The 54,868-nt window shown below is 72.1% G+C and carries 48 protein-coding genes and 1 tRNA gene (1 of these 49 only partly in view); 15 read left to right on the top strand and 34 right to left on the bottom strand.

The window, feature by feature from the left end:
* The coding region (locus ACFOW4_RS27860) for a hypothetical protein (protein WP_377533157.1) at positions 1 to 410 on the bottom strand (410 nt) is incomplete at its 3' end.
* A gap of 702 nt (positions 411 to 1,112) precedes the next feature.
* On the opposite strand from ACFOW4_RS27860, the gene ACFOW4_RS27855 reads away from it, so the two are divergent.
* Positions 1,113 to 1,412 carry a DUF1540 domain-containing protein gene (locus tag ACFOW4_RS27855; protein WP_377533155.1) on the top strand — a complete coding sequence of 100 codons (300 nt, stop codon included), beginning with the start codon at positions 1,113 to 1,115 and terminating at the stop codon, positions 1,410 to 1,412.
* 23 nt (positions 1,413 to 1,435) lie between these two features.
* Here the strand turns inward: ACFOW4_RS27855 and ACFOW4_RS27850 are convergent, their stop codons facing one another.
* The gene (locus ACFOW4_RS27850) at positions 1,436 to 3,442 is read right to left on the bottom strand and encodes a protein meaA (RefSeq protein ID WP_377533153.1); all 2,007 of its coding nucleotides are present in this window, start codon (positions 3,440 to 3,442) and stop codon (positions 1,436 to 1,438) included.
* A gap of 151 nt (positions 3,443 to 3,593) precedes the next feature.
* Between ACFOW4_RS27850 and ACFOW4_RS27845 the strand changes: the two genes are divergently transcribed.
* Both ACFOW4_RS27845 and ACFOW4_RS27840 read left to right on the top strand, forming a co-directional pair.
* A complete protein-coding gene (locus ACFOW4_RS27845; protein ID WP_377533151.1) occupies positions 3,594 to 4,442 on the top strand; it encodes an ABC transporter ATP-binding protein in 849 nt (282 codons plus the stop codon).
* Entirely contained in the window at positions 4,439 to 5,284 is an 846-nt protein-coding gene (locus ACFOW4_RS27840) for an ABC transporter permease (RefSeq protein ID WP_377533149.1), read from the top strand. The genes ACFOW4_RS27845 and ACFOW4_RS27840 overlap by 4 nt, the downstream gene beginning before the upstream one ends.
* Positions 5,285 to 5,340: 56 nt before the next feature.
* On the opposite strand, the gene ACFOW4_RS27835 is transcribed toward ACFOW4_RS27840, so the two are convergent.
* Both ACFOW4_RS27835 and murA read right to left on the bottom strand, forming a co-directional pair.
* Positions 5,341 to 6,189 carry a 3-hydroxyacyl-CoA dehydrogenase family protein gene (locus tag ACFOW4_RS27835; protein ID WP_377533147.1) on the bottom strand — a complete coding sequence of 283 codons (849 nt, stop codon included), beginning with the start codon at positions 6,187 to 6,189 and terminating at the stop codon, positions 5,341 to 5,343.
* A 78-nt stretch (positions 6,190 to 6,267) separates the two neighbouring features.
* Complete coding sequence (gene murA, locus ACFOW4_RS27830; protein ID WP_377533145.1) at positions 6,268 to 7,710, bottom strand: UDP-N-acetylglucosamine 1-carboxyvinyltransferase; 1,443 nt, start codon at positions 7,708 to 7,710, stop codon at positions 6,268 to 6,270.
* Between murA and ACFOW4_RS27825 the strand changes: the two genes are divergently transcribed.
* Positions 7,709 to 8,281 (top strand): cob(I)yrinic acid a,c-diamide adenosyltransferase, encoded by a 573-nt coding sequence (locus tag ACFOW4_RS27825; protein ID WP_377533143.1) that lies wholly within the window; start codon positions 7,709 to 7,711, stop codon positions 8,279 to 8,281. The two genes, murA and ACFOW4_RS27825, sit on opposite strands and share 2 nt — an antisense overlap.
* Positions 8,257 to 8,679 (top strand): VOC family protein, encoded by a 423-nt coding sequence (locus ACFOW4_RS27820; protein WP_377533141.1) that lies wholly within the window; start codon positions 8,257 to 8,259, stop codon positions 8,677 to 8,679. Before ACFOW4_RS27825 ends, ACFOW4_RS27820 begins: the two co-directional genes overlap by 25 nt.
* Before the next feature lie 173 nt (positions 8,680 to 8,852).
* On the opposite strand, the gene ACFOW4_RS27815 is transcribed toward ACFOW4_RS27820, so the two are convergent.
* From ACFOW4_RS27815 to glyA, 13 genes are all read right to left on the bottom strand, one after another.
* Positions 8,853 to 9,308, bottom strand: a complete 456-nt coding sequence (locus ACFOW4_RS27815; RefSeq protein ID WP_377533139.1) for a DUF2550 domain-containing protein — start codon at positions 9,306 to 9,308, stop codon at positions 8,853 to 8,855.
* 13 nt (positions 9,309 to 9,321) lie between these two features.
* On the bottom strand, positions 9,322 to 9,606 hold the full coding sequence (locus ACFOW4_RS27810) for a F0F1 ATP synthase subunit epsilon (protein WP_377533137.1): 285 nt from the start codon (positions 9,604 to 9,606) through the stop codon (positions 9,322 to 9,324).
* A gap of 89 nt (positions 9,607 to 9,695) precedes the next feature.
* The gene (locus tag ACFOW4_RS27805; RefSeq protein ID WP_377533135.1) at positions 9,696 to 10,841 is read right to left on the bottom strand and encodes an LCP family protein; all 1,146 of its coding nucleotides are present in this window, start codon (positions 10,839 to 10,841) and stop codon (positions 9,696 to 9,698) included.
* A 221-nt stretch (positions 10,842 to 11,062) separates the two neighbouring features.
* Complete coding sequence (gene atpD, locus ACFOW4_RS27800; protein WP_377533133.1) at positions 11,063 to 12,499, bottom strand: F0F1 ATP synthase subunit beta; 1,437 nt, start codon at positions 12,497 to 12,499, stop codon at positions 11,063 to 11,065.
* Positions 12,499 to 13,428, bottom strand: coding sequence for a F0F1 ATP synthase subunit gamma (locus ACFOW4_RS27795; protein ID WP_377533131.1), 930 nt, complete (start codon positions 13,426 to 13,428; stop codon positions 12,499 to 12,501). The genes atpD and ACFOW4_RS27795 overlap by 1 nt, the downstream gene beginning before the upstream one ends.
* Positions 13,429 to 13,432: 4 nt before the next feature.
* Complete coding sequence (gene atpA / locus ACFOW4_RS27790) at positions 13,433 to 15,085, bottom strand: F0F1 ATP synthase subunit alpha (RefSeq protein ID WP_377533129.1); 1,653 nt, start codon at positions 15,083 to 15,085, stop codon at positions 13,433 to 13,435.
* A 118-nt stretch (positions 15,086 to 15,203) separates the two neighbouring features.
* A complete protein-coding gene (locus tag ACFOW4_RS27785; protein ID WP_377533127.1) occupies positions 15,204 to 16,025 on the bottom strand; it encodes a F0F1 ATP synthase subunit delta in 822 nt (273 codons plus the stop codon).
* Entirely contained in the window at positions 16,025 to 16,564 is a 540-nt protein-coding gene (locus ACFOW4_RS27780; RefSeq protein WP_377533125.1) for a F0F1 ATP synthase subunit B, read from the bottom strand. The genes ACFOW4_RS27785 and ACFOW4_RS27780 overlap by 1 nt, the downstream gene beginning before the upstream one ends.
* 28 nt (positions 16,565 to 16,592) lie before the next feature.
* A complete protein-coding gene (locus ACFOW4_RS27775; RefSeq protein ID WP_272613278.1) occupies positions 16,593 to 16,835 on the bottom strand; it encodes a F0F1 ATP synthase subunit C in 243 nt (80 codons plus the stop codon).
* Between the two features lie 66 nt (positions 16,836 to 16,901).
* Positions 16,902 to 17,699: a F0F1 ATP synthase subunit A gene (atpB, locus tag ACFOW4_RS27770; protein WP_377533123.1), complete on the bottom strand. Its 798-nt coding sequence runs from the start codon at positions 17,697 to 17,699 to the stop codon at positions 16,902 to 16,904.
* Positions 17,700 to 17,710: 11 nt separating this feature from the next.
* Positions 17,711 to 17,947: a hypothetical protein gene (locus ACFOW4_RS27765; protein WP_377533121.1), complete on the bottom strand. Its 237-nt coding sequence runs from the start codon at positions 17,945 to 17,947 to the stop codon at positions 17,711 to 17,713.
* Positions 17,948 to 18,137: 190 nt separating this feature from the next.
* Positions 18,138 to 18,563 (bottom strand): hypothetical protein, encoded by a 426-nt coding sequence (locus ACFOW4_RS27760; protein WP_377533119.1) that lies wholly within the window; start codon positions 18,561 to 18,563, stop codon positions 18,138 to 18,140.
* Complete coding sequence (gene glyA / locus ACFOW4_RS27755) at positions 18,556 to 19,845, bottom strand: serine hydroxymethyltransferase (protein ID WP_377533117.1); 1,290 nt, start codon at positions 19,843 to 19,845, stop codon at positions 18,556 to 18,558. Before glyA ends, ACFOW4_RS27760 begins: the two co-directional genes overlap by 8 nt.
* 35 nt (positions 19,846 to 19,880) lie before the next feature.
* Here glyA and ACFOW4_RS27750 point away from each other — a divergent pair, with 35 nt between their 5' ends.
* Positions 19,881 to 21,353 carry an SDR family oxidoreductase gene (locus ACFOW4_RS27750; protein ID WP_377533115.1) on the top strand — a complete coding sequence of 491 codons (1,473 nt, stop codon included), beginning with the start codon at positions 19,881 to 19,883 and terminating at the stop codon, positions 21,351 to 21,353.
* Between the two features lie 21 nt (positions 21,354 to 21,374).
* Here ACFOW4_RS27750 and ACFOW4_RS27745 read toward each other — a convergent pair whose 3' ends face one another.
* From ACFOW4_RS27745 to prmC, 4 genes are all read right to left on the bottom strand, one after another.
* The gene (locus tag ACFOW4_RS27745; RefSeq protein ID WP_377533113.1) at positions 21,375 to 23,489 is read right to left on the bottom strand and encodes a transglycosylase domain-containing protein; all 2,115 of its coding nucleotides are present in this window, start codon (positions 23,487 to 23,489) and stop codon (positions 21,375 to 21,377) included.
* A gap of 106 nt (positions 23,490 to 23,595) precedes the next feature.
* Complete coding sequence (locus ACFOW4_RS27740) at positions 23,596 to 24,207, bottom strand: phosphotyrosine protein phosphatase (protein WP_377533111.1); 612 nt, start codon at positions 24,205 to 24,207, stop codon at positions 23,596 to 23,598.
* Positions 24,208 to 24,855, bottom strand: coding sequence for an L-threonylcarbamoyladenylate synthase (locus ACFOW4_RS27735; RefSeq protein WP_377533179.1), 648 nt, complete (start codon positions 24,853 to 24,855; stop codon positions 24,208 to 24,210).
* The gene (prmC, locus tag ACFOW4_RS27730; protein WP_377533109.1) at positions 24,855 to 25,799 is read right to left on the bottom strand and encodes a peptide chain release factor N(5)-glutamine methyltransferase; all 945 of its coding nucleotides are present in this window, start codon (positions 25,797 to 25,799) and stop codon (positions 24,855 to 24,857) included. The genes ACFOW4_RS27735 and prmC overlap by 1 nt, the downstream gene beginning before the upstream one ends.
* Before the next feature lie 72 nt (positions 25,800 to 25,871).
* Here prmC and ACFOW4_RS27725 point away from each other — a divergent pair, with 72 nt between their 5' ends.
* Positions 25,872 to 27,419, top strand: coding sequence for a diguanylate cyclase domain-containing protein (locus tag ACFOW4_RS27725; RefSeq protein ID WP_377533107.1), 1,548 nt, complete (start codon positions 25,872 to 25,874; stop codon positions 27,417 to 27,419).
* Between the two features lie 42 nt (positions 27,420 to 27,461).
* Here ACFOW4_RS27725 and prfA read toward each other — a convergent pair whose 3' ends face one another.
* Together prfA and rpmE are read right to left on the bottom strand one after the other, a co-directional pair.
* Entirely contained in the window at positions 27,462 to 28,550 is a 1,089-nt protein-coding gene (gene prfA, locus ACFOW4_RS27720) for a peptide chain release factor 1 (protein ID WP_377533105.1), read from the bottom strand.
* Positions 28,551 to 28,683: 133 nt separating this feature from the next.
* Complete coding sequence (rpmE, locus tag ACFOW4_RS27715; RefSeq protein WP_377533103.1) at positions 28,684 to 28,908, bottom strand: 50S ribosomal protein L31; 225 nt, start codon at positions 28,906 to 28,908, stop codon at positions 28,684 to 28,686.
* Positions 28,909 to 29,186: 278 nt separating this feature from the next.
* Here rpmE and ACFOW4_RS27710 point away from each other — a divergent pair, with 278 nt between their 5' ends.
* Entirely contained in the window at positions 29,187 to 30,083 is an 897-nt protein-coding gene (locus ACFOW4_RS27710; protein ID WP_377533101.1) for an AAA family ATPase, read from the top strand.
* A 59-nt stretch (positions 30,084 to 30,142) separates the two neighbouring features.
* Here the strand turns inward: ACFOW4_RS27710 and ACFOW4_RS27705 are convergent, their stop codons facing one another.
* The 9 genes from ACFOW4_RS27705 to argS all read right to left on the bottom strand — a co-directional run bounded on the left by ACFOW4_RS27705 (position 30,143) and on the right by argS (position 47,539).
* Complete coding sequence (locus tag ACFOW4_RS27705; protein WP_377533099.1) at positions 30,143 to 33,541, bottom strand: phosphodiester glycosidase family protein; 3,399 nt, start codon at positions 33,539 to 33,541, stop codon at positions 30,143 to 30,145.
* 271 nt (positions 33,542 to 33,812) lie between these two features.
* Positions 33,813 to 35,888, bottom strand: coding sequence for a transcription termination factor Rho (gene rho / locus ACFOW4_RS27700; RefSeq protein WP_377533097.1), 2,076 nt, complete (start codon positions 35,886 to 35,888; stop codon positions 33,813 to 33,815).
* 294 nt (positions 35,889 to 36,182) lie between these two features.
* A complete protein-coding gene (gene thrB, locus ACFOW4_RS27695; protein WP_377533095.1) occupies positions 36,183 to 37,127 on the bottom strand; it encodes a homoserine kinase in 945 nt (314 codons plus the stop codon).
* A 66-nt stretch (positions 37,128 to 37,193) separates the two neighbouring features.
* Positions 37,194 to 38,438, bottom strand: a complete 1,245-nt coding sequence (locus tag ACFOW4_RS27690) for an MFS transporter (RefSeq protein WP_377533093.1) — start codon at positions 38,436 to 38,438, stop codon at positions 37,194 to 37,196.
* Between the two features lie 114 nt (positions 38,439 to 38,552).
* The gene (locus ACFOW4_RS27685) at positions 38,553 to 41,837 is read right to left on the bottom strand and encodes an efflux RND transporter permease subunit (protein WP_377533091.1); all 3,285 of its coding nucleotides are present in this window, start codon (positions 41,835 to 41,837) and stop codon (positions 38,553 to 38,555) included.
* A gap of 124 nt (positions 41,838 to 41,961) precedes the next feature.
* Complete coding sequence (thrC, locus tag ACFOW4_RS27680) at positions 41,962 to 43,011, bottom strand: threonine synthase (protein WP_377533089.1); 1,050 nt, start codon at positions 43,009 to 43,011, stop codon at positions 41,962 to 41,964.
* Positions 43,012 to 43,158: 147 nt separating this feature from the next.
* Positions 43,159 to 44,478 (bottom strand): homoserine dehydrogenase, encoded by a 1,320-nt coding sequence (locus tag ACFOW4_RS27675; protein ID WP_377533177.1) that lies wholly within the window; start codon positions 44,476 to 44,478, stop codon positions 43,159 to 43,161.
* 8 nt (positions 44,479 to 44,486) lie between these two features.
* Positions 44,487 to 45,869: a diaminopimelate decarboxylase gene (lysA, locus tag ACFOW4_RS27670; RefSeq protein ID WP_377533087.1), complete on the bottom strand. Its 1,383-nt coding sequence runs from the start codon at positions 45,867 to 45,869 to the stop codon at positions 44,487 to 44,489.
* Positions 45,870 to 45,874: 5 nt separating this feature from the next.
* Positions 45,875 to 47,539, bottom strand: coding sequence for an arginine--tRNA ligase (gene argS / locus ACFOW4_RS27665; RefSeq protein WP_377533085.1), 1,665 nt, complete (start codon positions 47,537 to 47,539; stop codon positions 45,875 to 45,877).
* A 98-nt stretch (positions 47,540 to 47,637) separates the two neighbouring features.
* Between argS and ACFOW4_RS27660 the strand changes: the two genes are divergently transcribed.
* The 4 genes from ACFOW4_RS27660 (at position 47,638) to ACFOW4_RS27645 (ending at position 50,163) form a co-directional block, all read left to right on the top strand.
* Positions 47,638 to 48,438: a DUF3105 domain-containing protein gene (locus ACFOW4_RS27660; RefSeq protein ID WP_377533084.1), complete on the top strand. Its 801-nt coding sequence runs from the start codon at positions 47,638 to 47,640 to the stop codon at positions 48,436 to 48,438.
* An 8-nt stretch (positions 48,439 to 48,446) separates the two neighbouring features.
* Positions 48,447 to 49,118 (top strand): DUF305 domain-containing protein, encoded by a 672-nt coding sequence (locus tag ACFOW4_RS27655; protein WP_377533082.1) that lies wholly within the window; start codon positions 48,447 to 48,449, stop codon positions 49,116 to 49,118.
* Between the two features lie 187 nt (positions 49,119 to 49,305).
* The gene (locus ACFOW4_RS27650; RefSeq protein ID WP_377533175.1) at positions 49,306 to 49,998 is read left to right on the top strand and encodes a winged helix-turn-helix domain-containing protein; all 693 of its coding nucleotides are present in this window, start codon (positions 49,306 to 49,308) and stop codon (positions 49,996 to 49,998) included.
* Positions 49,999 to 50,088: 90 nt separating this feature from the next.
* Positions 50,089 to 50,163: transfer RNA gene (locus ACFOW4_RS27645), tRNA-Arg, on the top strand.
* Between the two features lie 59 nt (positions 50,164 to 50,222).
* On the opposite strand, the gene ACFOW4_RS27640 is transcribed toward ACFOW4_RS27645, so the two are convergent.
* Positions 50,223 to 51,182 carry a DNA polymerase domain-containing protein gene (locus ACFOW4_RS27640; RefSeq protein WP_377533080.1) on the bottom strand — a complete coding sequence of 320 codons (960 nt, stop codon included), beginning with the start codon at positions 51,180 to 51,182 and terminating at the stop codon, positions 50,223 to 50,225.
* Between the two features lie 112 nt (positions 51,183 to 51,294).
* On the opposite strand from ACFOW4_RS27640, the gene ACFOW4_RS27635 reads away from it, so the two are divergent.
* From ACFOW4_RS27635 to ACFOW4_RS27625, 3 genes are all read left to right on the top strand, one after another.
* Positions 51,295 to 51,729, top strand: a complete 435-nt coding sequence (locus ACFOW4_RS27635; protein ID WP_377533078.1) for a winged helix-turn-helix transcriptional regulator — start codon at positions 51,295 to 51,297, stop codon at positions 51,727 to 51,729.
* 128 nt (positions 51,730 to 51,857) lie between these two features.
* The gene (locus ACFOW4_RS27630) at positions 51,858 to 52,439 is read left to right on the top strand and encodes a TetR/AcrR family transcriptional regulator (protein WP_377533076.1); all 582 of its coding nucleotides are present in this window, start codon (positions 51,858 to 51,860) and stop codon (positions 52,437 to 52,439) included.
* Positions 52,439 to 54,640, top strand: a complete 2,202-nt coding sequence (locus tag ACFOW4_RS27625) for an MMPL family transporter (RefSeq protein WP_377533074.1) — start codon at positions 52,439 to 52,441, stop codon at positions 54,638 to 54,640. Before ACFOW4_RS27630 ends, ACFOW4_RS27625 begins: the two co-directional genes overlap by 1 nt.
* 10 nt (positions 54,641 to 54,650) lie before the next feature.
* On the opposite strand, the gene ACFOW4_RS27620 is transcribed toward ACFOW4_RS27625, so the two are convergent.
* Positions 54,651 to 54,868: the end of an erythromycin esterase family protein gene (locus tag ACFOW4_RS27620; protein ID WP_377533072.1), read on the bottom strand. The gene runs 1,039 nt beyond the window's last position; 218 of the gene's 1,257 nt are visible here — the last part of the coding sequence; the start codon falls outside the window, past its right edge — the gene reads right to left on this strand; the stop codon is at positions 54,651 to 54,653.

Below are 54,868 nucleotides of genomic sequence, written 5' to 3'. Positions count from 1 at the left end.
GGCGTGCCCCAACCCGAGCTCGGGCGCTGCTGGAACAGGCCCAGCGAGTCGTGGTCATTGGCATCGCCGAGGTGACCGAGGTTCTCCAGCTTCGACTCCTGCAAACTGGTGGCGATCGAGATGACCGCGGCGCGCTCGGGCAGGCCGGCCTTCTTCGTCGCCGCGATGATCGCCTTGACATTGGCCGTCTGCTCATCGTTCAGGTCGATGCGCGACTGCTTACCCTGCACACCGTGCGGGATCAGCTTGCCGGCATCGGGCTTGTCGGACTTGTCGGCCTGCACCATCGCGACGGGCTTGGCGTCCGCCACCGGGGTGGCGGCGTGGGCGGCGACGGGCCCGGCGAAGATGCCACCGGCGAAGGCGAGACCAGCAACGGACAGCATGCTCTTACGGATGATCGTGTTCATGGGGGTAGCTCCTTCGGGGGTAGGAAACACCATGGCCGGGGGAACGGCCGCGGTGTCAGCACCTCGTCGGGCGCCTCACACAAGGGGAAAGTCTTGGGGTTCGGCGACTTCACGGGCGCAGGCTCGTGGCGCCGGGTGTGTAACGACCGTCGGACCAGGGTCATTCCGAGACCGGACCCATCCGCGAACACCCCTGGGAAGCGGGTGCTGGTGCGGTCGTTCGGGGTGGTGTAACGACGCTCGGGCCGGGGTCATTCCGGGGGGCGGGCCGATCCGCGAACACCCGGTGAGGCGGGCGCTGGTGCGGTCGTTCGGGGATGTGAAACGACCGAGCGGTGGCCGGCATTCCGGCCGGGCCGGTGAGCGGCGGGCCGGCTTGGGGACCGGCGGTGCTGCGATCGTCAGGGTATGTAACGACGGCCGGCCGGTCCCGATTCCGTCGCACGGATGCCGCCGGTCACACCGCGGACCGGTCCAGACGGCACATGTCCGGCCCCGGGGGCATTGACCTCGCCGACTCGTGTGGGACGAATCGCCCAAACCTCGCGGGCGGCGCAGTCTTCGCTGGAGATCCACTCGGTATCGGGGATATCGGGGCATCCTGGCGAACGGGATAGCCCGACATCGGCGATACGGAGTGGATCACCCTCACCGAACCCGGCAAAAGCCTAGGATCGGGGCAAGAGCCTATGGGAGGTTGGCATGACCGCAGCGATGGAGATGCCCCGGGTCCAGGAGTGTGTGGTCGCCGCCTGCGCGTACAACCACACCGGTGACTGCCATGCCTTCGCCATCACGATCGGCAGCATGGATCATGCGCACTGCCACACCTTCATTGAGTCACCGGGGGTGCACGCCGGCGTGCAGAACCTGACGGCGCAGGTGGGCGCCTGCCAGCGGGCCGACTGCCGGCACAACGAGCAGTTGGAGTGCCACGCGCCCGCCATCAAGGTCGGCCCGGACAACGACATGGCCGACTGCATCACCTACGACCACCGCTGACACACGCCGGGAGGTGGCGCGGGTCAGGGTAGGTCGTTGGCCTCGCGAATGACGGTCACCAGGTCGTCGATGATGCCGGTGAGGGCGAAGTCCTTCGGGGTGAAGACCCGGGCCACGCCGGCTGCCCGCAGCGTCTCCGCGTCACCGGCCGGGATGATGCCGCCGACCACCACCGGCAGGTCCGCCCGGCCGGCGGCGCGCAGGCCGTCGAGCACCGCCGGCACCGCGGCCAGGTGCGAGCCGGAGAGCACGGAGAGCCCGACCAGGTCGACGTCCTCCTCGACCGCGGCGGCGACGATCTGCCCGGCGGTCAGCCGGATGCCCTGGTAGACGACCTCGAAGCCGGCGTCGCGGGCGCGTACCGCGATCTGCTCGGCGCCGTTGGAGTGCCCGTCCAGGCCGGGCTTGCCGACCAGCAGCCGTAGCCGGCCGCTGCCCAGCTCGCGGGCGGTGGCGGTGACCCGCTCGCGGACGGCGGCCAGCCCCGGGTCGCCGCCCGTGCCGGCCCCGCCGGTGAGCCCGGTCGGCGCGCGGTACTCGCCGAAGACCTGGCGCAGCGCGCCAGCCCACTCCCCGGTGGTCACCCCTGCCCGGACGCACTCCAGCGTCGCCGTCATAAGGTTGGCGCTGGTGGCGGCGTCGGCGCGGAGCCGGGCCAGGGCCGCGTCGACCGAAGCGCTGTCCCGGCCGGCCCGCCACTCGCGTACGGAGGTGACAGCCGCCGCCTCGACGGCCGGGTCGACCTGTTCCACCGCCTCCGCGCCGGCCGCGGTCAGCGGGGAGGGCTCGGTTTCGGTGAACCGGTTGACGCCGACCACCACGTCGGCGCCGGACTCCATCCGGCGGCGGCGCTCGGCGAGCGAGGCCACCAGAGCGCTCTTGAGGTAGCCGGTCTCCACGGCGGCGACCACGCCGCCCATCTCCAGCACCTTGTCCAACTCGATGCGGGCGCCGGTGACGATCTCGTCGACCAGTGCGGTCATCACGTGCGAGCCGGCGAAGAGGTCCGGGTATTCGAGCAGGTCCGACTCGTACGCCAGGACCTGCTGCATGCGCAGCGACCACTGCTGGTCCCAAGGGCGGGGCAGGCCCAGCGCCTCGTTCCAGGCGGGCAGTTGCACCGCGCGGGCGCGGGCGTCGCGGGACAGGGTCACGCCGAGCATCTCCAGCACGATGCGCTGGATGTTGTTCTCCGGCTGCGCCTCGGTCAGGCCGAGCGAGTTGACCTGCACGCCGTACCGGAACCGGCGCTGCCGGGCCTCGGAGACGCCGTACCGGTCGCGGGTGATCTCGTCCCAGAGCGCGCCGAACGCGCGCATCTTGGCGATCTCCTCGACGAAGCGCACCCCGGCGTTGACGAAGAACGAGATCCGCTGGACCACGTCGCCCATCCGCTCGGCGGGCACCTGGCCGGAGTCGCATACCGCGTCGAGCACGGCGACCGCGGTGGCCAGCGCGAAGCCGACCTCCTGCACGGGCGTCGCGCCGGCCTCCTGGAGGTGGTACGAGCAGATGTTGACCGGGTTCCAGCGGGGCATCTCGCGCAGCGTGTACGCGATGACGTCCGCGGTCAGCCGCAGCGACGCCGCCGGAGGGAAGATGTACGTCCCCCGGGACAGGTACTCCTTGATGATGTCGTTCTGCGTCGTCCCGGCGCAGCGGGCCAGTTCGGCGCCCTGCTCGACGCCGACGGTGCCGTAGAGGGCGAGCAGCCACATCGCGGGGGCGTTGATGGTCATCGAGGTGTTCATGTCGGCCAGCGGGATGCCGTCGAAGAGCGCCCGCATGTCACCCAGGTGCGCGACGGGCACGCCGACCCGGCCCACCTCGCCGCTGGCCAGTTCGTGGTCCGGGTCGTACCCGGTCTGGGTGGGCAGGTCGAAGGCGACCGAGAGGCCGGTCTGCCCCTTCGCCAGGTTGCGGCGGAAGAGCGCGTTGGTCGCGGCGGCCGAGCTGTGCCCGGCGTAGGTGCGCATCACCCATGGCCGGTCGCGCTCCGGCAACCGTCCCGGGGAAGCCTTCTCGTCCATGGCCGGAGTCTAAGTTACCGTTCAGTAAAAGGAGCTGTGGAAAACCACACAGGTCCATGTCGCGGACGTCCGGGTGCGAAGCGTGCGCAGTGGCGCGGACCGCCACACCCCGGGCGGCGTGCCGCCGCCGCCAGGACGCACACTTGACGGCATGGATGACGAGCTGGCCATCTCCGTACGGGGGCTGCGCAAGGCGTACGGCGACAACGTCGCGGTGGGCGGCGTGGACCTCGACGTCCGCCGGGGCGAGGTGTTCGCGTTGCTCGGCCCGAACGGGGCGGGCAAGACCACGACGGTGGAGATCCTGGAGGGCTACCGGCGCCGCGACGCCGGCGAGGTCACCGTGCTCGGCGCGGACCCGGCTCATCCAGACCCCGGTTGGCGATCCCGGGTGGGCATCGTGCTCCAGGGCACCGGCGAGTTCGACGAGCTGACCGTGGCCGAGGTGATCCGGCACTTCTCCGGTTTCTACCCGGACGCCGACGACCCGGACAAGGTGATCGAGCGGGTCGGGCTGGCTGGCAAGGCGAAGGCGCGCACGCACACCCTCTCCGGGGGGCAGAAGCGCCGCCTCGACGTGGCGCTGGGCATCATCGGCCGCCCGGAGCTGCTCTTCCTCGACGAGCCGACCACCGGCTTCGACCCGGAGGCGCGCCGCGAGTTCTGGGAGCTGATCCGCGACCTCGCCGCCGCGGGCACCACGATCGTGCTCACCACGCACTACCTGGACGAGGCCGAGGCCCTCGCGGACCGGGTCGGTGTGATCGCCGGCGGCCGGCTGGTCGAGGTCGCGGCGCCGAACCGGCTGGGCAACCGGCAGGAGGCCCTGGCCACGGTTTCCTGGCGTACCCCCGACGGGTCGTTGGAGACCGCGCAGAGCGCCACGCCGACGGCCCTGGTGGCGGACTTGGCCGCGCGGTTCTCCGGTGAGGTCCCCGGCCTCACCGTGACCCGGCCGACCCTGGAGGACGTCTACCTCTCGATGATCGGACACTCATGACCGCGACGACGAAGGCGGCGACCCCGGTCGCCGCGCGCCCGGCCCGACGGCTGGGCCCAGGTGCCCTCGCCCTGCGTCAGGGCCGACTGGAGATCACCCAGTTCCTGCGCAGCCGGGAGTCCGTGGTCTTCACCATGGGCTTCCCGATCATCATGATCCTGATCTTCGCGTCGATCTTCAGCGGGGAGATCGGCGGCGGGGTCAAGTTCACCCAGTACTTCATCACCGGCATGATCGCGACCGGGCTGATGACGGTCAGCTTCCAGAACCTCGGCATCTGGATCCCGATCGAGCGGGACCGGGGCGTGCTCAAACGCTACCGGGGTACGCCGATGCCCAAGTGGGTGTGGTTCGCCGGCAAGGTGCTCATGGTGGTGGCGATCGGCATCGCCGAGACCGCGCTGCTGCTGGCCGTCGCGGTGGCCCTGTTCGACCTGAAGCTGCCCGGCACCGCCGGGAAGTGGTTCACCTTCGGCTGGGTCTCGGTGCTCGGCGTGACCGCTTGCACCCTGTGCGGCATCGCCATCTCGTCGCTGGCCCGCACCGCACGCAGTGGCTCCGCCGTGGTCACCCCGGTGGCCCTGGTGCTCCAGTTCATCTCCGGGGTGTTCTTCGTCTTCACCGAGCTGCCCAACTGGATGCAGCAGGTGGCCGCGCTCTTCCCGCTCAAGTGGATGTGCCAGGGGCTGCGGGCGGTCTTCCTGCCGGAGAGCTTCGGCGCCCAGGAGCCGGGCGGCTCGTTCGAGCTGGGCCGGGTCGCCCTGGTGCTGGCCCTGTGGTGCGTGATCGGTCTGGCGCTCTGCCTGACCACCTTCCGCTGGACCACCAAGCGCGACGGCTGAACAGCCGAAGAAAGGGGGCGGGCGCTGTGCGCCCGCCCCCTTTCGCATGCCGGGACTCAGTACGAGTAGAAGCCCTTGCCGGTCTTGCGACCCAGGTCACCGGCGGTGACCATGCGCTGGAGCAGCTCCGGCGGGAAGAACTTCTCGTCCGCCGTGTCGGTGTAGATGTTCTTCGAGGCGTGCAGCAGCACGTCCACACCGGTGAGGTCGGTGGTGGCCAGCGGGCCCATGGCGTGGCCGAAGCCCAGCCGGCACGCGGTGTCCAGGTCCTCCGCCGACACCACGCCGGACTCGACCAGCTTGACCGCCTCGACCACCAGAGCGGAGATCAGCCGCGTGGTGACGAAGCCGGCGATGTCCCGGTTGACCACCACCACGGTCTTGCCGATCTCCTCGGCGAAGGTACGCGCGGTGGCCAGCGTGGCGTCGCTGGTCTTGTAGCCGCGGACCAGCTCGCAGAGCTGCATCATCGGCACCGGCGAGAAGAAGTGGGTGCCGACGACCGATTCGGGGCGCTCGGTCACCGCGGCGATCTGGGTGACCGGGATGGCCGAGGTGTTGGTGGCGAGCACCGCGTCGGACTTGCAGATCTTGTCGAGCGCGCGGAAGACCTCGTGCTTGATCTCCAGCCGCTCGAAGACCGCCTCGACCACGATGTCCGCGTCGGCCGCCGCCTCCAGGTCGGTGGTCGGGGTGATCCGGCCGAGCGTCGCCTCGACGTCGGACGCCTCGATCCTGCCCTTCTCGGCGAACTTAGTGAGCGATTTCCGGATGCCGTCGATGCCGCGCGTGGTGGCGGCGTCGTCCAGGTCCCGCAGCGTCACCTGCCAGCCCGCCTGCGCCGCCACCTGGGCGATGCCGGAACCCATCAGCCCGGCCCCGACGACCGCGAGTCGACCCGCCATCTGCTTCTCCCTCGCCTGTTTGAGTGCCTGCCTGCACCCTAGTCGGCGGGCCTGAACGACCGCTAAGGGAGTGTGCCGTCAGATCTCCAGGGCCGGCTCCTCCGGGGTGGTGTCCCGCTCGACGGTCACCCCGAGCGCCCGTAGGTCGGCCACGAAGTCGGGGTAGCCGCGGTCGACGTGGTGCACGTGCGAGACCTCGGTTATCCCGTCCGCGCAGAGCCCGGCGATGATCAGCCCGGCACCGGCGCGGATGTCGGTGGCCCGCACCGGCGCTCCGGAGAGCCGGTCCCGGCCCCGGACCACCGCGTGGTGCCCGTCGGTCTTGATGTCCGCGCCGAGGCGGACCATCTCGTTGGCGAACATGAACCGGCCGTCGAAGATGTTCTCGGTGATCAGTGAGGCCCCGTCGCTGACCGCGGCCAGCCCGATCGCCATCGGCAGCAGGTCGGTGGCGAAGCCCGGATACGGCAGCGTGACCACGTCCACCGCCCGGGGACGGTCGTCCATCCGGACCCGGAAGGCTTCCGCCCGGGTCTCCACGAGACCGCCGGCCGCGACCACCTTGTCCAGCGCGACCTCCAGGAAGGCCGGGTCCAGGCCGGTCACCGTAACGTCCCCACGGGTCATCGCCGCGCCGAAGGCCCAGGTGCCCGCGACGATCCGGTCCCCCACCGTGGCGTGCCGCACCGGGTGCAGCGAGGGCACCCCGACGATGCGCAGGGTGGAGGTGCCGGCGCCGGAGATCCGGGCGCCCATCCGGGTGAGCATCGTGCAGATGTCGACGATCTCCGGCTCCCGGGCCGCGTTGTCGATCACCGTGGTGCCCTGGGCCAGCACCGCCGCCATCACCAGGTTCTCGGTCGCACCCACGCTGGGGAAGTCCAGCACGATCTCCGCGCCGCGCAGTCCGTGCGGCGCGGACGCGATCACGAATCCGTGCTCACCGGAGATGTCCGCGCCCATCCGGGTCAGCCCGGAGATGTGCATGTCCAGCCCGCGCGAGCCGATCGCGTCGCCGCCCGGGTGGGCGACCCGCACGTACCCCCGGCGGGCCAGCAGCGGACCGAGCACGCAGATCGACGCGCGCAGCCGACGGACCAGGTCGTAGTCGGCGTCCGCGCCCGGCTGCTCCGGCACGTCGATCGTGACCGACCGGGAGCGGGCCACCCCGCCACGGGCGACCATCAGGTCGACCGGGTCGTCCGCGTCGAAGCGGACGTCGCAACCCAACCGGCGCAGCACCTCGCCCATGATGGCGATGTCGGTGATCCGGGGAACGTTGGTGATCACGCTGCGGCCGGGGGCGAGCAGCGCGGCGGCCATCAACTTCAACGCCGAGTTCTTCGCGCCGACCACGTGCACCGCGCCGGCCAACCGGGCGTCACCGCGTACCCGGATGACGTCGACGTCGTTGACCGCCGGGTCGCAGGATTCGCCGCGACCCGCCACGGGTGGCCAGCCGGCGGCGGTGTCCGGCCGCGCCGGGATCGTCAGTTCCGGTATCCGTAGGCTGTGCGTCATGGCCGTCCACCTCACGCGCATCTACACCAAGGCCGGCGATGCCGGCATGACCAGGCTGAGCAACAACGAGCAGGTGCCGAAGACCGATCCACGGATCGCCGCGTACGCCGACGTCGACGAGTGCAACGCGGCGATCGGCGTCGCACTCGCCCTGGGACAGCTCGACGAGGAGCTGCGGGCGGTGCTGGGGTCGGTGCAGAACGACCTGTTCGACGTGGGCGCCGACCTGTCCACGCCGGTCGAGCCGGAGCCGAAGTACCCGCCGCTGCGGGTGACGGAGGCGTACGTCGAGCGCCTCGAGGGCTGGTGCGACGAGTACAACGCACGCCTGAGCAAGCTCGACTCCTTCATCCTCCCCGGCGGCACCGCGGGTGCGGCGCTGCTGCACGTGGCCCGGACCATCGCCCGACGCGCCGAACGAGCGGCGTGGGCGCTGGTCAGCCACGACCCGGAGCGGACGAGCCCGCTCCCGGCAAAGTATCTCAACAGGCTTTCCGATCTGCTCTTTATCCTGTCAAGAACGGCAAATCCGGCCGGAGATGTGCTATGGGTGCCGGGCGGGGACCGCTGACCGTCGGCGCACTGCACCACGTCGAGGTCTGGGTGCCCGATTTGGGCGCGGCCATCCGCAGCTGGGGTTGGCTCCTCGGCGAGCTGGGTTGGACCACCTTCCAGGACTGGCCGGCCGGGCGCTCCTGGCGCCTCGGCCCGACCTACCTGGTCCTGGAGCAGTCACCAGCGCTGTCCGGGCGGGCGCACGACCGGCTCGCCCCCGGCCTCAACCACCTGGCGTTCCACGCCGGCCCCCCGGCCGCCGTGGACCGGCTGGTCACGGAGGCGCCGGCACACGGCTGGTCGCTGCTCTTCGGCGACCGGCACCCACACGCCGGCGGCCCCCAGACCTACGCCGCCTACCTCACCGACAATCAGGGGTACGAGGTCGAACTGGTCGCCACCCCGGACCGGTGACGACAGGGGCAGAGCTGATCGCTAACCGGTAACGGCAGTCGACAAGAACCGCACCGGAACGACGCCCAGTGCCCACGAGGGTTTCCGGGGAGCCCGCCCGGCGGAGGGATCAAGCCTGACCGCCCGGAGCCGGGCGGGCTCCCCGGAAACCCCGACAGTGACCAAAGGCGGCCTCAGGCAGCCGGCCAGTCCTGAGAGGCCAGACGCGGCGAGACCGCCCCCGGAGGGGCGGCCTCGAGCCAGGAGAGAAAACCGGTGACGGTCGATCGCGCCATGGCGATCTCCACCGGTGCGTGGTGACTGGTACAGCGGAGGATCACCCAGTCGGCGGGCATGGAGAGCCGCTCCTGCCCTTCGGGCAACCGCCGTCGCTCGACCGCGAGCCCCTTGCGGGAGAGCACCCGCTTGGGTCGCAGGGCGAAGCTGAACATCCGGTACCAGCGGAGTTCGTCGCCGGCGAACCGGCCGAAGCCGGGCGACCAGCCCCGGCCGTCGAGCATCGTGGAGACCCGGACGCTGAGCCGGATGATGCCACCGCTGCGGGTGACGAGGGCCCGCCGGACGAAGAGGATCAGCAGTGCGCAGAGAATGAGCGCGACCGCGATCCCGATCCCCTCGACGATCTCCATCCGCGGTACGGGCTCAGCGGCTCTGCGCGGCGGAGGCCGGGGTGGCGCTCTCGGCCAGGACGGTGACGCCCTCGGCGCTCACCGACAGGAACCCGCCGTCCACGTCGTACGTGACCTGCTCGCCACCGGGGAGCTTGATGCGTACCTGGCCGGGCTCGGCGAGCTGGCCGAGCAGCGGAGCGTGCCCCGGCAGCACGCCGAGCTCACCCTCGGTCGTTCGGGCGACGACCATCTCGGCCTCACCGGACCAGACCTTCTCCTCGACGGCGACGAGCTCGACGTGAAGCTGCTGTGCCACGCTGTCTCCTTGCTGCGGCTGCGGATTGCCGAAAGTCTAGTCCCGGCGCCCACCCGACCCCAACGCGGGTGGGGAGAGCTGCGCCACGACTACTTGGACTTGTTGACGAATTCCGGATGCTCCAGCAGGAACGGGTCCAGTTGCTCGTTGTGCAGGGCGGTGAAGAAGTCCGTCACCCCCGGCTGGAACTGTTCACCCTTGTACCTCGACCCGTTGTAGATCGGGCCACCCGCCAGCTTCACCATCTGAATGGTGTCGGGCCGGATGTTCTTCAGCGCGATACCGAAGTCCACCACACTGTGGCCCCGGCCGCTGAAGATCAGCGACTGGCCGGCCGCGCGGAGCACCTTGTCCAGCTTGAGCGGGTTGGCCACCACGTCGGCGCTGAACGCCTGGCCGACCATGGCCTTGACGAACTGCTGCTGGTGGCGCTGCCGGCCGTAGTCGGCGTCCGGGACACCGTTCTTCGGGTAGCGCTGCCGGACGTAGTCCAACGCCTGCCACCCGCTGAGGTGATGGTTGCCCTTCGGGTAGACAGCCTGGGGGCCGATGTAGCCCTCGCCGCCCGGGTTGCCCGGCCGTGCGGTGCCATCCGGCTTCTTGTGTTCGGACTTCACGTCCCGCTCGACGTACATGTCGACGCCGCCCATCGCGTCGACGATCTTCTGGAAGCCGGTGAAGTTGATGATCGCGCCGGCGTCGAACCGCTTGATCCCGGTCACGTTCTGCACGGTGGTGGCGAGCAACTCGAAGCCGCGGGCGGCGTTCGGGTTCTCGCCGGGTATCCGGCTGCCGTGCGACATGGCCGCGTTGAGCTTGTCGGTGCGGCCGTCGAAGTTGGCGGGAGTGAACTCGGGAATGTCGACCACCAGGTCGCGCGGCAGCGAGAAGAGGTACGCGCGGTCCATGTCGGCCGGCACGTGCAGCACCATGATCGAGTCCGCCAGCGGCACCGCGGTCGGGGTCCGCGGGTCGATGCCGACCAGCAGGATGTTGAGCGGACCCTTGATGTCGCTCTTGCGCGGTTGCGCCGCCCCGGCGGACTGGTCGCCGAAGAGGTCGGCCTTGCCGACGGCGCCCTCGTAGCGGGCCATCAGCACCTCGGTGCCGACCAGCACCGCCCCGCTGAGCATGGTCAGCACCGTGCCGAACACCGTGCAGATCCGGGCCCATCGCGGCACGCCCCGCCAGATGGACGACCTGCGGCCACGTTTGCCGGCCTTACCCACGAGCATCTCCGTTCGTCACGCCCACGAATAGGAGACGGGCGCACGCAGCCGAAAGGTTGCAAAGATCAACGCTCATCGGGGTGAGCGCGCGAAACGACCGTATCTCGGGTTGCTCGCAAACGACGACCGGACAGAAGCGAACGGCGGAGATGTTGGGGGCTGAATGAACGAAAGACTGCCCCGGCGATGCCGGGGCAGTCTTTGTCGTTCGGGTCCGATCAGGGCTGTCAGCCCTTCATCAGCTCCTTGGCCTTGGCCTCGAGGTCCTCGAGACCGCCGCACATGAAGAACGCCTGCTCGGGGAAGTGGTCGTACTCGCCCTCGCTGATCTTGCGGAACGCCTCGATGGTCTCCTTGATCGGGACCGTCGAGCCCGGCACGCCGGTGAACTGCTCCGCCGCGTAGGTGTTCTGCGACAGGAAGCGCTCGATCCGCCGGGCCCGGGCCACGGTGATCTTGTCTTCCTCGGAGAGCTCCTCGATGCCGAGGATGGCGATGATGTCCTGCAGGTCGCGGTAGCGCTGCAGGATCCGCTTCACCTCGGTGGCCACCTGGAAGTGCTCCTGGCCGACGAACTCCGGGGCGAGGATCCGGGACGAGGACGCCAGCGGGTCCACGGCCGGGTAGATGCCCTTGTCGGAGATCGACCGCTCCAGGTTGGTGGTCGCGTCGAGGTGGGCGAACGTGGTGGCCGGGGCGGGGTCGGTGTAGTCGTCCGCCGGCACGTAGATCGCCTGCATCGAGGTGATGGCCTGGCCCCGGACGGAGGTGATCCGCTCCTGGAGCTCGCCCATCTCGTCGGCCAGGGTCGGCTGGTAACCCACCGCGCTCGGCATCCGGCCGAGCAGGGTGGAGACCTCGGAGCCGGCCTGGGTGAAGCGGAAGATGTTGTCGATGAAGAGCAGCACCTCCTGCTTCTTCACGTCGCGGAAGTACTCCGCCATGGTCAGCGCGGAGAGGGCGACCCGCAGCCGGGTGCCCGGCGGCTCGTCCATCTGGCCGTAGACCAGCGCGGTCTTGTCGATGACGCCGGACTCGGTCATCTCGGCGATGAGGTCGTTGCCCTCACGGGTGCGCTCACCCACGCCGGCGAAGACCGAGGTACCACCGAAGTTGCGGGCCACTCGGGTGATCATCTCCTGGATGAGCACCGTCTTGCCCACACCCGCGCCGCCGAACAGACCGATCTTGCCGCCCTTGACGTACGGGGCGAGCAGGTCGATGACCTTGATGCCGGTCTCCAGCATCTCCGTCTTCGGCTCCAGGTCCGCGAAGGCCGGGGCCTTGCGGTGGATGCCCCAGTGGTCGTCCGGGGTGAGCGTCTCGCCCTCGGTGAGGTTGAGGACCTCGCCGATCGCGTTGAACACGTGGCCCTTGACCGCGTCACCCACCGGAACGGTGATCGGCGAGCCGGTGTCGCGCACCTCGGAGCCGCGGACCAGGCCGTCGGTCGGTTGCATCGAGATGGCGCGGACCACGTTGTCACCCAGGTGCTGGGCGACCTCGAGGGTCAGCTTCTTCTCACCGCCGGACAGGGTCACGTGCACGTGCAGGGCGTTGAACAGGGCCGGCATGGCGTCGCGCGGGAACTCGGCGTCGACGACCGGGCCGATGACCCGGACCACGCGACCCGTGGCCGTCTTGGTCTCTACTGGGGCAGTCATCACACTTCACTTCCCGACGCGGCCAGCGCGTTGGCGCCGCCGACGATCTCGCTGATCTCCTGGGTGATGCCGGCCTGACGGGCCGAGTTCATCTCACGCGTGTACTTCTCGATCATTTCTTCGGCATTGTCGGTGGCGCTCTTCATCGCCCGCCGCCGAGCCGCCGACTCGCTCGCCGCCGACTCGATCAACGCCGCGTAGATCCGCGTGTTGATGTATCTCGGCAGCAGCGCGTCGAGCAGCGCCTCCGCCTCCGGCTCGAACTCGTACGCCGGCAGCAGCCCCTCGGACCGGGGCCGGTCCTCGACCTGCATCGGCCCGATGATCTTGGCAACCGGGGTCTGGGTCATCAGCGAGTGGAACTCGGTGAAGACGATGTGCAACTCGTCGATGCCGAGCACGCCGTCCGCCCCCGCATTGCCGTCGGCGTCGTCCGCGCCGGCCGAGAACGCCTTGATCAGCGTCTCGCCCACGGTGCGGGCGTCGTCGAAGGAGGGCTGCTCGCTGAAGCCCGTCCAGTTCGCCGCCATCTCCCGGTTGCGGAACCGGTAGAACCCGACGCCCTTACGCCCGATGACGTAGAGCACCGGCTCCTTACCGTCGGCCCGCAGCCGGGCGATCAGCGACTCCGCCGTCCGGATCGCGTTGGAGCTGTAACCACCGGCCAGGCCACGGTCGCTGGTGACCAGCAGCACGCCCGCCCGCCGCACCCGCTCACGCGGGGTGAGCAGCGGGTGGTCGATGCGCGCGTTGGACGCCAGCGCCGTGAGCACGCCGGTGATGGCCTGGGCGTACGGCAGGGACGCCTCCACCCGGGCCTGGGCCTTGGCGATCCGGCTCGTCGCCACGAGCTCCATCGCCTTGGTGATCTTCTTCATCGACTTCGCCGAGCGGATCCGTTGACGAAGAACGCGTACCTGGGCCGCCATGGGATCAGCTCTCGGCCGGGCGGTCGGTCGTGCCGTCGCGGAAGCGCGTCACCGTCTCGCGGTTCTCCTCGCCCTCCAGCGGCGCGGCCGGCGCGTCGTTGACCCGGCGCTCCTCGCCCTTGCCGAGGAAGACCTGCTTGAACTCGGCGATCGCCGCGTCCAGCGAGGAGGTGATGTCGTCGTTCCACTGGTTGTCGGCGATGCCGGCCAGCACGCCCTCGTGCTTGTGCCGCAGGTACTGCAGGAACTCCGCCTCGAAGCGCCGGATGTCACCCACCGGGACGTCGTCCAGCTTGCCCTCGGTGCCGGCCCAGACCGTGACGACCTCTTCCTGCACCGGGAACGGCGAGTAGTTCGGCTGCTTGAGCAGCTCGACCAGCCGGACACCGCGGTCCAGCTGGGCCCGGGAGGCCTTGTCCAGGTCCGAGGCGAAGGCGGCGAACGCCTCCAGCTCGCGGTACTGGGCCAGGTTGAGCCGCAGCGAACCGGCGACCTTGCGCATCGGCTTCACCTGCGCGGCGCCACCGACCCGGGAGACCGAGGTGCCGACGTTGATCGCCGGCCGGACGCCCTGGTTGAACAGGTCCGTCTCGAGGAAGATCTGGCCGTCGGTGATCGAGATGACGTTGGTCGGGATGAAGGCCGAGATGTCGTTGGCCTTCGTCTCGATGATCGGCAGACCGGTCATCGAGCCGCCACCCAGCTCGTCGGAGAGCTTCGCGCAGCGCTCCAGCAGGCGGGAGTGCAGGTAGAAGACGTCACCCGGGTACGCCTCGCGGCCCGGCGGGCGACGCAGCAGCAGCGACACGGCCCGGTACGCCTCGGCCTGCTTGCTCAGGTCGTCGAAGACGATCAGGACGTGCTTGCCGCCGTACATCCAGTGCTGCCCGATGGACGAGCCGGTGTACGGGGCGAGGTACTTGAAGCCGGCCGGGTCGGACGCCGGGGAGGCGACGATGGTGGTGTACTCCATCGCGCCGGCCTCCTCCAGCTGGCCCTTGATCGAGGCGATCGTGGAGGCCTTCTGGCCGATGCCGACGTAGATGCAGCGGACCTGCTTCTTCGGGTCGCCGGTGCGCCAGTTGTCCCGCTGGTTGAGGATGGCGTCCAGCGCGACCGTGGTCTTGCCGGTCTTCCGGTCGCCGATGATCAGCTGCCGCTGGCCCCGACCGATCGGGGTCATGGCGTCGATCGCCTTGATGCCCGTCTGCAGCGGCTCGGACACCGACTGGCGGGACATCACGTTCGGAGCCTGCAGCTCCAGCTCGCGGAAGCCCTCGTTGGCGATGTCACCGAGACCGTCGATCGGCTGGCCGAGCGCGTCGACCACGCGGCCGAGGAAGGCGTCGCCGACCGGCACGGAGAGCACCCGGCCGGTGCGCTTGACGCGCTGCCCCTCCTCGAGCTTGGCGGCGTCACCGAGAACGACGACGCCGATCTCCCGGACGTCGAGGTTCAGCGCCACGCCGAGCGTGCCGTCCTCGAACTCCAGGAGCTCGTTGGTCATGGTCGAGGGCAGGCCCTCGACGTGGGCGATGCCATCGCCGGTGTCGGCGACGGTGCCGACCTCCTCGCGGGAGACGTCGGACGAGTAGGAGGAGACGTAGCGCTCCAGGGCGCCGCGGATCTCCTCCGTCGAGATGGTCAGCTCGGCCATCCTCTGCTTCCTTAAAATTCAGGGGCCCGGGATACCTAGTACCGACCGGTCCGAATGGCGTCTGTCATGCGCGGGTGCTGCGGGCAGAGCTGCCTCAGCCGCTGCGCGGCGGGGCCGCTCAGCGCTTCGCGAGCGCGTTGCGGGTCTCGTTGAGGCGGCGCAGGATGGTGCCGTCGTACAGGTCGGAGCCGACCCGCACACTCACGCCACCCAGAACGTCGGGGTTGACCGTCTGCTTGACGGACACCTCCCGACCGTATATCGCGGCCAGGCTCGCGCCCAGTCGGCGCTCGTCCGCGTCACTCAACGGAGCAGCGACGGTCACGTACGCCACCTGCCGGTCCCGCCGTTCGGCGGCGAGCTCGACCAGCCGGGTGAGCGCCCCGGTGAAGGAGCGTCCCCCGAACCCGCCCAGCGCCACCTCGACAAGGCGGACGGTGACCGGGCGGGCCTTGCCGGCGAGCAGCTCACGGGCCAGGGTGGCCCGCTGCTCGACCGGGGCGGCCGGATCGGCCAGCAGGTTGGACAGCTCCGGCTGACCGGCCACGACCTGGCCGAAGCGGAACAGCTCGTCCTCGACCTCGCCCAGCTCGCCGGCCGTGTCGGCGCTGGCGAGCAGCGCCTCCACGCCGAGGCGCTCGGTGCCGTCGAGCAGTTCCGACGGCGCCGACCAACGGCCGGAGACCAGCGTCGCGAGCAGGTCCAGCGCTCCGGCGTGGATCCGGTCGCGCAGCATGTCGCCGAGCAGGCCGGCGCGGTCCGCGGCCGCACGCGACGGCTCGGAGAGCGCCCGGCGCAGCCGCGGCTCGCGCCGCAGCAGCGCGGCGACGGAGAGGAGGTCGTCGGCGGCGGCGGTCACCGCCGACGGCTCCGAACCGCGGACGTACATGTCGAGGCGCTCGACCGCGACCTTGTACGACTCCCGGCTAGCGGCCTGCATCAGCGGGCCCCCGCGCTCTCGAGACCGCTCAGGAACCGGTCGACGGTGCCCTTGCGCCGCGCCTCGTCGGCCAGCGACTCACCGACGATCTTGCTGGCCAGGTCCACCGCGATGGTGCCGACCTCGGTACGCAGCTCGCGCACGATGGTGGCCCGCTCGGCGGCCAGCTGGTCCTTGCCCGCCGCGATGATCCGGTCGGACTCCTCCCGCGCCTTGGCGAGGATGTCCTGCCGGATGCCCTCGGCGTCGGCCCGGGCGTCGTCCCGGATCTTGGCAGCGTCGGTCCGCGCCTCGGCGAGCTGGGCACGGTACTGCTCGAGCAGCTGGTTCGCCTCGGCCTGGGCGGCCTCGGCGCGCTTGATGCCACCCTCGATCGCGTCGACCCGGGCCTGGAACGTCTGCTCCATGCGGGGGAAGACGAACTTCATCAGCACGAAGCAGAGGACGGCGAAGGCGATGCTGCCGACCACGATCTCCTGCCAGAGCGGGATGATCGGGTTGTGGGTCGACTCACCACCCTCAGCGGCGAGGAAGTACATGGAAGACCTCCCGGTCAAAGGGGCTGGATCAGGCTGCGGTGCCGGCCCAGATGAAGCCGAAGGCGATGCCGAGCAGCGCCAGCGCCTCGATGACGGCGAAGCCGATCCAGACGTACGGCAGGGTCATCCGCGACGACTCCGGCTGACGGGCGGTCGACTGGATGTAGGCGGCGAAGACCAGGCCGACGCCGATGCCCGGGCCGATGGCGGCGAGACCGTAGCCGATGGCAGCGGTGCTACCGGTGACCTCGGCGAGAACGCTAGCGTCCATTGGTGTGGTTCCTCCTGGTTATCACGCGTGACTCTCACGCGGGACGACAACGGATGGTGCGGTGGATCAGTGCTCTTCGGCGAGCGCGCCCTGCACGTAGCTGGCGGTCAGGACGGTGAAGACGTATGCCTGCAGGCAGATCACCAGGAACTCGAGGAAGGTGAGCGCGATGGTCATCACCCAGGAGAGCACCGAGACCGGCGCCAGCCAGGCGTTGGCGCTCAGCATCGCGAAGCCGCCGAGCGTGAAGACCAGCAGGAGCATGTGACCCGCGAACATGTTCGCGAAGAGACGGACGGCCAGCGAGAACGGCCGGACGATGAAGGTCGAGAAGAGCTCGATCGGGATCAGCAGCGGCAGGATGTACCAGGGCGCCGGCGGAACCAGAGAGTTCTTGAAGTACTTGGCGAAACCGTGGTGCCGGATGCCGATGTAGTTGAACAGCACGTAGCTGATCACCGCGAGGAACGCCGGGAAGGCGATGTGCGAGTTCGGCGAGATCTGGAAGAACGGAATGATCGCGAACGCGTTCGTCAGCAGCACGAAGCAGAACAGCGTGGTGAAGTACGGCGCGAACCGCACGCCCTGGTGCCCGATCATGTCGACCGCGATGTTGTTCCGCACGAAGCCGTAGATCGACTCGGCGAGCCACTGCTTCTTGGTCGGCACGAGCTGGGGCTTCCGGTAGGTCGCCAGGAAGAAGATGATCAGGACGCCGACGGCGATCCAGACCATTGCCGTGATCTTGGTGAACCAGTACGAGTCGTGCGCACCCCAGGGCAGGATGCTGGGCAGGTAGAAGTCCTCCACGCTAGGTGGGAAATTCGCCTGGCCCGCTGCCAGGACGTTCGCCTGTCCGAACACCGCGTCCCTTCCTAAGTAGGCGTGCCGAGTCGGCGGACGACCAGGATGATTCCCCCGGCCATGCCGAGCACGACGCCGATCCCGGTGGCGACGCCACCGGTGTCGAGCCACTGGTCGACCAGCCAGCCGATGAAACCCCACACGAGCATGCCTCCGATGAGGTAGCTGAGCGCGGTCCAGCCCTGACCGGCGCCGGACGGAGAGTCGTCCGGTTCACCGGCGGGACGGGGGGTTTGGTCACCAGCCATGACGGGGCGAACGATATCAGCCGGGAAGACGAGGCTGTGCCTCACCCCCCGCACAACCGTGGTTGTGTGGGTGTCTCGCGGGCTGCGTCGTCTGTGGGCACGCTACTCCCCTTCCGGCCACGGGAAAATGACCGGTGGCCGACACGTCGCCGCGCGTTTCGACAGATGGGACGACCGGTCGACCGCCAGGTCAGTCGCTCGGCCGGCGGGCGTGCACGGTGCTCAGCCACCAGATGTGCACCGCCGTCCACACTGCCACCCCGGCGACGATCCCGAGGCAGAGCGGGATCAACCCGGGCCAGCCGGTCGAGGCCACCGCCACCATCACCACACCCAGCAGGGTGAACTTGAGCGCGTACAGGCCGAGCCCCAGCGGGAGCAGCAGCTGCGGGTTGATCTGGTCGGCGCGGGCCAGCACCACGGTGGTGAGGGTGTAGCTGGCCACGGTGATCCCCACCCCGACCGCCGCGCCGAGCGCGCCGTCCGCGCCGCGGGTCACCCCGCCCAGCACCGCGGCCGCCGCCGCCAGCGCCGCCGACGCGGCCAGCAGCACCGGCAGGTGTCGCAGCCGCCAACGCCCGTCGGTGGCGGTCGCGGCCACCCTCGGCTCAGCCACGGGGGTACGCCGGAAACGCGGCGACCAGCTCGGCCACCTCGGCGCCGACCCGGGCCAGTTCGTCCGTGCCACCCGGCGCGCCGGGATCGGCCCGTACCGCCCGGGCGATCAGGGTCGCCACCTGCCGCAGCTCCCCCTCGCGCATGCCCTGGGTGGTGACGCTGGGCGTACCGACCCGGATGCCGGAGGCGACCATCGGCTTCTGCGGGTCGTACGGGATGGCGTTCTTGTTCAGCGTGATCGCCGCCGCGTCGCAGCGCGCCTCGGCCTCCGCGCCGGTCACCCCCACCTCGCGCAGGTCGACCAGGGCGAGATGGGTGTCGGTGCCGCCGGAGACCGGGCGCATCCCCTCCGCGGCCAGCCCGGCGGCGAGCGCCTGCGCGTTGCGGACCACCTGGGCGGCGTAGCCCTGGAACTCCGGCTGCGCGGCCTCGCGCAGTGCCACGGCCTTGGCCGCCACCGCGTGCATCAGCGGGCCGCCCTGGGTGAACGGGAAGACCGCCTTGTCGACGCGCTGGGCCAGCGACTCCCGGCAGAGGATCATGCCGCCGCGCGGGCCGCGCAGCACCTTGTGGGTGGTGGCGCAGACCACGTCGGCGTACGGCACCGGGGAGGGAATCGCCTTGCCGGCGACCAGCCCGATGAAGTGCGCCGCGTCCACCATCAGGTACGCCCCGACCTCGTCGGCGATCTCCCGGAACGCGGCGAAGTCGATCAGTCGCGGATAGGCCGTCGCGCCGCAGATGATCATCTTGGGTCGGTGCGCCCGGGCCAGGTCGCGTACCTCGTCGTAGTCGATCAGCTCGGTGTCCGGCCGCACCGTGTAGCCCACCGTCGCGAACCACCGGCCGGAGAAGTTCACCCGGCTGCCGTGGGTCAGGTGCCCGCCGTGCGGCAGGTCCATGGCCAGCACCGTGTCCCCCGGCTGCAACAGCGCGGCGTACGCGGCCAGGTTGGCGCTCGCCCCGGAGTGCGGCTGGAGGTTGGCGTGCTCGGCGTCGAAGAGTTCCTTCGCCCGGGCGATGCCGATCTCCTCGGCCCGGTCCACCTCGGCGCAGCCGCCGTAGTAGCGCCGGCCCGGATAGCCCTCCGCGTACTTGTTGGTCAGCGTCGAGCCGAGCGCGGCCAGCACCGCCGGCGACGTCAGGTTCTCGCTGGCGATCAGCTGAAGGCCGCCGCGCAGCCGGTCCAGCTCACCCAGCACCACGCCGGCGATCTCCGGATCGGTGGCCCGTAGCTGGGCGAAATCCGGCCCCCAGAAGGTGCTCGTCTCGGTGTCCACAGCGAAGGAGTCTAGGGGGCCGCACACTGGAAACCGTGAGATGCCTCGTCACCGGAGCCACGGGTTATATCGGCGGACGCCTCGCGCCGCGCCTGCTCACCGACGACCACACGGTGCGCTGCCTGGCCCGCAAGGCCGGCCGGCTGCGCGACGTGCCCTGGGCGTCGGCGGCGGAGATCGTCCAGGGCGACCTGAGCCGGCCCGAGACGCTGCCGGCCGCCTTCGCCGACGTGGACGTCGCCTACTTCCTGGTGCACTCGCTGGGCCGGCCGGACTTCGAGGAGGCCGACCGCGAGGCGGCGACCAACTTCGCGGCGGCGGCCCGGAGCGCCGGCGTACGCCGGATCGTCTACCTGGGCGGGCCCGAGCCGGCCTCCGACCAGGAGATCCCCTCGCCGCACCTGCGGTCCCGCGCCGAGGTGGGCCGGATCCTGCTGTCCAGCGGGGTGCCCACGGCGGTGCTCCGGGCCGCGGTGATCATCGGGTCGGGTTCCGCCTCGTTCGAGATGCTGCGCTACCTGACCGAGCGGCTGCCCGCGATGGTCACCCCGCGCTGGGTAAGCAACCGCATCCAGCCGATCGCCGTCCGCGACGTGCTGCACTACCTGGCCGGCTGCGCGGCGCTGCCGCCGGAGGTGAACCGCGGCTTCGACATCGGCGGACCGGACATCCTCACCTTCCTGGAGATGATGCAGCGCTACGCCCAGGTGGCGGGTCTGCGCCGGCGGATCATCGTGCCGGTCCGGCCGCTGACCCCGTCGCTCTCCTCGCACTGGGTCGGGCTGGTCACCCCGGTACCGAACGCCATCGCCCGGCCGCTGGTGGAGAGCCTGATCCACGAGGCGGTCGCGCGCGAACACGACATCGCCCGCCACGTCCCCGACCCGCCGGACGGGCTGACCGGCTTCGACCAGGCGGTGGCGTTGGCGCTGGCCAAGGTACGCGACGCCCAGGTGGAGACCCGCTGGTCGACCGCCAGTGGCCCGGACGCGCCGGCGGAACCGCTGCCCACCGACCCGAAGTGGTCCGGCGGCAGCGTGTACACCGACATGCGGGAGCGGACCGTGGACGCGCCACCGGAGGCGCTCTGGCGGGTCATCGAGGGGGTCGGGGGCGAGCACGGCTGGTACTCGTTCCCGCTCGCCTGGTCGGTGCGCGGGTGGCTGGACCGGCTGATCGGCGGGGTGGGGCTGCGCCGCGGCCGGCGCGACCCACACCGGCTCCAGGTCGGCGAGGCGCTGGACTTCTGGCGGGTGGAGGAGATCGTCCCGGGTGAGCTGCTGCGGCTGCGCGCCGAGATGCGGCTGCCCGGTCGGGCCTGGCTGGAGATGCGGGTGCTGCCGGGCGACGGCGGGCGCAGCCGTTACCAGCAGCGGGCGGTCTTCCTGCCGCGCGGGCTGGCCGGGCACGCGTACTGGGGCTCGGTGGCGCCGTTCCACGCGGTGGTCTTCGGCGGGATGGCCCGCAACATCGCCCGCGGCGCGGAGCAGACCACCGCCCCGCGCTGACCCACGAGCAGGTGGGGTGGCTCAGTCGCCGGTGCGGGCCCCGGTCACCTGGAAGGCGGTCCGTTCGCTGGGCGGCACGAAGTCGCGCACCGGCTGGTCGCGCAGGCCGAAGGCGAGCACCTCGCCGACCGCGTCCACCATCCGGGCCTGCACCGCCTGACCGACCGCGTCGCGGGGATCGTCCGGGTTCGCCGCCATCGAGGCCACCGCGAGTTGCGGGGTGAACGCCACCACGGACTCCGTCCCGTACCGGTCCGAGCTGCCGGTCTTGCCGGCCACCGGCCGGCCCAGCTTCGCCCGCAGCCCCCGCGCCGTGCCGCCGTCGCAGCGCCCGTACATCGACTGGTCGCCCACCGGGCAGCGGGCCGCGTCCGTGGCGGCCCGGGCCACGTCGGTGTCGATCACCTGTCGGCAGTCCGGCTTCGCGGCGTCCACCGGCCGGCCGGCGGAGTCGCTGATCGAGACCACCGGCAGCGGCGCACACCAGATCCCCTCGGCCGCCACCGTCGCGTACGCGCCGGCCAGGTCCAGCGGGGTGGTCGCGGCCACGCCCAGGGTGAACGGACCCCAGTTCTTCGCCCCGTACCGGGCCAGCCGGGCGTCGGAGTCGGCGCGCAGGACGATGCCCAGCCGCTCGGCCATCTCCACCACCCGGTCCGCGCCGACCCGCTCGGTGAGCCAGGCGAAGTACGTGTTCACCGAGCGGCCGAACGCGCTCCACATGGTGCGCGGGCCGTTCATCGACGACGGGCTGGCGTTCTCCGGGCACCAGCGACCGTCGCAGCTCGCCTCCCCGGTCACCGGGAAGTTGGTGACCAGCCGGGTCGGCGCGCTGAAGGTGGTCGACAGCGGCAGGCCGGACTCGAGCGCGGCCAGCATGGCGAACAGCTTGAACGTGGACCCACCCTGGTACCCGTCGATCGCCCCGCCGCCGGCGACCAGCTGGTTCACCGTGTTCGGGTGGTTCTTCTGCCCGACCGGGTTGTCCGCCACGCTGTAGTTGCGGTTGACCGCCATGGCCAGCACCCGGCCGGTGCCCGGCTGCACCACCGCGGTCGGCAGGGCCCGGGCCTCGGTCGGCTGGTAGATCCGCAGCACCTGCTCGGTGGTGGCCCGTTGCACCGCCGGGTCCAGCGACGAGACGATGGAGAACCCGCCGCGGCGCAGCGTGCGCTGCCGCTCGTCAGCACTCGCTCCGAACGCCGACTGGTTGCTCCACCAGCGGGTGAACCAGTCGCAGAAGAAGCCCCAGTCGTTGTGCCCGTCGGGTACCGAGGTGCAGTCGTTCGGGGTCTCGCTGGGCCGCAGGTCCAGCGGCTCGGCTCCGGCGGCGGCGGCCGTCTGCGGCGGCACCTGCCCCGACTCCACCATCCGGTCCAGCACGTACGTGCGTCGGCGCAGCGCGCTGTCGGCGTCACCGTTGATCGGGTCGTCGTTGTCCGGCGACTGCACGAGGCCGGCCAGCAGGGCGGCCTGGGCCAGGGTCAGCTCGGCCGGCGAGCGGGAGAAGTACCGCGTGCTGGCCGCCGCGATGCCGTACGCCCCGGCGCCGAAGTAGGCGATGTTGAGGTAGCGGGTGAGGATCTGCTCCTTGCTCATCTCCCGCTCCAGCGCGAGCGCGTACCGCATCTCCTGGATCTTGCGGGCCGTGGTGATCTCGGTGGCCGCCCGGCGCTGCCGCTCGGTCAGCCGGGGATCGCTGCTCAGCACGTTGCGGACGTACTGCATGGTCAGCGTGGAGGCGCCCTGCCGGGTGCGGCCGTCGCGCTTGTTCACGGTGAACGCGCGGACCACGCCGCGCAGGTCCACGCCGCTGTGCTGGTAGAACCGGACGTCCTCGGCCGCCACGATCGCCTGCCGCATCACCGGGGCCACCTCGTGCAGCGGCACGTCCACCCGGTCCTCCTGGTAGAAGGAGGTGATCAGGGTGGTGCCGTCCTTGGCGTAGAGGTTGGAGCGCTGGGCGGTGGGCGGCGTACGCAGCGTGTTCGGCAGCTCCGAGTAGGGCGTGGACAGGGCGGTGAAGCCGATCCCGAAGACCAGGGCTGCCGGCAGGGCGGCCGCCGCCAGCACCAACCCGGCCAGCACACCGGCGATCACCACGGTCAGCAGTTTGTCGAGATGGGCCCGGATCATCAGCTCTCCCCGCAGGAGCCGGTCACGCTAGGACCCGTTCAGAATGACCCGGAACGCCCCTTTCGCCCCGGGTTTTCCACAAACCCGGAGGAAACTCGCACCACGGTCAGGGAAGCAGTGCGGTGGCGAGCGGGTGGACCGTCTCCTCGATCTCGTCGGCGACCCGGCCGAAGCACTGGTCGCCACGACCCCACGGATCGTCGAGGTCGTCGGTGGGCAGCGTCGACGTGCCGTGCCGGGCGGCGTGCGCCGCGGCCACCAGGGCCACGCCCCGGTCGTACACCTCCTGCGGGGTGACCCCGGACGGCGGCAGCCCGGCGGTGTCCACCGCGGCCAGCAACCGACCGAACTCACCCAGCACGAAGGTGCGCGCCGCCGCGTCCGGGCGCAGCGCCACCACGTACTCGTGCTGGTCGGCGGTGGCGGTGAGGACCAGGTCGGCGGCGTCGATGTGCTCCGAGCGCAGCTTGCGGGCTGCGAACCCCTCGACGTCCCCACCCCGGGCGGTGACCTGCCGCGCCGCCGGCGGGTTCATCTCCTCGCCGGCGTGCCAGCCGCCGGTGCCCGCGCTGTGGCTGTGCAGCAGCTCGTCGGCGCCCGCCGGATCCTGCCCGCGCCGGCCCAGCCGCTCCCGCACCGCCAGGGCGAGCAGCCGCTCGGCCATCGGCGAGCGGCAGATGTTGCCCATGCAGACGTGCAGGACGGTGAACGGCGGCACTCAGACCCCCTGGCCGTCGACGAGGTCGGGCACCACGTCGCGCAGCTTCTCCAGCGGGATCGCGCCGGCCCGCAGCAGCTGCGGCACCTCGCCGGTCAGGTCGACGATCGTGCTCGGCACCGGGTCCGGGCAGGGCCCGGCCTCGAGGTAGGCGCGGACCGAGTAGCCGAGCTGGTCGCGCGCCTCCTCCGCGGTCACCGCGGCCGGCTGACCGGTCTTGTTGGCCGAGGAGACCGCCATCGGGCCGGTCTCGCGCAGCACCTCCAGGGCCACCGGGTGCAGCGGCATCCGCACCGCCACCGTGCCGGTCTTGTCGCCCAGGTCCCACTGGAGGCTCGGCGAGTGCTCGACCACGATGGTCAGCGCGCCCGGCCAGAACGCCTCGACCAGGTCACGCGCGGCCTTGGGCAGCGAGAACACCAGGCCGTCGAGGGTGTGGCGGGAACCGATCAGCACCGGCGGCGGCATCTGCCGGCCCCGGCCCTTCGCGTCCAGCAGCGCCTTCACCGCGTACGGCGTGAACGCGTCCGCGCCGATGCCGTAGACGGTGTCCGTCGGCAGGACGACCAGCTCGCCGTTCTTGACCGCCTCGATGGCCGCAGCGATGCCGCGGTCCCGATCCGCGGGTGAGCGGCAGTCGTAGAGCATCACGAGGAGTCAGTCTGCCACGCCGCCGCGCCGGAGGCGTGTTCGCCGTCCGCCCGTCGGGACGCGGTGGCGTACCGGGGCCGGCCGGTCAGGTCGCGGTGCTCCTCGACGGCGGTGAACCGGCCGTCGGCCGCGAGCAGCCCGGGCACCGCCGCGCCGTGCGTGTCGTCGTGCTCCACGCCCAGCACGCCGCCGGGACGCAGCAGCTCCGCCGACCGGCGCAGCACCGGCCGGATCACCGCCAGACCGTCCGCGCCGCCGAAGACCGCCTCCGCCGGGTCGTGCCCGGCCACCTCCGGCGGCACCACGACGTCGTCCGGCACGTACGGCGGGTTGCAAAGCAGCACGTCCACCCGGCCGACCAGTTCGGCCAGCAGGTCCGGGTCGGTGACGTCGGCCTCGACCACCTCGATCGGCCGGTCCCCCGCCGTGGCCCGCTCCGCCGCGTTGCGGCGCAACCAGCGCAACGCCGCCGGTGACCGCTCCACCGCCACCACCCTGGCGTCGGGCAGTTCCTGGGCCACCGCCAGCGCGATCGCGCCGGAGCCGCTGCACAGGTCCACCACCAGCGGCGCGTGCCCCCGGCCCCGCTCGACCCCCCAGCCGGCCAGCAACTCGGTCTCCGGCCGCGGCACGAAGACGCCCGGACCGACCGCCAGCTCCAGGTGCCGGAAGCCGGCGGTTCCGGTCAGGTGCTGCAACGGCTCCCGGTCCGCGCGCCGGCGCACCAGCGCGTCGAGGCGGGCCAGCTGACCAGTGTCGAAGCCGTCGGCCAGCGCGAGCCGCCCCCGAGGCACCCCCAGCACGTGCGCCGCGAGCAGCTCCGCCTCGACGCGGGCCGGCTCGACCCCGGCGGCGCCGAGGACCCGGGCCGCGCGGGCCACCGCGGCGGACGGACGGAGCCGCCCTGTCCCTTCGGGGGGGTGTTGCGGCAGAGTGGTCACCGCATAATCATGATGCGTCGCGGTTGGCGCGACGAACGGGTGCGCCGAGGCGCACACGACGGGAGGTTGCGGGTGGGCTGGCTCGACCGGGTCGAGGACCAGGTTGACGCCCTCACGCACGCCCGCGCCTTGCAGGAGGCCAGCCGCTCCGCCGAGTCGTACGCGCTGCTGGAGCGGGTGATCCGCACCACCAAGGATCCGGCGGCCCGGGCCGACGCCCTGGTGCAGCGCCTCTCCGCACTGATCAATCTCGGTCGGACGGCGGAGTTCACCCGGGCCATCGAGGAGGCGTCGGCGGCCGTCCGCGACCTCGCCGAGCCCTACCTGCACGGGCACCTCAACGCGCTCGCCGCGCTCGCCGCGCACCACCAGGGCGCGCTGGACCGCTGCGTCACCCACCTGGTCAAGGCCGCCCGGGCGCTGGGCGCGGTGGAGGACCCGGACCGGGACACCGCCTGGGGCTGGCACGACCTCGCGATGGCCTACTCCTACCTCAGCTTCCACGGCTACGCCCTGGGCGCGATCGAGCGGGCCCGGCAGCTCGGGGTGGCCGCCGGGATACCGGAGGAGACCTTCGCCGCCCCCGGCATCCGGCTGCGCAACGCGGTCGCCCTGGACCACAACGGCGACAGCGACGGCTGCCTGCGGGTACTGCGCGACGTCGCCACCGACCTGAGCCGGTTCGTCCGCAGCGGGCGCGCCGGGCGGCTGCGCCCCAGCAGCCTGGCCGCGTACGGCTACGCGGCGGCCCGCCAGGGTGCGCTCGGCGACCGGGTGGAGACCGGCGGCGACGCCGACCCGGCCCGGCTGCTTGGCCACGGCGGCGACAGCGCCCGGGCCCGCGACATGCGCCAGCTCGGGCAGGTCTGCCTGGCCGTCGCGGACGGGCGGCCGATCGAGGCGGTCACCCGGCTCGACACGATCCGGGTCTCCACCGAGACGCTCGGCGCGGCCGAGCCGGCCCGGCTGCGCAGCATCGCGCTGACCCGGGCCGGCGACCACGCGGCCGCGCACCGGGCCGACCGGCTGGCGTTCCGGCTCGCCGCGCAGCGCAACGACCGGCTGCGCGACGTCTACATCGACGGCATCGCGGCCCGGATCGACCATGAGGAGATGCGCCGGGAGGCGGCGCGGTTCGAGGGTGAGGCGCTGACCGACCCGCTCACCGGGCTGCCCAACCGGCGGCGGCTGGAGCGGTACATCACCGCGGTGGTCGCGCGCGGCGACCGGGTGGTGATCGGCGTCTGCGACCTGGACGGCTTCAAGGCGGTCAACACCCGGCACGGGCACCACTCCGGCGACCTGGTGCTCCAGCGCGTCGCCGGAGTGATCAACCGGGTGATGCGCCGGGGCGACTTCGTGGCCCGCTACGGCGGCGACGAGTTCGTGGTGGTGCTGCCGGACACCGGGATGGTCGAGGCCGCCGAGGTGGCCCGCCGGATCGAGGCGGCGGTACGCGCTGAGGACTGGGAGTCGCTGGTGCCGGGCACCCCGGTCGGGGTGAGCATCGGCTTCGCCGAGGTCTCCGGCGGCTCGGGGTTGCGCGACGCGCTCAGCGTCGCCTTCGAGCAGGCCGACCGGGAGATGCTGCGCGCCAAGTCCCGCCCGCGGGCCAGCTGACCCGGCCCGCCACCGGCCGCCGCGCGACCGTCGGGCGCCGGGTCAGCGGCGGGTCAGCTCGGTGTCGCCGGCCAGCCGGGCGGCGCGGTCGGCCTCGGTCAGGGCGTCCAGCACCCCGTCCAACTCGCCGCCGAGCGCCAGGTCCAGGTTGTACGCGGTGTAGCCGATCCGGTGGTCCGTGATCCGGTTCTGCGGGAAGTTGTAGGTGCGGATCCGCTCGGAGCGGTCCACCGTGCGGACCTGCGCCTTGCGGGCGTCCGAGGCGGCGGCGTCGGCCTGCTCCTGGGCGGCGGCGAGCAGCCGGGCCCGCAGGATGCGCATCGCCTGCTCCCGGTTCTGCAACTGCGACTTCTCGTTCTGGCAGGAGACGACGATGCCGGTCGGCAGGTGGGTGATCCGCACCGCCGAGTCGGTGGTGTTCACGGACTGGCCGCCCGGACCGGACGAGCGGAAGACGTCGATGCGCAGGTCGTTGGGGTCGATGGTGACGTCGACGTCCTCGGCCTCCGGCAGCACCAGCACGCCGGCGGCGCTGGTGTGGATCCGGCCCTGCGACTCGGTGACCGGGACACGCTGCACCCGGTGCACGCCGCCCTCCCACTTGAGTCGCGACCAGACGCCGTTGCCGCCCTCCGGTACGCCCCTGGTCTTGATCGACAGCGAGACGTCCTTCACCCCGCCGAGGTCGGAGTCCTGTGCGTCGATCACCTCGGTGATCCAGCCGTGGCGCTCGGCGTAGCGGGTGTACATCCGCAGCAGGTCGCCGGCGAACAGCGCCGACTCCTCGCCGCCCTCGCCGGCCTTGATCTCGACGATCACGTCCTTGGCGTCGTGCGGGTCACGCGGGATGAGCAGCTCGGCGAGGCGCTCCTCCAGGGCCGGCAGGGACGCCGCGATCGACTCCGTCTCGGCGGCGAAGGAGGGGTCCTCGGCGGCGAGCTCGCGGGCCGCGGCCAGGTCGGCGCGCGCCTGCTCCAGTTCGCCGGCCGCCTTGTGCAGCGGCACCAGCTCGGCGTACCGGCGACCGACCCGGCGCGCGGTGGCCTGGTCGGCGTGGATGGCCGGGTCAGCCAGCCGCTTCTCCAGCTCCGCGTACTCGTCGAGGAGGGCGGCCAGACGCTCGCTGCTCATGCTGCGGATGCTCCTTCGACGGACGGCGCCGGCCCGGGGCCGGTCGGTACGCCGGTGCGCCGGACGGAAACGGGCGGAATGCGGACGGCGCCCGCGCCCGGTGGAGAACCGGACGCGGGCGCCGAACGTGGAGTTACTTGGCCTTCTTGGCCTGAACCTTGGCGTACTTCTGCTGGAACTTCGCGACCCGGCCGGCGGTGTCGAGAACGCGCTGCTTACCGGTGTAGAACGGGTGGCAGGCGCTGCAGGTCTCGACGTGGATCGCCCCGCCCTTGGCGGTGCTGCGGGTGGTGAAGGTGTTGCCGCAGGAGCAGCTGACCTCGGTGGTCGTGTACTCCGGGTGGATGCCTGACTTCATCTCGCCTCGGTCCTCTCGTTGGTGGTCGCCGGGTCGCCGTCACCGCCCGTCGCGCCGTGCGCGCCGGGCTCGGGCGTGAACCGGAACCGGTGGCCGATTGACCAGTGTGCCATGGGCTGACGCCGACCCGGCAAGCGGGCCGCACACCTCTTCCGGCATCGTCAACATGTGTCTCCCCGTCCGCATTCCCGCCGCCCGGCCGGGCATTCACCCACCCGGCGGCCCGTCGCCGGGTACCCCGTCGGGGGTACGTCGTCGGGCCCGAAGGAGGTGAGCCGATGACCCGCCTGATCGCCACCCGGGGCCTGCCCGCCTCGGGCAAGACCACTTTCGCCCGCACCCTCCAGCCCTCCGTGGTCCGGGTCAACCGGGACGACCTGCGCCGGATGCTGCACGGGGAACGGCTCTTCACCCAGTGGGCCGAGGCGCAGGTGACCGCCGTGCAGCGGGCCCAGGTGGAGGCGCTGCTGCGGGCCCGGGCGGACGTCTGCGTGGACGACACCAACCTGCGCTCGCGGACCCTGCGGGACTGGGCGGACCTGGCCGCCCGGTACGGCGCGCGGTTCGAGGTGCACGACTTCACCGACGTGCCGCTGGAGGAGTGCCTGCGCCGCGACGCCGCCCGCCCGGAGACCGACCGGGTCGGCGCGGACGTGATCTGCCGCCTGCACGAGCGGTACCTGGCCCGGCGGGAGCTGCCGCTGCCGGTGCCGCAGGCCCGCACCGGGCGGCCGGCCGCGGTGCACCCGCCGTCGGACGAGCCGCCGGAGATCGTCCTGGTCGACATCGACGGGACGGTGGCGCTGAACGTCTCGCGCAGCCCGTACGACATGACCCGGGTCGGCGAGGACCGGCCCAACCCGGCGGTGATCGCGGCGGTCCGGGCGATGCACTCGGCCGGGTACGGGGTGGTCTTCTGCTCCGGCCGCGACGCCTCGGCCCGGGCCGCCACCGAGACGTGGCTGGCCCAGCACGTCCGGGTGCCCTACCTCGGCCTGCACCTGCGGGCGCTCGGCGACTCCCGCAAGGACTCGATCGTCAAGCGGGAGATCTACGACCGGGAGATCCGGGACCGCTACCGGGTGGTCGGTGTCTTCGACGACCGGGCCCAGGTGGTCCAGATGTGGCGCGCCCTCGGCCTGACGGTCTTCCAGGTGGCCGACGGCGACTTCTGAGCTGTCAGGAGGGGCCCCTTCCTATGCACGAGGCGATAACAAGGGGCCCCTCCTTTCACTCAGGGGGTGAGGGTGACGGTCGCCTCGGCGCGGACGCCGTTGACCGCGACCGCCAGCAGCACCGAGCCCGGACGCAGCGCGGTGAGCGTGCCGGTGGCCGGGTCGAAGCGGGCCACGTGCCAGGGACGCACCCCCGCCGCCGAGCCGATGTGCACGCTCGGCGGGGCGGACCAGTCCGCGCTCACCGGGGCGGCGACCGGCACGGTACGCCCACCCGGCTGGGTCAGCGTGGCGGTCACGCGCGCCGGGGCACCCACCGCGACGCTGGCCGGTGCGGTCAGCGCCAACCGGTCGACGTGCGCGTGGAACTCCGCGTCCACCCAGCGCGGCCCCTCGGCGAGCGGGTCGCGCCGGGCCCGGTCGGCCTCGGCCGGGGTGACCGGGTCCACGCCGAACTCGGTCCAGCCGGTGAAGCCGCCCCGGTCGGCCGGGGTGGACGGCGCCTTGCCCGAGTTGCCGTTGATCACGTACGGCACACCGTCCACCCGGTCGGCGTGGAACGTGCCGACGTGCCCGCCGACGAAGAGCGCGCCCTTGCCGGTGCGGTGCTGGAAGTCGGCCAGCCACTGTTCCAGCAGCGCCGCCTCCTTGCGGTCGCCGAGCTGGCTGGCCTGCGCCGGGCTCGGGTCGCGCGCCGGGTGGTGGTGCAGCACGACGACCGAGCCGACGCCGGGGTCGGTGGCCGCGGCGTCCAGCGTCTCGCGCAGCATCCGTACCTGGTCGAAGCCGCCGCCGCGCAGCGTCCCGGTCGACGAGTTCAGCGTGACGAACCGGGTGCCGGCGTGGTCGAACACCCGGGAGGTGGCACCGAACACGGACTGGAAGTTGCTGATCGGCGCGCCCATGATCTCGTGGTTGCCCGGCACGTAGTACCAGGGCAGCGCGTCGCCCAGTTCCTCGTCGAGGATCCGCTTGGCCAGCGCGAAGTCGGCCGGGTAGGCGGTGTCCACGAAGTCGCCGTTGATCAGCAGGAAGTCTGGCCGGGCCGCCTTCACCTCGCGCAGCGTCCGGCGGGCCTGGGCGACCAGGTCGCTGTCGGGATCGGTGGCGACGAACTGGGCGTCGGAGAGCACCGCGAACCGCCACGGCGCACCGTCCACCGTTCCGTCGCGGACCACCACCCGGTCGGTGCGCGGCGCCTGCGCCGGTACGTCCACGGCCGGCGGCACCTTGGCCACCAGGTCGTCGATGATCACCTCGCTGGTGTACCGCGCGGCGGGGTTGGTCTCGGCGACGTAGAACCGACGGACCCGTACCGGGTACTGCACTCCGGCCGGGACCGCGAACTCGACGTACCGCCATCCGGTCCAGGTGATCAGCGGGCCACGGAGCACGTGCTGGGTGTCCTGCGCGTCGTGCAGGTGCAGGCTGGGCCACTCCCCCGTGCCGTTGCCGTGGATCCACATGCCGAACGCCTGCGGCTGCCCGGGCACCTCGATCCAAGCGGGCGGGTCGGCGTACGCGGCCCGGGTGCCGGTGGACTGGCTGAAGTCGTACGTCATCCGCAGGCCGGTGCCGGTGTGCCCGGACGCCGGGGCGACCGAGCCACTGGCCCGGGCCTGGCTGAACCGCCAGGACGCGGCGTCGTCGAAGCCGGCCACCGGCACGTCGGTCAGGCCGATGGTGACCGGAACGACCGTGCTGGTCGCTCCGACGTGGATGGTGACCAGCGCCGAGCCGTTGTCGCGCAGCGCGTCGACGGTCAGGTTGCCGTCCGCGGTGGGGGTGATGCGCAGCAGGTCCCGGTCGTAGTCGAGGGCCAGGTTGGCCGGCTCGATCGGCGCGGTGTCGCCCTCGGCGTCGTAGCCGACCACACCGAGCAGTGCCGTGCCGTCCCTGCCGGTCAGCCCGACCCGCTCCACGGTGGAACCGATCCGGGCCAGCGGGCCGAGCACGGTGAGGTCCAGCGAACCGGTCGCCGCTCCGCGCGCCGCGGTGACCGTGGTGGTCCCGGGCCGCAGCGCGTGGAACACCCCGGCGTGGTCGACGCGACCGTGCGCCGCCGCGGTCACCCGCCAGGTCGGCGCACCGGCCGCCGGGCCGTACGTCTCGTCGTAGCCGGCGGCGGTGAGGGTACGGGTCAGGCCGGGGAAGACCCGGTCCGGTCGTCCGCCACGCACCGGCGAGACACCGGGGGCGACGGTGGGGTCGCTGGCGGTCTCCACCCAGTAGCCGGCGAGCCGGCCACTACCCTTGGGCGCGTACACGGCGAGGCCGTTCGGGACGGCGCGTTCGGTGCCGTCGGAGGGGGCGTTCTCCACCTGCACGGCCGCCGCGCCCGGCTCCCGGGCCAACAGCGTGGACGAGCCGCCGCCATCCAGGTTGAGCGCGTGGTGCGCGCCCAACTCGGCCATCATCCGACCCATCTCGGTCTGGGTCACCCCTCGGCTGTCGACCTGCCGACCGTCCACCGTCAACATGATCATTTTGCGACCGTCCGCCGTGAAGCCGACCGCGGTCCGCGGCGCCAGCGTCGGGTCGGCGATGCTCTGCACCACGCCGTCGCGGACCAGGACGTTGCCGCCGCCGACCGCCGCGTGCAGGGTGCTGCCGTCGGACGGCTTCGGCTGCCAGGCGACCGTCACCGGGTCACCGGGGCGCAGCCCGGCGAGGGCGTCCGCGCCGGCGTCCCGACCGAGCAGCACGGTGGTGCCGGCCGCGATCGGTCCGCTGCCGGCGGCACCGGCCACGGCGGCCACCCGGCCGTCGACCACGGTGACCTCCGCGACGCGGGCCGCGCCGTCCACCGCCCGCTGCCGGGGGTACGTCCCCCAGAGCGCGGTGAACACGCCGATGCCGCCGGTCTGCACCATGTTGTTGAACTGAGTCACCGACACCGGGCCGGTGGGCAGCGTGGCGGTGCCGTCGAAGTTCACCTCGATCACGCGACCGAGCCCGTCGGCGGTGATCGCCACCGCGTTGCGGTGCCCGCTGATCGCCGACTGCACGAGTTCGCCGTCGCGGATGCCGACCCCCTGCGCCGCGCCGGAGTTGTTGATGTCGAAGAAGTCGCCGTTCACGGCGGCGACCGCGCGGGAGGTGTCCACCGCGGTGCGCAGAGGTTCGGCCCTGCTGACCGCTCCGGAGTTGACGTAGTCGACGGTGGCACCGCCGGTGAGATCGGTGGTCAGCGCGTCGGCGCGCAGCCAGCCTTCGGCGTCGTACCGGTCGAAGGAGGTCAGCTGCACACCCGGCGCGACCGGGCGGGTGGCCTTCGTGGTCTCCAGGCCGTCGGCCGGCTCCACGCCGCCGTCGGCGACGGTCGAGGGGACCACGGTGGACGCGGCGACGGGCGGTGCCGGCGCCGCGGCTGTCGCCGGCACCGGGCCGGCCAGGATGAGCAGCGGCGTCAACATCAGGACGCCGGTGCGACGGGCGGATCGTCTGCGGGTACGCATGGACGACAGTCAACCCGACACTGAATAGAAGTTTCAAGACGCGTCCATTGAACCGAAGGAAAACTTCACCGCCGCGCACGCCCCCCTCGGCCCGGCCTGCCCCACGTCACCGCCTTTGCTCTGCTTCAACGGACGCAACGGGAAGCGGCCCGGACTGTTGCGTGGGTGTGAGCAGAGCAAAGGCGGTGACGTGCCGGGGTGTGAGGGTGGGCATGACGAAGGGGCACGGCCGCCTGGCCGTGCCCCTTCGTCGTCGGTCACTCGGGAGGCGTTACTCCCCCGGGGTCGACTTCGCGATCTGCATCAGGAACTCGATGTTGGTGCGGGACTGCTTGAGCCGGTCGAGCAGCAGGTCCAGTGCGGCCTGCGAGTCCAGCGAGTGCAGCACCTTGCGGAGCTTGTGGATGATGGCCAGCTCCTCGGGTGCGAGCAGGACCTCCTCCTTGCGGGTGCCGGACGGGTTGATGTCGATGGCCGGGAAGGTCCGCTTGTCGGCGATCTTCCGGTCCAGCTTCAACTCCGCGTTACCGGTGCCCTTGAACTCCTCGAAGATGACCGTGTCCGCCATGGACCCGGTCTCCACCAGCGCGGTGGCGAGGATGGTCAGCGACCCGCCGTTCTCGATGTTGCGGGCCGCGCCGAGGAAGCGCTTCGGCGGGTAGAGCGCGGTGGAGTCGATACCACCCGACATGATCCGGCCGCTGGCCGGCGCCGCCAGGTTGTACGACCGACCGAGCCGCGTCACCGAGTCGAGCAGCACGACCACGTCGTGCCCCAGCTCCACCAGGCGCTTCGCCCGCTCGATCGCCAGCTCCGCCACCGTGGTGTGGTCCTGCGGCGGACGGTCGAACGTGGCCGCGATGACCTCGCCCTTGACCGAGCGCTGCATGTCGGTGACCTCTTCGGGCCGCTCGTCCACCAGCACCACCATCAGGTGGCACTCCGGGTTGTTGCGGGTGATCGCGTTGGCGATCGCCTGCAGCACCATCGTCTTACCCGCCTTCGGCGGGGACACGATGAGCGCCCGCTGGCCCTTGCCGATCGGCATGACCAGGTCGATGACCCGGGTGGTGAGGATGTGCGGCTCGGTCTCCAGCCGCAGACGCTCCTGCGGGTACAGCGGAGTCAGCTTGTAGAACTCCGGCCGACGCCGCGCCTCCTCCGGCTCCATCCCGTTGATGGTGTCCAGACGCATCAGCGGGTTGTACTTGTCCCGCCGCTGGTCGCCGCTGCCCTCGCGTGCCCCCGCCCGCACCGCACCGGTGATCGCGTCACCGCGGCGCAGGCCGTACTTCTTGATCTGGGACATCGAGACGTAGACGTCGTTCGGGCCGGCCAGGTAGCCGGTCGTCCGGACGAAGGCGTAGTTGTCGAGCACGTCGATGATGCCGGCCACCGGGACGAGCACGTCGTCCTCGCTGACCTGCGGCTCGCGCTCGCGCCCGCCGGTGTCGCCACCGGTCTCCGGGCGGTCGCCACGGCCGCGGCGACGGTCCCGGAAGCGGCTGCGCCGGCCCCGCCGGCCACCGCCCTCACCGTCGTCGTCGCCGTCGTTGTCCCGCTCGGCACGCTGACCACGGTCGTTGCGGTCGCCCCGATCGTTGCGCTCACCCCGGTCGCCACGCTCGTTGCGGTCGCCCCGCTCGGCACGCTCGCCCCGCTCGGAACGCTCGTTGCGCTCGCCCCGGTCGGCACGCTCGCCCCGGTCGGTGCGCTCAGTGCGCTCAGTGCGCTCAGTGCGCTCGGTGCGCTCGGCCCGGTCGGTGCGCTCAGCACGGTCGGTGCGCTCGGCACGGTCGGTGCGCTCGGCACGCTCCGGACGCTCGGCACGGTCCCGCCGGTTCTCGGCCCGATCCGTACGCTCGCCGGCCTCGGCCTCGGTGCGGGCCTCGGTGGCACGCGCCTCGACGGCCGGAGCCTCGGTGGTACGCGCCTCGGTGGTGGCCGCCCGGGTCCGCCGGGTACGACCCCGGCCCGTGGTCTCCGCGGCCGGCTCGGCCGGCGCCTGGTCGGTGGTCCGCCGCTCGGCTACCGGCCGCTCGGCCGTCTCCCGCACCTCGGCGTGCACCTCCTCGCGAGCGGGAGCGGCCGCGGCCGCGACCTCGGCCCGCGGTCGAGGGGTCCCGGCGGCGGCGCCGCCCTGCCGCTCGGAGATCGCGGCGATCAGCTCGCCCTTACGCATGCGAGCCGTGCCGGAGATGCCGAGCGACGCGGCCAGGCTCTGCAGCTCTGGCAGCAGCATCGCCGACAGACCGGTGCCGCTACGCCGACGACGGGCGGGGGCGGCGGTGGTGGCATCGCCAGCGACGTTGGAAACATCCGACGTCACGTCGGTGGTGTCGCTCAATGGATTCCTTCCCTCGATAGGCCGGGACTGCCCGGAGTCGGAACTCAGGTGGCCGGGCGGCCTCGGTGCACCCGCCTCGCAAGGACGCGTCGCGGGAGTCTGTGACACAGCAGCCGGTCGGTATCCCGACTCACCAAAGTCGGTGAGCAGGTCTCGCCGTCTGCGGCGACCTGTGGAAACTGCGGTGCGGCGTGGGCCTTGGCAGGGGTGACGGGCTGACCGCCGAGAGCTTCGGGGGTGCGCCGACCCGCAGGAGATCGCGTGCTTCGCGGCTGTGCTAGGTCTAGAGCGTAATCAACTCTTCCGACCTGCGGCAACAGGGTCCCGCTCGGCGTGTCCCAGTCTACCCCGGGCGACCCGGGCTCCGCTGACGTCTATCGGTAACCGCCAGATCTCCCAATCTCTTCCCGGAGAGAAGCCCTCGGGCACCCCGGTCAGCGCCAGCACGGTCGGCCCCGCCCCACTGACCACGGCAGCCACACCGGCCGCTCGCAACGCACTGACCAGGGCCGCGGTGCCCGGCATCCCGGCCGCGCGGTAGTCCTGATGGAGCCGGTCGACGGTGGCTGGCAGCAGCAGCGCCGGGTCGGCGGTCAGCGCGTGCACCAGCAGCGCGGCCCGCCCGGCGGCCAGGGCGGCATCGCCGTGCGGCACGGTGGCCGGCAGCGCGGCCCGGGCGGTGGCGGTCAGGCCGCGCTGCGCCGGCACGAACACCGTGGGCCGCACGCCGTCGGCGACCGGCAGGGACACCGCCCGGGCGCCGGTCGGCTCGGACCAGGCCAGCGTGAAGCCGCCGAGCAGACAGGGCGCCACGTTGTCCGGATGGCCCTCGATCTCCGCGGCCAGCCGGAGCACGGCCGCCTCGTCCAGCCGGCGCTCGCCGTCGACGACCAGGGCCCGGGCCAGCAGCACGCCGGCGACGATCGCCGCGGACGACGAGCCCAGCCCGCGCGCCTGGGGGATCCGGTTGACACAATCGACGCGCAGCCCGCTGGGCTGACCGCCGAGCGCGTCGAAGGCGGCCCGCATGGCCCGCACCACGAGGTGCCGGTCGTCGTCGGGCAACTCCCCGGCGCCCTGCCCGGTCACCGTGACCCGCACCCCGGCCGGTGCGACCTCAGCGGCCAGGTCGTCGTGCAGCGACAGGGCGAGCCCGAGCGCGTCGAAGCCCGGCCCGAGGTTGGCGCTGGTGGCCGGGACCCGGACCCGGACCGGACCGGCCGTGAAGTTCGTCGACACGCGCTCATGCTAGGGCCCGGCACCGACACCTCCGGCCGCACGCCCGCAGCGTGGGACCGGGCGGTTTCAGCGGGCCGGGTCGGGGACCGGGTCGCCGGCCGGGTCGGTGAGGGAGAGGCGGCGGGTGGCGATCCGCCAGCCCACCGCGTAGACGACGGTGACCAGTCCGCAGCCGGCCAGCACCACCCGCTCGTCCACGGTGTCCACCACCAGCGCCACGACCAGTTGGCTCACCGAGATGGCCAGCGTCGCGAGCATCATGTCGGTGGCGAAGACCCGCCCGCGCAGCCGGTCCGGCACCTCCCCCTGCAGGGCGAAGTTCGACATCACCCAGTTGCTGCCACCGGCGAAGTGCGCGAGGAACACCAGCACCAGCACCAGCGGGAACCAGCGGACCGCCGAGGCGCCCAGGTAGGACAGCCCGTACAGCGACATCGACAGCGCCAACCCGGGCAGCAGCCAGGACCGGTTGGTCAGCACCCGACGCATCAGGATCGGCCCCACCAGCGCCCCCGCCCCGCGTACCGCGAAGAGCAGACCGGCGCCCAGCGGGCCGACCCCGTAGACGCCGGCGAGCAGCGGGAACACCGTCAACACGCCGTTGCCCAACCCAACCGCCGACTTGACCGTGACCAGCGCCAGCACCCGGGGCCGGTGCCCGATGTAGCCGAGGGCCTCGCGCACCGCCGCCCAGGTCCGCTGGACCGGCCGGTCCGGCTCCCGGGGCGCCTGCAACGGCCTGCGGATCGACGCGGCCAGGCCGGCCGCCAGCGCCAGGCCGACCGCGGCCACCCAGAAGCAGGCGTACGGGCCCACGCTCGAACTGAGCACGCCACCGAGCGACGCGCCGACCACGGTCATCGTGCCCCAGGCCGAACCGGCCACCGCGTTCCCGGCCGCCAGCTCGTCGGGTTCCAGCACGTTGGGCAGCGCGGCCTGCGCGGCCGGCGAGTAGAAGGCCTTGGCCACGGCGACCACCCCGATGGCCACCAGCGCCAGCCACGCCGTACCGGCGCCGCGCACCCCGAGCAGCAGCAGCACGCCGGCCAACGCGGCGACGTTCGCGCCCATCATGATCTTCCGGCGGTCGAACCGGTCGGCGATGGTGCCGGTGTACGGCAATAGCAACGCCACGATGCCGGTGTCGACCGCCAGCACCAGCGCCCCCCAGACGCCGCTGCCAGTCAGCTTCGGCAGCAGCACCAGCAACGGCACCATGACGAACCAGTCGGCACCGAAGACCACCAGTTCGGCGAGGAAGAGGTTGCGGAAGCTCCGGTTGCGGGTGAGGACCTCGCGGGTGGACGCCACGGAGCAGGACCCTACCCGCCAGATGCCGGTCGATAGCCTGCGCGAGCCGCCCGGAGAGCCGGAACGCCCCCGGCGGGTCGGAACCCGCCGGGGGCGTTCGTCGTACCTGCGTACCTATTCGGTGGGCTCGGCCGGCGGCAGCGGCGAGGTGCGGCTCCTGGGCAGCCGCAGCACCTCGAACTGGTCCGTGCCGTCCACCAGCGCGGCCGACGGGGCCGGACGCTCCGCCGGCGCCTGCGCGCCCTCGGCCCGCGCCGGCGCGCCGGCCGGCACCGCGATCTGGTTCGCGGTGACCGGGTCACCGGTCTCCGGCTCGGTCGGCTCGGTCACCGCCGGCTCGCCCGAGCGCCGCCGACGGCGCCGCTCGCGCAGCGACTCCTTGGTGTTCTCCACCATCGTGTAGAGCGTCGGCACCAGGATCAGCGTCAGCAACGTGGAGCTGAGCAGTCCACCGATCACCACCACCGCCAGCGGCTGGGAGATGAAGCCGCCCTCGCCGGTCAGCCCGAGAGCCATCGGCAGCAGCGCGAAGATCGTCGCCACGGCGGTCATCAGGATCGGGCGCAGCCGGCGCCGGCCACCCTCGACCACCGCCTCCCGAACCCCCCGGCCCTGGGCCCGGTACTGGTTGATCAGATCCAGCAGCACGATCGCGTTGGTGACCACGATGCCGACCAGCATGAGTACGCCGATCAGCGCCGGCACGCCCAGCGGCGTACCGGTGGCCAGCAGCAGGCCGATCGCGCCGGTCGCCGCGAACGGGATGGAGATCAGCAGGATCAGCGCCTGGGTGAGGCTGCGGAACGTGGCCACCATGATCAGAAAGACGATCGCGATCGCCGCCAGCACCGCCAGGCCCAGGTCGCCGAAGGCGTCCGCCTGTTCCGCGCTGACCCCGCCGATGGTGAAGCTCGCCCCCGGCACGTCGATGGCGTCCAGCCGCTTCTGCAGTTCCTTGCTGGTCGCCCCCAGGTTCGAGCCGGTGGCCGTGCCGGTCACCGAGACGCTGCGCTCACCGTCGATCCGGGTGACCTGCTGCGGCCCCTCGCCCTGGGTGACGTCCGCGACGTCGTCCAGCTTCACCGGACCCACCGGCAGCGCCCGCAGCTCCTCCACCGACACCGGCGGCTTCGCGCTCAGCCGCAGAACCACGTTCTGCTGCCGGCCGTCCAGCGCCACCTGACCCAGCGGCGCACCCCGGAAGGCCTGGGACACCAGCTGACCCACCGCCGCCTCGGTGAGCCCCACCCGGCCCGCGGCGACCCGGTCGACGGTCACGTCGACCCGCGGCACCCGCTCGGCCAGGCTGGTCGAGACGTCGGCGACGTCCGGCACCCCGGCCATCGCGCCCCGCGCCGCCTCGGCGGCGCGGGTCAGCACCTCCGGGTCACTGGCCTGGACGACCACCTCGAGCTGGCTGGTGGAGGCGTCCTGCCCACCGCCGAAGCTGATCTCGCCAACCCCGGTGCCGAGCTTGTCGAACTCCGTGCGCAGCAGCTCGCGCATCCGCTTCGCATCCGTGTCACCGTCGAGCGCGAGCGACCAGCTGGCCGCGTTGTTACCGCCGCCACCCGCCCACGGGTTGTCCCCGCTGCCGGCCGTCACCTGGTACGTCTCGACCCCGTCGGTGCGGCCGAGGACGGCCTCGATCTGCCGGGCCGCCGCGTCGGTGGCCGCCAGGCTGCTGCCGGCCGGCAGCTCCTGGCTGAAGTTGAGGGTGTCCTGGCCGGAGTCGTCCAGGAAGTTGGTCTCCAGCTTCTGCGCCAGGCCGAAGGTGCCGAAGAGCACCAGCAGGCCGAGGCCGACGGTGATCCAGCGGGTGGACCGCTTGCGGGTGGCGAAACCGATGACCGGCAGGTACGCGCGCTGCAACGGGCTGCGCAGCTCCTTGGACTCCGCGGCCCGGCGCACCGCCTCGTCGTCCGGAGTGCCGCCGCGCGGCTTGAGGAACCAGTACGCCAGCACCGGGATCACGGTCAGCGACACCAGCAGGGAGGCCAGCAGAGCCACCGTCACGGTGATCGCGAACGGCGCGAAGAGCTGCCCGACGAACCCGCCGACCAGCGCGATCGGTGCGAAGACCGCCACCGTGGTGAGGGTGGACGCGGTCACCGCGCCGGCCACCTCGCGTACGCCGGTGAGGATCGCGTGCCGCTTCTCCTCGCCGTACTCCAGGTGCCGTTTGATGTTCTCCAGCACCACGATCGAGTCGTCCACCACCCGGCCCACGGCGATGGTGAGCGCGCCGAGGGTGAGCAGGTTGAGCGAGTAGTCGCCGATCCACAGGGCGAGCAGCGCCACCACCACGGAGAGCGGGATGGAGACCGCGGTGACCACGGTGGAACGGATCGAGAGCAGGAAGACCAGGATGACGATGACCGCCATCAGCAGGCCCAGCAGGCCCTCGGTGGTCAACGACTCGATCGACTTCTCGACGAACGGAGCCTGGTCGAAGACGACGGTCAGCTCGGCGCCGGAGGCGTCCTTCAGGTCGGCCAGCCGGTCCCGGATCTCGTGCGAGATCTCCACCGCGTTGCCGTCCGGCGCGGCGGTGACGGCGACGCCGAGGCTCTCCTTGCCGTTGGTGCGGGTCAGCGCGGTGGCCGGAGCGAGCCCCTGCTCGACGGTCGCCACGTCACCGAGGCGGACCGGGGCGACACCCGGGGCCACCACGATGCCGCGCAGGTCGTCCAGGGTCGCGATCGGGGTGCCGACCTGCACCGGGAGCGCCTGGGTGCCGTCGGCCACCACGCCGGCGGGCACCGCCACACCGTTGGTCTTCAGCGCGGTGCCGATCGCCGTGGGCTGCAGCTTCGCCGCGGCCAGCTTGGTCAGGTCCGGCGTGACCACCACGACGTCGTCGCGGGTGCCGGTCACCTCGACCGCGCGTACCCCCTCGATGCCCTCCAGCTCCGGGACCACCGTGGCGCGCAGCTTCTCGGCGAGCGCCCGCTCGTCGCCCCCGCCGGCCGCGGCCAGCACGACCGCCGGCAGGTCGTCGGTGCTGCCCGCGATGACCTGCGGGTCGACGTTCTCCGGCAGCTGGGCGTCGATCCGGCTCAGCGCGGTCTGCATCTTGTTGACCACGTCGTCCAGGTCGGTGCCGAACTCGTACTGCACCTGGACGGTGGCCGATCCCTCACGGGAGGTGGAGGTGACCTTGTCCAGCCCCGGAATGCCCTGCAGGGCGTTCTCGATGGGCTCGGTCACCTGCGACTCGACGATCTCGGGGCCGGCGCCGGGGTAGGGGGCCACGATGAACGCGGCCGGGAACTCGAGCGACGGCAGCAGTTGCTGCTTCAGCGACGGCACGGCGAACGCTCCGAACGCCGTAATCACCACCGCGATGAGGGCGACGAGCCCCCGGTTGGCGAGGCTGAACCTGGCGAGCAGCGACATCGGGCTGGCTCACTCCTGAAGAGAGGATGCGGGCGGGGGTACCGAAAGTGTGCCCGACCCGATCATCCCGATTTCCGGTGCCCCCCAGGCGGGTCCCGGCGACGGGACCCGCCCCGCTCGTCGCTCAGACGAGGTCGAGCGAGCGGGCCGCGGCCAGCGGGTCGTTGGCGATGGTGAGGGGGGCCGGCGCGGTGGAGATGGCCCACTCCGGGTCCTTCAGACCGTGGCCGGTGACCGTGCAGACCACCGTCGACCCGGGCGGCACCGCGCCCGCCGCGGCCTGCTGGAGCAGGCCGGCCACGCTGGCCGCGCTGCCCAGCTCGACGAAGACCCCGACCTCGCGGGCGAGCAGCCGGTACGCGGAGAGGATCTCCCGGTCGGTCACCGCGGCGATCAGGCCACCGGAGGAGTCGCGGGCGTCCAGCGCCTTCGTCCAGCTCGCCGGGTTACCGATGCGGATGGCGGTGGCGATCGTCGACGGCTCCCGGACCGCCTGGCCGTTGACGATCGGCGCGGCGCCGGAGGCCTGGAAGCCGTACATCCTCGGGGCCCGGGTGGCGGCGCCGTCGGCCAGTTCCTCGGCGTACCCCATCCAGTAGGCGGAGATGTTGCCGGCGTTGCCGACCGGCAGGCAGTGGATGTCCGGTGCGTCGCCGAGCGCCTCGACGATCTCGAAGGCGGCGGTCTTCTGCCCGTGCAGCCGGTCGATGTTGACCGAGTTGACCAGCGCCACCGGGTAGTCCTGGGCCAGCTTGGCCGCGAGTGACAGGCAGTCGTCGAAGTTGCCGCTGACCTGGAGCAGCTTCGCGCCGTGCACCAGCGCCTGAGCCAGCTTGCCGAGCGCGATCTTGCCCTGCGGCACCAGCACCGCGCAGGTCAGCCCGGCCCGGGCCGCGTACGCGGCGGCCGAGGCGCTGGTGTTGCCGGTGGAGGCGCAGATGATCGCCTTGTTGCCGGCCTCCACCGCCTTGGAGACGGCGAGGGTCATCCCCCGGTCCTTGAACGAGCCGGTCGGGTTGGCGCCCTCCACCTTCAGGTGCACGTCACAGCCGAGCCGGGCGGAGAGCACCGGCGCGGGCAACAGCGGGGTGTTCCCCTCGTGCAGGGTGACGACGGGCGTGGCGTCGGTGACGGGCAGCCGATCCCGGTACGCCTCGATCAGACCCCGCCACATCTCGCTCTCCTCGCCTCTACCGCCGCGCCGACCAGGGGACCCGGCCAGCCTGGACCAGCGTGCCGGAGCGACCGGTGGCGCACCCACGGTTACCCACCTGGCGGGACGCGGGGGCCACCCCGGACCCGCCCTGCCCGGACCAACGACTCACAGCCCGCCCTCGACCCGCAGCACGCTCGCCACCGACCGGACGATGTCCAGCCCGCGCAGCTCCTCGACGGTGGCGGCGAGCGCGGAGTCGCGTGCCACGTGCGTGACGATCACCAGCTCGGCGTCGTCGCCCCGGCCGACGGCGCCGGACGCGCCACCCGCCGAGCCCTGCCGCACGGTGGCGATCGAGACGTCGTGGCGGGCGAAGACGCCCGCCACCGCGGCCAGCACACCGGGACGGTCGGCCACGTCCAGGCTGATGTGGTAGCGGGTCAGCGCCTCCCCCATCGGCCGCACCGCGAGGTCGGCGTACGCGCTCTCGCTGGGTGCGCGCACACCGGCGAGCCGGTTGCGGGCCACCGCCACCACGTCGCCGAGGACCGCGCTCGCGGTCGGCGCGCCACCGGCCCCCCGGCCGTAGAACATCAGCTGCCCGGCCGCGTCCGCCTCGACGAAGACCGCGTTGAACGCGTCGCCGACGCTCGCCAGGGGGTGGCTCAGCGGGATCATCGCCGGGTGCACCCGCACGCTGACCGTCTCCCGGCCGCTGCCGTCGGCGCCCCGGGCGGCGATGCAGAGCAGCTTGATCGTGCAGCCCATCGCCTTGGCGCTGGCCACGTCCGCGGCGGTCACCTCGGTGATGCCCTCGCGGTGCACGTCGGCCGCGCCGACCCGGGTGTGGAACGCCAGCGAGGCGAGGATCGCCGCCTTGGCCGCCGCGTCGAAGCCCTCGACGTCGGCGGTCGGGTCGGCCTCCGCGTACCCCAGCTCGGTGGCCTCTTCGAGCGCCTCGGCGAAGCCGGCGCCGGTGGCGTCCATCGCGGAGAGGATGAAGTTGGTGGTGCCGTTGACGATGCCGGTGACCCGGTTGATCCGGTCCCCGTGCAGCGACTCGCGCAGCGGGCGCAACAGCGGGATCGCCCCGGCAACGGACGCCTCGTAGTAGAGGTCGCCGCCGCCCTCGGCCGCCGCGTCGTGCAGGGCCGCGCCGTCCTCGGCGAGCAGCGCCTTGTTGGCCGTGACCACGCTCTTGCCCGCGCGCAGCGCCTCGACCAGCCAGCCGCGGGCCGGCTCGATGCCGCCGACCACCTCGACCACCACGTCCACGTCGTCGGACTTGATCAGGCCGAGCGCGTCGGTGGTGAACAGCGCCGGGTCGATCGGCAGGTCACCGCGGTCCCGGCCGGCCCGGCGTACGGCGATGCCGGCGATCTCGACCGGAGCGCCGATCCGGGCGGCCAGGTCTGCCGACTGCGCGTGCAGCAGCCGGACCACCTCCTGGCCGACCGTGCCACAGCCGAGCAGCGCCAAGCGCACAGGTGACGTCATCCCACATCCAAAGCCAGCAGGTCCTCTTCGGTTTCCCGCCGGACGATCAGACGCGCCTGGCCGTCCCGCACCGCGACCACCGGGGGGCGCGGCACGTGGTTGTAGTTGCTGGCCATGCTCCGGCAGTAGGCACCGGTGCCGGGCACCGCGACAAGATCTCCGGGCTGCACGTCGGCGGGCAGGAATTCATCCTTCACCACGATGTCCCCGGACTCACAGTGCTTTCCCACCACGCGGGCGAGCATCGGCTCGGCGGTCGAGGCCCGGGAGGCCACCGTCGCCGAGTAGGACGCGTCGTAGAGCGCGGTGCGGATGTTGTCGCTCATCCCACCGTCGACGCTGACGTACGTCCGGATGCCGTCGACGTCCTTGACGGTGCCCACCTCGTAGAGGGTGAACATCGCCGGGCCGACGATCGCCCGGCCCGGCTCGATCGACAGGTGCGGCACGGCCAGCCGCTCGGCCGCGCACTCGGAGTCGACGATCTTGCGCAGCCGCTTGGCCAGGTCCTGCGGCGTGGACGGGTCGTCCTGGGTGGTGTACGCGATGCCGAAGCCGCCGCCCAGGTCCAGCTCGGGCAGCTCGACCCCGCGCGCGTCGCGGATCTGCGCCTGCAGGGCGAGCACCCGTCGGGCGGAGACCTCGAAGCCGTTGGCGTCGAAGATCTGCGAGCCGATGTGCGAGTGCAGCCCGCGCAGCTCCAGGACGCCCTCGTCGAGGATCTTGAGGGCGGCCGCGGCGGCCGCGCCGCCGGCCAGCGAGAAGCCGAACTTCTGGTCCTCGTGCGCGGTGGCGATGAACTCGTGGGTGTGCGCCTCGACGCCGACGGTGACCCGGACCAGCACCCGGGGGCGCACGCCGCGCTCCCGGGCCAGCGCGGTCAGCCGGTCGATCTCGGTGAACGAGTCAACGATGATCCGCCCCACCCCGGCGTCCAGCGCCCGGGTCAGCTCGGCCAACGACTTGTTGTTGCCGTGGAAGCCGATCCGCTCCGGAGGCATCCCGGCCGACAACGCGGTGGCCAGCTCGCCCCCGCTGCACACGTCGAGGTGCATGCCCTCCTCGGCGATCATGCGGACCACCGCGCGGCAGAGGAACGCCTTGCCCGCGTAGTAGACGTCCTCGGTCGGGAAGGCGGCCCGGAAGTCCCGGCAGCGCGAGCGCAGGTCGTCCTCGTCGAGGACGTACACCGGGGTGCCGAACTCGGCGGCCAGCTCACGCACCCCGAGGCCGGCGACGGCGAGCGCGCCGTCGGCCGCCCGGGTGACGTTGCGCGGCCACAGCTGCGGCACCAGGGCGTTGACGTCGCCGGGGGTACGCAGCCAGGCCGGCCGGCTGCCGATGTCGCCGTGCAGGGCACCGGCCTCGTGAGCGCGCATGGGTACTACATCCTCTCGGGTGCGGAGACGCCGAGCAGGTACAACCCGTTGGCGATCACCGTGCGGGTGGCGTCGTTGAGCCACAACCGGGCCCGGTGCAGGTCGGTGACCTCCTCGTCACCGCGCGGCAGGATCCGGCAGTTGTCGTAGAACCGGTGGTACGCCCCGGACAGCTCCTCCAGGTAGCGCGCCACCCGGTGCGGCCCCCGCAGCTCGGCCGCCGTGGCGACCACGTCGGGGAACTCGGCGAGCGCCTTGAGCAGCTCGTTCTCCTTCTCGTGGGCGAGCAGCTCGGCGCGGAAGGCGTCGGCGTCACCCCGGGTCAGCCCGACCTCGGCGGCGTTGCGGGCCACGCTCGCCGTCCGGGCGGCCACGTACTGCACGTAGTAGACCGGGTTGTCCCGGGTGGCCCGGGTCCACAGCTCCACGTCGATGTCGATCGGCGAGTCGCTGGAGTAGCGGGCCAGCGCGTACCGGGAGGCGTCCACGCCGATCGCGTCGACCAGGTCCTCAAGGGTAACCACGGTGCCGGCCCGCTTGCTCATCCGCAGCGGCGCGCCGTCGCGCAGCAGGCTGACCAGCTGCCCGATGAGGATCTCCAGGTTGCGCTCGGGGTCGTCGCCGAAGCAGGCGGCCATCGCCTTCATCCGGCCGATGTAGCCGTGGTGGTCGGCGCCCAGCATGATCACGACCCGCTCGAAGCCGCGCTCCCGCTTGTCCAGGTAGTAGGCGCAGTCGGCGGCGAAGTACGTCCACTCGCCGTTGGACTTGCGCAGCACCCGGTCCTTGTCGTCACCGAAGTCGGTGGTACGCAGCCAGGTGGCGCCCTCGGACTCGTAGAGGTGGCCCTGCTCACGCAGCCGGGTCAGGGCGAGGTCCAGCTCGCCCCGGTCGTGCAGGTCCTTCTCGTTGAAGTAGGTGTCGAACTCGACCCCGAAGTCCCGCAGCGAGCTGCGGATCTCGTCGAACATCAGCGCGACGCCCTCGACCCGGAACACCTCCTGGGCGGCGGCGTCGTCGAGGGTCAGCACCTCCGGCCGGCGCGCCTGCACCTCAGCGGCGATCTCGCCGATGTACGCCCCGCCGTAGCCGTCCTCCGGCGCGGGCTGGCCCTTGGCGGCGGCGAGCAGCGACCGGGCGTACCGGTCGATCTGCGAACCGGCGTCGTTGAAGTAGTACTCCGTGCCCACCTCGGCGCCGGTGGCCCGCAGCAGTCGGCTCAGCGCGTCACCGACGGCGGCCCAGCGGACCCCGCCGATGTGCACCGGCCCGGTGGGGTTGGCCGAGACGAACTCCAGGTTGATCTTCTCGCCGGCGAACCGGTCGCTGCGGCCGTACTCCGGACCCGCCTCGACGATCACCCGGGCGAGCTGACCGGCGGCGGCCGCGTCGAGCCGGATGTTGAGGAAGCCCGGCCCGGCGATCTCCACCGACTTGATGCCGGGCGCCCGGCCCAACTGGTCGGCGAGGGCGGCGGCCAGCTCACGCGGGGGCACCCCGACCTTCTTGCTCAGTTGCAGGGCGAGCGTCGAGGCGTAGTCGCCGTGCTCCGGGTTGCGGGGTCGCTCCACCGCCGTGCTCTCCGGCAGCGCGGCGCGGTCCAGGCCACGCTCGTCGAAGACGGCGTGGGCAGCGGTGAGGACGACCGAGGCGAGTTCTGCAGGAGTCACCGAACCATGTTATCGGGGGTAGACTCGGGCCTTCGGCGGCGACCCTGCGCGTCATCCGGCCCGCCACCTCCCCTGACCGACCGACCTGACGAGGCACCATGAGCATCAGCACCCCGGGCGGCCCTGAGCGCCGTCCGACCGTGGTCAGCACCGGCAAGAAGCCGGCGGCCGGCCGCCCGGCGTCCGGCGCCAAGGCCGGGTCCGGCAAGCCGGCGGGCACCCCGCGGGCCGGTGGTGGCAAGGGCCCCCGCAAGCCGATCACGCCGGTCAAGGTGAGCCAGGGGCGGGCCTGGGGGCCGATCGCGCTCTTCGTGGCCGTGGGCGTGCTCGCGGCCGGCATCATCGGGTACGGCGCCTGGGCGTCGTTCCAGGGCTCGAAGCCGTGGGACAAGCGGGCCAACGCCATCGACGGCATCGCCAACTACCGCAAATCGGATCCCGACAGCCTGAAGTACGAGGCGCACAAGGCCGGTCCGCTGACCTACAAGTACTCGCCGCCGGTCGGCGGCGTGCACAACGCCGCCTGGCAGAACTGCATGGGCGACGTGTACGACGCCCCGATCGCCAGCGAGCACGCGGTGCACAGCCTGGAGCACGGCGCGGTCTGGATCACCTACAAGCCGGGCCTGCCGCAGGACCAGATCGACAAGCTCGCCGGCAAGGTCCGCGGTGTCGAGAAGATGATGATGAGCCCGTACGAGGGCCTGGACAAGCCGATCTCGCTCCAGGCGTGGGGTTACCAGCTCAAGGTCGACAACGCCGACGACAAGCGGATCGACGACTTCATCAAGGACCTGCGGGTGAACGCCTCCGTCGAGGGTCCGACCGCGCTGTGCAACCAGGGCGTGACCGCCACCGGCACCACCCCGCGTGACGACCTCCAGCAGCCCACCCAGTAAGGACGGCGATGACTGCTCCCGCGACGACGGACAGCGAGCGCCCCGAGGTCCCGGCCGCCCCGGACGAGAGCGGGCGGGCCCCGGCCCGGCGCTACGGCGTGCTGGTGCTGGCCGTCATGCTGGTGGTCGGCCTGCTGCTCGGCTACGCCGGCGGCCTGCTGACGCCGCGGCTGGCCCGACCCGGTGACGCCTCGGTCGAGGCGGGCTTCGCGCGGGACATGACGTCGCACCACACCCAGGCGGTGGAGATGAGTCTCACCGCCTACCGGTCGGCGACGCTGCCCGGGGTGCGGCAGATGGCCGTCGACATCGCCACGGGGCAGCAGGGTGAGATCGGCGCCATGCAGACCTGGCTGCGGGAGTGGGGGCTGAGCCCGACCGGCTCGCAGCCCCCGATGTCCTGGATGTCGGACGGGTCCGGCCTGGTCAAGGACGGCCTGATGCCGGGGATGGCCACCCCGCAGCAGATGGCCGCGCTGCGTGACGCCCGGGGCATCGAGGTCGACCGGCAGTTCCTGGCTCTGATGATCAACCATCACCTGGGCGGCATCCACATGATCGACGGGGTGCTCGACGAGACCGACGACGCCGAGGTGCTCCGGGTGGCGCGGACCATGAAGGCCACCCAGCAGAACGAGCTGAACAACCTCCGTCAACTCCAGCAGCAGGCCAAGGGCTGAGCCCGCGACCGGCGCTTCCGGGCCCGCGTCACCGCCATGAGCAGGCGGTACGCGGGCCCGCGTCGTCACGGTTGCAAGGCCGCCGTCCCACTATGGGCGTTTTGATCGGTCCGACCGATTACGTTGCTTAGAGACTTTTCTCCGCACATATCGTGACCAGTTGCGATTCGGGCTCGTTGCCCAAGACGTGGGGGTTGCACTCAGAGACGCACGGCGTTCGGTCACCAGTTGGTGCCGACGCCACACCATCGGCGGTGACGGGGCGGTGGCAGCCGTCCGTCGCGGACAGCGGCAGGGCGAGCCGGGAATGCTCAGCCGCGAACAGGAACTCGAACTGATCGACGGGCTGCGGGGGGTCCACCCCGACGAGTTGGGGCTGGACGAGGAGCTGTGGACGCGGCAGAGCCTCACCACGTTCATCCAGCGCCGGTTCGAGCTACCGCTCGACCCGGGCGCCGTCGGGGCGTACCTGCGGGCCTGGGGGTTGGGTCCGCGGGAGCCGCGCGAGCGCGCCTGCGGGCTCTGCGTCGGCGCGGTTGAGCGCTGGGTACGCAGCGAGTACCCGGCGATCACCCGGGCCGCGCAGGAGCATCTCGCGGAGGTCTACTGGATCGGCCGGATCCGGCTGCGCGGCACCATGCCGGCGGCGGACGTGATCTCCGCCGTCTCCTCCCGCGGTCGGGTGCGCTTCATGATCACCACGCCGACGGTGGACCCGCCGCTCCCCCGCGACTTCGTGCTGCGGCTCAGCGGCGCCGAGCAGCGCACGGTGCACCTGATCGTGGACGGCTCCTGGCCGCGCAACGAGTGGCCCCGCCGACTCCCCCGCCGCATCGTGCTGCACCCGCTGCCCAGCTGCGGCCGGGCGGTCGCGGCCTGACCACCGGACCGGGGTCGACGACACGATCGGGTCAACGGATACCGATTCGGCGTTCACGGAGGAGGTTTGCTAGTCTTCTCCAGTCGCTGAGCCCCCGTAGCTCAGGGGATAGAGCACCGCCCTCCGGAGGCGGGGGCGCAGGTTCGAATCCTGCCGGGGGCACCACCAGACACCGAAGCCCGGGCCGTTGGCCCGGGCTTCGTCGCATCCAAACCCGCGCATCGTCAGCCGGCTTCGCGGCGGGCGCGGGCGCGGCGCTTGCCCTCGTGCATGGCCTGCACCCGCGCCACCGGGATGGTCCGTCCCTCGGCCACCAGGTCGTCGGGGAGCGGCTGCGGCGCCGGCATCAGCGCGGCCCACGGGTCGCCCCCGGCGAGCAGCGGCGGGACGGTCCGGATGGTGAAGTCGGCCGGCGTCACCGCACCCAGGTCGGCCCAGTCGACCGGGAAGGAGACCGGCAGGCCGGGCCGCAACCGCGGGCTGTACGCGGCCACCACGGTCGCCCCACCGGCCCGGGTGGCGTCGACGAAGACCCGGCCGCCCCGGTCCTCCCGGATGAACGCCGTGGTCGCCAGCGCCGGGTCCAGCCGTTCGGCGCGGGCCGCGACGGCCCGGGTGGCCGCGGCCAGGTCCTCCGCCGTCGGCCCCTCGGCCACCGGTACGAAGACGTGCACGCCCTTGGCGCCGCTGGTCTTGACCGCGCCGGCCAGGCCGGCGTCGGCGAGCGCCTGACGGACCAGCAGCGCCGCGCCGACCGCCGCGCCGAACGAGTCCCCCTCGGGCGGGTCCAGGTCGAGCACCAGATGGGTCGGCCGGTGCAGGTCCCGCGCCGTGGCCAGCGTCGGGTGGTACTCCACCGCCCGCTGGTTGGCGAACCAGAGCAGGGTGCGCCGGTCGTCGCAGAGGGCGTAGGAGACCTCCCGGTGCGAGGCCTCCGCCCAGACCGGCATCCGGCGTACCCAGTCCGGGGTGTACTTCGGGAGGTTCTTCTGCATGAACGGGGGCTGCCCGGGGCGTACCCGGATCACCGACAGCGGCCGGTCGCGCAGCCCGGGCAGGATCCGGTCCGCCACGGCGTCCAGATAGTCGACCAGGTCCCGCTTGGTCCCCTCCGCGACGTCGGACAGCGGCTGGTCCAGGTTGGTAAGGGCCACCCCGTCGCGCGTCTCGTCAGCCTCGCTCATCGGATCACCCTCCCGGCCCGCGCGCCGGCGGTCAACCGGACCTCTTTGGTGCATGGTTTGTTACCGACGTCATCGTCTGTGACCATGAACCCGAGCGGAAGGAGGCACTGTCATGTCCCAGAGGAACAGCGATGTGCCCGAGCCGGCCGCGAGCGAGCTGGCGTGCGCGGCCGCAGACGTGCCGTTCACCCCGGGTCAGGCCAAGGCGTGCACCGTCCGCGAGGTGCTCGACCGGGTCGGCGGCAAGTGGAGCATCGGCATCCTGGTGGCCGCCTCCCAGGGCCCGGTGCGCTTCACCGAGCTGGAACGGCACATCGAGGGGATCAGCCGCCGCATGCTCACGCTGACCCTGCGCAACCTGGAGCGCGACGGCCTGCTGCACCGCAAGGTCTATCCGACCGTGCCACCCCGGGTGGAGTACACCGCCACCCCGATGGCGCTGGAGCTGTACGAGTCGCTGGTCGCCCTCACCAGCTGGGCCGAGCGGCACCGCCGGGCCATCGCCGACGCGCGCGGCGCGTACGACCGGGCACACGGCACCGCCTGACCTGCGACGACCGGCTCTCCGTCCGGTCAAACCTCACGTGTCTGTGGCGAATGCCACCGCAGTCACCTGACCGATCGGTCAGCGTCTGACCGATCGGTCAGGCATGCTGGTCCGCGGGAGGTGGACCGATGGCCCGAGCGGTGTCCGAGACGCACGGCGAGATCCTGGCCGCGGCGGCGCGCCGCTTCGCGGTGACCGGCTACCGGGGCACCTCGCTCCAGGACATCGCCGGCGAGGTGGGGTGCTCCAAGGCCACCGTGCTCTACCACTTCGCCAACAAGGAAGCCCTGCTCGCCGAGCTGATGGCCCCGGCCATCGCGGTGCTGCGTGCCCTCGACGACCGGCTCACCGGGTTGACCGGCGTTGCCGCACAGCGGACCGCCGCGGAGGGCTTCGTCGACCTCGCGGTCCGGTTCCGGCGGGAGATCGCGCTGCTGCGTGGCGAGTTCCCCGAACTGCTGGCGCAGCCCGCGTTCGCGCACATCCAGCGGATCTCCGAGCGGCTGCGCGACGCCTTCGCCGGCCACTCCGACCGACCGGCCGCCCAGATCAGCGCGCTGGTGCTGCTCGCCGGCATCCCCGAGGCGTGCGCCGAGTTCGTCGACGTACCCGACGACGAGTTGCGCCCCGCCCTGCTCACCCTCATCCGACGGGCCCTCGAACCCGTCGAGGAGACCCCTCCACCCACGACCGAGGACAAGGAACCCTGATGGCCACCCTGCTCTACCGGCTCGGCCGGGGCGCGCTGCGCCGGCGGCGGCTCGTCGTCGCGCTCTGGCTCGTCGTACTCGTCGGCGCCGGCCTGGCCGCCGCCGTGCTGCGCGGCCCGACGGCGAGCAACTTCACCATGCCCGGCACCGAGAGTCAGCGCGCGCTCGACCTGCTCGCCGAGCAGTTCCCCGCGGCCAGCGGCGCGACCGGCACCATCGCCGTGAAGGCGCCCGGCGACGGCCAACTGGCCACCCCGCAGGGCAGGGCCGTGGTGCAGGAGATCGTGGAGCAGGCCGGAAGCCTGCCCGGCGTGGTCGGCGCGGTCGACCCGTTCCAGGCCGGCGCGGTCTCGCCGAACGGCCGGTACGCGCTGGTCCAGGTGCAGTTCGCCACCGGCGCCGACGAGGTGACCGACGCGCAGCGCACCGCGTACGAGAAGGTCGGCGCCTCCGCCGAGGCACAGGGCTGGCAGGTCGCCCCCGGCGGCGAGGTGCTGGGCGGCGAGCCGGAGATCGGCTCGACCGAGGCCCTCGGCGTGCTGGTCGCGGCGATCGTCCTGATCATCACGTTCGGCTCACTGGTGGCCGCCGGGATGACCATGCTCAACGCGCTGATCGGCGTGGGCGTCGGCATGGCCGGCCTGTACGCGCTCAGCGGCACCATCCAGTTGACCAGCACCGCGCCGATCCTGGCGCTGATGCTCGGCCTCGCGGTGGGCATCGACTACTCGCTGTTCATCACCTCCCGGCACCGGCAGAACCTGCTGGAGGGCCTGCCCCCGGAGGAGGCGGTCGGACGCGCCGTGGGCACCGCGGGCTCCGCCGTGGTGTTCGCGGGCGCCACCGTGGTCATCGCGCTGGCCGGGCTGGCCGTGGTGGACATCCCGTTCCTCACCGTCATGGGTCTCGCCGCCGCCGGCACGGTCACCGTGGCCGTGCTCGTCGCGATCACGCTCCAGCCGGCGCTGCTCGGCTTCGCCGGCCGCCGGGTGCTCCCCCGCCGGCTGCGTTCCGCCGTCACCGCGGACGCCAGCGCGCTGGCGGCGGCCGACCGTCCGGCGGCGGCCGAGGACCGGTCCGGGTTCGGCTTCCGCTGGGCGCGGCTGGTCACCCGCTTCCGGGTACCGGTCATCCTGGTCGGGCTGCTCGGCCTCGGGTTGCTCGCGCTGCCCACGCCGGACATGCGGCTGGCCCTGCCGGACGCCAGCACGGCGACGGTGGGCTCGCCCGCCCGGGTGTCCAACGACCTGATCACCGAGGGCTTCGGGCCCGGGTTCACCGGCCGGCTCGCGGTGGTCGTGGCCGGCACCGACGCGCAGGCCACCACGGCGGCGCTGCCGCAGGTCACCGCGCTGCTCCAGCGCACCGACAACGTGCTCGCGGTGGCGCCCCCGCAGCTGAGCCCGGACGGCCGGACCGCGCTGCTCGGCGTGGTGCCGAAGACCGGCCCGACCGACGAGGCCACCGAGACGCTGGTGCACGACATCCGCGACTCGGTGCGCGGGATCAGCGGCACGGAGGTGCTGCTCACCGGCGTCACGGCGATCGGCATCGACGTCTCCGAGAAGCTCTCCGACGCGCTGCCGGTCTACCTGCTGCTGGTCGTCGGGCTCTCGGTGCTGCTGCTGATGCTGGTGTTCCGCTCGCTGCTGGTGCCGGTCAAGGCGGCGCTGGGCTTCCTGCTCACCGTGGCCGCCACGTTCGGCATCACGGTGGCGGTCTTCCAGCAGGGTCACCTCGCCGACCTGGTCGGCCTGGACACGCCCGCCCCGCTGATCAGCTTCCTGCCGATCCTGCTGATCGGGATCCTGTTCGGGCTGGCGATGGACTACGAGGTGTTCCTGGTCTCCCGGATGCGGGAGGACTTCGTGCACGGCGACACCGCCCGGGAGGCCACGATCAGCGGCATGGGCCACGGCGCACGGGTGGTCACCGCCGCCGCACTGATCATGATTTCGGTCTTCGGCGGCTTCGTGTTCCTCGACGACCCGGTGATCAAGTCGATGGGCTTCGCGCTCGCCGTCGGCGTGGCCATCGACGCGTTCGTGGTACGGATGACCATCGTCCCCGCGGTGATGTCGCTGCTGGGCGACCGGGCCTGGTGGTTGCCCCGTTGGCTGTCCCGCGTCCTGCCCAACGTGGACATCGAGGGCGAGGGCCTGCGCGAGCACCTCGACGACCGCGCCCCGGCCCGGGTCTGACGCCGCCCGGTCACACCCCGGCGGGATAGGTCTCCAGCTCGCCGGGGGTGGCCGGGGAGGGCAGCGGGTGCAGGGCGGTGGTCTCGTCGCACCAGATGAAGGCGTCGTAGCGTTCGCCGAGCCGGGTGGGCACGTAGTTGCCCCAGGACTCGAAGGACGGGTCGTAGACGACACCGATCGCCCGGTGGTCCGCCGTACCGGTGACCCAGCCGGGCTGGTCGTCGCCGC

The organism is Micromonospora sp. GCM10011542 (assembly GCF_042650685.1).
Classification (GTDB): Bacteria; Actinomycetota; Actinomycetes; order Mycobacteriales; family Micromonosporaceae; genus Micromonospora.
The sequence above is the reverse complement of the archived record's forward strand: the minus strand, read 5'-3'. Positions and strand labels throughout refer to the sequence as shown.

What these genes read in the sequence shown, in the direction of transcription:
- prfA (WP_377533105.1), bottom strand. Translation starts at nt 28,550, where the DNA reads ATGAGCAGCGAGCGTCTGGCCGCCCTCCTCGACGAGTACGCGGAGCTG.
- ACFOW4_RS27625 (WP_377533074.1), top strand. Translation starts at nt 52,439, where the DNA reads ATGGCCACCCTGCTCTACCGGCTCGGCCGGGGCGCGCTGCGCCGGCGG.
- ACFOW4_RS27815 (WP_377533139.1), bottom strand. Translation starts at nt 9,308, where the DNA reads ATGGAGATCGTCGAGGGGATCGGGATCGCGGTCGCGCTCATTCTCTGC.
- ACFOW4_RS27785 (WP_377533127.1), bottom strand. Translation starts at nt 16,025, where the DNA reads ATGCAGGCCGCTAGCCGGGAGTCGTACAAGGTCGCGGTCGAGCGCCTC.
- ACFOW4_RS27845 (WP_377533151.1), top strand. Translation starts at nt 3,594, where the DNA reads ATGGATGACGAGCTGGCCATCTCCGTACGGGGGCTGCGCAAGGCGTAC.
- ACFOW4_RS27820 (WP_377533141.1), top strand. Translation starts at nt 8,257, where the DNA reads ATGGGTGCCGGGCGGGGACCGCTGACCGTCGGCGCACTGCACCACGTC.
- atpD (WP_377533133.1), bottom strand. Translation starts at nt 12,499, where the DNA reads ATGACTGCCCCAGTAGAGACCAAGACGGCCACGGGTCGCGTGGTCCGG.
- murA (WP_377533145.1), bottom strand. Translation starts at nt 7,710, where the DNA reads ATGACGCACAGCCTACGGATACCGGAACTGACGATCCCGGCGCGGCCG.
- ACFOW4_RS27775 (WP_272613278.1), bottom strand. Translation starts at nt 16,835, where the DNA reads ATGGACGCTAGCGTTCTCGCCGAGGTCACCGGTAGCACCGCTGCCATC.
- ACFOW4_RS27640 (WP_377533080.1), bottom strand. Translation starts at nt 51,182, where the DNA reads ATGAGCGAGGCTGACGAGACGCGCGACGGGGTGGCCCTTACCAACCTG.
- ACFOW4_RS27840 (WP_377533149.1), top strand. Translation starts at nt 4,439, where the DNA reads ATGACCGCGACGACGAAGGCGGCGACCCCGGTCGCCGCGCGCCCGGCC.
- ACFOW4_RS27825 (WP_377533143.1), top strand. Translation starts at nt 7,709, where the DNA reads ATGGCCGTCCACCTCACGCGCATCTACACCAAGGCCGGCGATGCCGGC.
- ACFOW4_RS27855 (WP_377533155.1), top strand. Translation starts at nt 1,113, where the DNA reads ATGACCGCAGCGATGGAGATGCCCCGGGTCCAGGAGTGTGTGGTCGCC.
- ACFOW4_RS27685 (WP_377533091.1), bottom strand. Translation starts at nt 41,837, where the DNA reads ATGTCGCTGCTCGCCAGGTTCAGCCTCGCCAACCGGGGGCTCGTCGCC.
- ACFOW4_RS27735 (WP_377533179.1), bottom strand. Translation starts at nt 24,855, where the DNA reads ATGCTCTACGACTGCCGCTCACCCGCGGATCGGGACCGCGGCATCGCT.
- lysA (WP_377533087.1), bottom strand. Translation starts at nt 45,869, where the DNA reads ATGCGCGCTCACGAGGCCGGTGCCCTGCACGGCGACATCGGCAGCCGG.
- ACFOW4_RS27765 (WP_377533121.1), bottom strand. Translation starts at nt 17,947, where the DNA reads ATGGCTGGTGACCAAACCCCCCGTCCCGCCGGTGAACCGGACGACTCT.
- ACFOW4_RS27795 (WP_377533131.1), bottom strand. Translation starts at nt 13,428, where the DNA reads ATGGCGGCCCAGGTACGCGTTCTTCGTCAACGGATCCGCTCGGCGAAG.
- thrC (WP_377533089.1), bottom strand. Translation starts at nt 43,011, where the DNA reads ATGTGGCGGGGTCTGATCGAGGCGTACCGGGATCGGCTGCCCGTCACC.
- ACFOW4_RS27655 (WP_377533082.1), top strand. Translation starts at nt 48,447, where the DNA reads ATGACTGCTCCCGCGACGACGGACAGCGAGCGCCCCGAGGTCCCGGCC.
- ACFOW4_RS27850 (WP_377533153.1), bottom strand. Translation starts at nt 3,442, where the DNA reads ATGGACGAGAAGGCTTCCCCGGGACGGTTGCCGGAGCGCGACCGGCCA.
- ACFOW4_RS27805 (WP_377533135.1), bottom strand. Translation starts at nt 10,841, where the DNA reads ATGCTCGTGGGTAAGGCCGGCAAACGTGGCCGCAGGTCGTCCATCTGG.
- rpmE (WP_377533103.1), bottom strand. Translation starts at nt 28,908, where the DNA reads ATGAAGTCAGGCATCCACCCGGAGTACACGACCACCGAGGTCAGCTGC.
- ACFOW4_RS27660 (WP_377533084.1), top strand. Translation starts at nt 47,638, where the DNA reads ATGAGCATCAGCACCCCGGGCGGCCCTGAGCGCCGTCCGACCGTGGTC.
- ACFOW4_RS27635 (WP_377533078.1), top strand. Translation starts at nt 51,295, where the DNA reads ATGTCCCAGAGGAACAGCGATGTGCCCGAGCCGGCCGCGAGCGAGCTG.
- ACFOW4_RS27835 (WP_377533147.1), bottom strand. Translation starts at nt 6,189, where the DNA reads ATGGCGGGTCGACTCGCGGTCGTCGGGGCCGGGCTGATGGGTTCCGGC.
- atpA (WP_377533129.1), bottom strand. Translation starts at nt 15,085, where the DNA reads ATGGCCGAGCTGACCATCTCGACGGAGGAGATCCGCGGCGCCCTGGAG.
- ACFOW4_RS27710 (WP_377533101.1), top strand. Translation starts at nt 29,187, where the DNA reads ATGACCCGCCTGATCGCCACCCGGGGCCTGCCCGCCTCGGGCAAGACC.
- ACFOW4_RS27745 (WP_377533113.1), bottom strand. Translation starts at nt 23,489, where the DNA reads ATGATCCGGGCCCATCTCGACAAACTGCTGACCGTGGTGATCGCCGGT.
- ACFOW4_RS27630 (WP_377533076.1), top strand. Translation starts at nt 51,858, where the DNA reads ATGGCCCGAGCGGTGTCCGAGACGCACGGCGAGATCCTGGCCGCGGCG.
- ACFOW4_RS27705 (WP_377533099.1), bottom strand. Translation starts at nt 33,541, where the DNA reads ATGCGTACCCGCAGACGATCCGCCCGTCGCACCGGCGTCCTGATGTTG.
- ACFOW4_RS27780 (WP_377533125.1), bottom strand. Translation starts at nt 16,564, where the DNA reads ATGTACTTCCTCGCCGCTGAGGGTGGTGAGTCGACCCACAACCCGATC.